The sequence below is a fragment of the Micromonospora sp. 15K316 genome (assembly GCF_004348525.1).
Lineage (GTDB): Bacteria > Actinomycetota > Actinomycetes > Mycobacteriales > Micromonosporaceae > Micromonospora.
This window is the reverse complement of the sequence record NZ_SMKG01000008.1, coordinates 1-56,933: the sequence shown is the minus strand read 5'-3', so window position 1 is coordinate 56,933 and position 56,933 is coordinate 1. Positions and strand designations below refer to the sequence as shown.

The 56,933-nt window shown below is 73.2% G+C and carries 51 protein-coding genes (1 of these 51 running past the window's edge); 31 read left to right on the top strand and 20 right to left on the bottom strand.

Annotation, left to right across the window (positions count from 1 at the left end; all coding sequences use genetic code 11):
* Positions 1-238, top strand: the 3' end of a protein-coding gene (locus E1211_RS03975; protein ID WP_132345470.1) for a UDP-N-acetylmuramate dehydrogenase. Its footprint begins 854 nt before the window's first position; the window shows 238 of its 1,092 coding nt (coding positions 855-1,092); the start codon falls outside the window, past its left edge; its stop codon occupies positions 236-238.
* 117 nt (positions 239-355) lie between these two features.
* On the opposite strand, the gene E1211_RS03970 is transcribed toward E1211_RS03975, so the two are convergent.
* Positions 356-916 carry an NADPH-dependent FMN reductase gene (locus E1211_RS03970; protein ID WP_132345468.1) on the bottom strand — a complete coding sequence of 187 codons (561 nt, stop codon included), beginning with the start codon at positions 914-916 and terminating at the stop codon, positions 356-358.
* A 98-nt stretch (positions 917-1,014) separates the two neighbouring features.
* Between E1211_RS03970 and E1211_RS03965 the strand changes: the two genes are divergently transcribed.
* Positions 1,015-1,491 carry a MarR family winged helix-turn-helix transcriptional regulator gene (locus tag E1211_RS03965; protein ID WP_132345466.1) on the top strand — a complete coding sequence of 159 codons (477 nt, stop codon included), beginning with the start codon at positions 1,015-1,017 and terminating at the stop codon, positions 1,489-1,491.
* Between the two features lie 43 nt (positions 1,492-1,534).
* Here the strand turns inward: E1211_RS03965 and E1211_RS03960 are convergent, their stop codons facing one another.
* The gene (locus tag E1211_RS03960) at positions 1,535-2,332 is read right to left on the bottom strand and encodes a class I SAM-dependent methyltransferase (protein WP_132345530.1); all 798 of its coding nucleotides are present in this window, start codon (positions 2,330-2,332) and stop codon (positions 1,535-1,537) included.
* 71 nt (positions 2,333-2,403) lie between these two features.
* On the bottom strand, positions 2,404-3,171 hold the full coding sequence (locus tag E1211_RS03955; protein ID WP_132345464.1) for an SDR family NAD(P)-dependent oxidoreductase: 768 nt from the start codon (positions 3,169-3,171) through the stop codon (positions 2,404-2,406).
* Between the two features lie 190 nt (positions 3,172-3,361).
* Between E1211_RS03955 and mshA the strand changes: the two genes are divergently transcribed.
* From mshA to E1211_RS33845, 3 genes are all read left to right on the top strand, one after another.
* On the top strand, positions 3,362-4,726 hold the full coding sequence (gene mshA / locus E1211_RS03950; protein WP_132345462.1) for a D-inositol-3-phosphate glycosyltransferase: 1,365 nt from the start codon (positions 3,362-3,364) through the stop codon (positions 4,724-4,726).
* 88 nt (positions 4,727-4,814) lie between these two features.
* A complete protein-coding gene (locus E1211_RS03945) occupies positions 4,815-5,327 on the top strand; it encodes a YbjN domain-containing protein (protein ID WP_132345460.1) in 513 nt (170 codons plus the stop codon).
* Positions 5,328-5,858: 531 nt separating this feature from the next.
* Positions 5,859-6,503: a hypothetical protein gene (locus E1211_RS33845; RefSeq protein WP_371686123.1), complete on the top strand. Its 645-nt coding sequence runs from the start codon at positions 5,859-5,861 to the stop codon at positions 6,501-6,503.
* A gap of 385 nt (positions 6,504-6,888) precedes the next feature.
* Here the strand turns inward: E1211_RS33845 and E1211_RS03935 are convergent, their stop codons facing one another.
* Both E1211_RS03935 and E1211_RS03930 read right to left on the bottom strand, forming a co-directional pair.
* Positions 6,889-8,211, bottom strand: coding sequence for an MFS transporter (locus E1211_RS03935; RefSeq protein ID WP_132345456.1), 1,323 nt, complete (start codon positions 8,209-8,211; stop codon positions 6,889-6,891).
* Positions 8,212-8,345: 134 nt separating this feature from the next.
* Complete coding sequence (locus E1211_RS03930) at positions 8,346-9,662, bottom strand: MFS transporter (RefSeq protein ID WP_132345453.1); 1,317 nt, start codon at positions 9,660-9,662, stop codon at positions 8,346-8,348.
* A 153-nt stretch (positions 9,663-9,815) separates the two neighbouring features.
* Here E1211_RS03930 and E1211_RS03925 point away from each other — a divergent pair, with 153 nt between their 5' ends.
* On the top strand, positions 9,816-10,583 hold the full coding sequence (locus tag E1211_RS03925; protein WP_132345451.1) for a phosphoglyceromutase: 768 nt from the start codon (positions 9,816-9,818) through the stop codon (positions 10,581-10,583).
* A 69-nt stretch (positions 10,584-10,652) separates the two neighbouring features.
* Here E1211_RS03925 and phoU read toward each other — a convergent pair whose 3' ends face one another.
* Complete coding sequence (gene phoU / locus E1211_RS03920) at positions 10,653-11,306, bottom strand: phosphate signaling complex protein PhoU (RefSeq protein ID WP_132345449.1); 654 nt, start codon at positions 11,304-11,306, stop codon at positions 10,653-10,655.
* Between the two features lie 275 nt (positions 11,307-11,581).
* Between phoU and E1211_RS03915 the strand changes: the two genes are divergently transcribed.
* The gene (locus E1211_RS03915) at positions 11,582-12,790 is read left to right on the top strand and encodes a sensor histidine kinase (protein ID WP_371686122.1); all 1,209 of its coding nucleotides are present in this window, start codon (positions 11,582-11,584) and stop codon (positions 12,788-12,790) included.
* Positions 12,791-12,812: 22 nt separating this feature from the next.
* A complete protein-coding gene (locus tag E1211_RS03910) occupies positions 12,813-13,496 on the top strand; it encodes a response regulator transcription factor (protein ID WP_076466807.1) in 684 nt (227 codons plus the stop codon).
* A 250-nt stretch (positions 13,497-13,746) separates the two neighbouring features.
* On the opposite strand, the gene E1211_RS03905 is transcribed toward E1211_RS03910, so the two are convergent.
* A complete protein-coding gene (locus E1211_RS03905) occupies positions 13,747-14,544 on the bottom strand; it encodes a hypothetical protein (protein ID WP_132345526.1) in 798 nt (265 codons plus the stop codon).
* Positions 14,545-14,622: 78 nt separating this feature from the next.
* On the opposite strand from E1211_RS03905, the gene E1211_RS03900 reads away from it, so the two are divergent.
* Positions 14,623-15,567, top strand: coding sequence for a Ppx/GppA phosphatase family protein (locus E1211_RS03900; RefSeq protein ID WP_132345447.1), 945 nt, complete (start codon positions 14,623-14,625; stop codon positions 15,565-15,567).
* A 78-nt stretch (positions 15,568-15,645) separates the two neighbouring features.
* The gene (locus E1211_RS03895; protein ID WP_132345445.1) at positions 15,646-16,452 is read left to right on the top strand and encodes a sugar phosphate isomerase/epimerase; all 807 of its coding nucleotides are present in this window, start codon (positions 15,646-15,648) and stop codon (positions 16,450-16,452) included.
* A gap of 92 nt (positions 16,453-16,544) precedes the next feature.
* On the opposite strand, the gene E1211_RS03890 is transcribed toward E1211_RS03895, so the two are convergent.
* Positions 16,545-17,132 (bottom strand): CGNR zinc finger domain-containing protein, encoded by a 588-nt coding sequence (locus E1211_RS03890; RefSeq protein ID WP_132345443.1) that lies wholly within the window; start codon positions 17,130-17,132, stop codon positions 16,545-16,547.
* Positions 17,133-17,293: 161 nt separating this feature from the next.
* Here E1211_RS03890 and E1211_RS03885 point away from each other — a divergent pair, with 161 nt between their 5' ends.
* Positions 17,294-18,214, top strand: a complete 921-nt coding sequence (locus E1211_RS03885; protein ID WP_132345441.1) for a proline dehydrogenase family protein — start codon at positions 17,294-17,296, stop codon at positions 18,212-18,214.
* Positions 18,215-18,225: 11 nt separating this feature from the next.
* On the opposite strand, the gene E1211_RS03880 is transcribed toward E1211_RS03885, so the two are convergent.
* Positions 18,226-18,630, bottom strand: coding sequence for a VOC family protein (locus tag E1211_RS03880; RefSeq protein ID WP_132345439.1), 405 nt, complete (start codon positions 18,628-18,630; stop codon positions 18,226-18,228).
* Positions 18,631-18,708: 78 nt separating this feature from the next.
* Between E1211_RS03880 and E1211_RS03875 the strand changes: the two genes are divergently transcribed.
* The 8 genes from E1211_RS03875 to E1211_RS03835 all read left to right on the top strand — a co-directional run bounded on the left by E1211_RS03875 (position 18,709) and on the right by E1211_RS03835 (position 25,169).
* Entirely contained in the window at positions 18,709-19,509 is an 801-nt protein-coding gene (locus E1211_RS03875) for an alpha/beta fold hydrolase (RefSeq protein ID WP_132345437.1), read from the top strand.
* Entirely contained in the window at positions 19,502-20,071 is a 570-nt protein-coding gene (locus E1211_RS03870) for a TetR/AcrR family transcriptional regulator (protein WP_132345435.1), read from the top strand. Before E1211_RS03875 ends, E1211_RS03870 begins: the two co-directional genes overlap by 8 nt.
* Positions 20,068-20,415, top strand: a complete 348-nt coding sequence (locus tag E1211_RS03865) for a YrdB family protein (protein WP_132345433.1) — start codon at positions 20,068-20,070, stop codon at positions 20,413-20,415. The genes E1211_RS03870 and E1211_RS03865 overlap by 4 nt, the downstream gene beginning before the upstream one ends.
* 94 nt (positions 20,416-20,509) lie before the next feature.
* Positions 20,510-21,796, top strand: coding sequence for a hypothetical protein (locus E1211_RS03860; RefSeq protein ID WP_132345431.1), 1,287 nt, complete (start codon positions 20,510-20,512; stop codon positions 21,794-21,796).
* A 489-nt stretch (positions 21,797-22,285) separates the two neighbouring features.
* Positions 22,286-22,495, top strand: a complete 210-nt coding sequence (locus tag E1211_RS03850) for a helix-turn-helix domain-containing protein (RefSeq protein WP_076466789.1) — start codon at positions 22,286-22,288, stop codon at positions 22,493-22,495.
* Between the two features lie 335 nt (positions 22,496-22,830).
* Complete coding sequence (locus tag E1211_RS03845) at positions 22,831-22,932, top strand: 30S ribosomal protein bS22 (protein WP_007465623.1); 102 nt, start codon at positions 22,831-22,833, stop codon at positions 22,930-22,932.
* A 120-nt stretch (positions 22,933-23,052) separates the two neighbouring features.
* The gene (locus E1211_RS03840; RefSeq protein ID WP_132345429.1) at positions 23,053-24,126 is read left to right on the top strand and encodes an NAD-dependent epimerase/dehydratase family protein; all 1,074 of its coding nucleotides are present in this window, start codon (positions 23,053-23,055) and stop codon (positions 24,124-24,126) included.
* 185 nt (positions 24,127-24,311) lie between these two features.
* Positions 24,312-25,169 (top strand): lysophospholipid acyltransferase family protein, encoded by an 858-nt coding sequence (locus E1211_RS03835; RefSeq protein WP_132345524.1) that lies wholly within the window; start codon positions 24,312-24,314, stop codon positions 25,167-25,169.
* A gap of 34 nt (positions 25,170-25,203) precedes the next feature.
* Here E1211_RS03835 and E1211_RS03830 read toward each other — a convergent pair whose 3' ends face one another.
* The 3 genes from E1211_RS03830 to E1211_RS03820 all read right to left on the bottom strand — a co-directional run bounded on the left by E1211_RS03830 (position 25,204) and on the right by E1211_RS03820 (position 28,290).
* The gene (locus E1211_RS03830) at positions 25,204-26,073 is read right to left on the bottom strand and encodes an HAD family phosphatase (protein ID WP_132345427.1); all 870 of its coding nucleotides are present in this window, start codon (positions 26,071-26,073) and stop codon (positions 25,204-25,206) included.
* Positions 26,074-26,158: 85 nt separating this feature from the next.
* A complete protein-coding gene (locus E1211_RS03825) occupies positions 26,159-27,049 on the bottom strand; it encodes a DUF5667 domain-containing protein (RefSeq protein WP_371686121.1) in 891 nt (296 codons plus the stop codon).
* Between the two features lie 278 nt (positions 27,050-27,327).
* On the bottom strand, positions 27,328-28,290 hold the full coding sequence (locus E1211_RS03820) for an ECF subfamily RNA polymerase sigma factor, BldN family (RefSeq protein WP_132345423.1): 963 nt from the start codon (positions 28,288-28,290) through the stop codon (positions 27,328-27,330).
* Between the two features lie 585 nt (positions 28,291-28,875).
* On the opposite strand from E1211_RS03820, the gene E1211_RS03815 reads away from it, so the two are divergent.
* The 3 genes from E1211_RS03815 to E1211_RS03805 are packed head-to-tail and all read left to right on the top strand — an operon-like array spanning position 28,876 to position 31,463.
* Positions 28,876-30,543 carry an AMP-binding protein gene (locus tag E1211_RS03815; RefSeq protein WP_243709327.1) on the top strand — a complete coding sequence of 556 codons (1,668 nt, stop codon included), beginning with the start codon at positions 28,876-28,878 and terminating at the stop codon, positions 30,541-30,543.
* Positions 30,533-30,787: a glutaredoxin family protein gene (locus E1211_RS03810; protein ID WP_132345419.1), complete on the top strand. Its 255-nt coding sequence runs from the start codon at positions 30,533-30,535 to the stop codon at positions 30,785-30,787. The genes E1211_RS03815 and E1211_RS03810 overlap by 11 nt, the downstream gene beginning before the upstream one ends.
* 25 nt (positions 30,788-30,812) lie before the next feature.
* Positions 30,813-31,463, top strand: a complete 651-nt coding sequence (locus E1211_RS03805) for an HAD family hydrolase (RefSeq protein WP_132345417.1) — start codon at positions 30,813-30,815, stop codon at positions 31,461-31,463.
* Positions 31,464-31,466: 3 nt separating this feature from the next.
* On the opposite strand, the gene E1211_RS03800 is transcribed toward E1211_RS03805, so the two are convergent.
* Together E1211_RS03800 and E1211_RS03795 are read right to left on the bottom strand one after the other, a co-directional pair.
* On the bottom strand, positions 31,467-32,123 hold the full coding sequence (locus E1211_RS03800) for a response regulator transcription factor (protein ID WP_132345522.1): 657 nt from the start codon (positions 32,121-32,123) through the stop codon (positions 31,467-31,469).
* Positions 32,124-32,148: 25 nt separating this feature from the next.
* Positions 32,149-33,447, bottom strand: coding sequence for a sensor histidine kinase (locus tag E1211_RS03795; protein ID WP_132345415.1), 1,299 nt, complete (start codon positions 33,445-33,447; stop codon positions 32,149-32,151).
* A 427-nt stretch (positions 33,448-33,874) separates the two neighbouring features.
* On the opposite strand from E1211_RS03795, the gene E1211_RS03790 reads away from it, so the two are divergent.
* The 5 genes from E1211_RS03790 to hemB are packed head-to-tail and all read left to right on the top strand — an operon-like array spanning position 33,875 to position 39,527.
* Positions 33,875-34,645: a redox-sensing transcriptional repressor Rex gene (locus E1211_RS03790; protein ID WP_132345413.1), complete on the top strand. Its 771-nt coding sequence runs from the start codon at positions 33,875-33,877 to the stop codon at positions 34,643-34,645.
* Positions 34,642-35,985, top strand: a complete 1,344-nt coding sequence (locus tag E1211_RS03785) for a glutamyl-tRNA reductase (RefSeq protein WP_132345411.1) — start codon at positions 34,642-34,644, stop codon at positions 35,983-35,985. Before E1211_RS03790 ends, E1211_RS03785 begins: the two co-directional genes overlap by 4 nt.
* A complete protein-coding gene (gene hemC, locus E1211_RS03780; RefSeq protein ID WP_132345409.1) occupies positions 35,982-36,950 on the top strand; it encodes a hydroxymethylbilane synthase in 969 nt (322 codons plus the stop codon). The genes E1211_RS03785 and hemC overlap by 4 nt, the downstream gene beginning before the upstream one ends.
* Positions 36,947-38,527 (top strand): uroporphyrinogen-III synthase, encoded by a 1,581-nt coding sequence (locus E1211_RS03775; RefSeq protein ID WP_132345407.1) that lies wholly within the window; start codon positions 36,947-36,949, stop codon positions 38,525-38,527. Before hemC ends, E1211_RS03775 begins: the two co-directional genes overlap by 4 nt.
* A gap of 16 nt (positions 38,528-38,543) precedes the next feature.
* Positions 38,544-39,527, top strand: a complete 984-nt coding sequence (gene hemB, locus E1211_RS03770; RefSeq protein ID WP_132345405.1) for a porphobilinogen synthase — start codon at positions 38,544-38,546, stop codon at positions 39,525-39,527.
* Positions 39,528-39,605: 78 nt separating this feature from the next.
* On the opposite strand, the gene E1211_RS03765 is transcribed toward hemB, so the two are convergent.
* Together E1211_RS03765 and E1211_RS03760 are read right to left on the bottom strand one after the other, a co-directional pair.
* Positions 39,606-40,622, bottom strand: a complete 1,017-nt coding sequence (locus E1211_RS03765; protein ID WP_132345520.1) for a GNAT family N-acetyltransferase — start codon at positions 40,620-40,622, stop codon at positions 39,606-39,608.
* Between the two features lie 73 nt (positions 40,623-40,695).
* Positions 40,696-41,910 (bottom strand): lytic murein transglycosylase, encoded by a 1,215-nt coding sequence (locus tag E1211_RS03760; protein ID WP_132345404.1) that lies wholly within the window; start codon positions 41,908-41,910, stop codon positions 40,696-40,698.
* A gap of 425 nt (positions 41,911-42,335) precedes the next feature.
* Here E1211_RS03760 and E1211_RS03755 point away from each other — a divergent pair, with 425 nt between their 5' ends.
* On the top strand, positions 42,336-42,551 hold the full coding sequence (locus tag E1211_RS03755; protein WP_132345403.1) for a zinc ribbon domain-containing protein: 216 nt from the start codon (positions 42,336-42,338) through the stop codon (positions 42,549-42,551).
* 17 nt (positions 42,552-42,568) lie between these two features.
* On the opposite strand, the gene E1211_RS03750 is transcribed toward E1211_RS03755, so the two are convergent.
* On the bottom strand, positions 42,569-43,564 hold the full coding sequence (locus E1211_RS03750; RefSeq protein ID WP_132345401.1) for a helix-turn-helix domain-containing protein: 996 nt from the start codon (positions 43,562-43,564) through the stop codon (positions 42,569-42,571).
* Positions 43,561-44,556 (bottom strand): helix-turn-helix transcriptional regulator, encoded by a 996-nt coding sequence (locus E1211_RS03745; RefSeq protein ID WP_132345399.1) that lies wholly within the window; start codon positions 44,554-44,556, stop codon positions 43,561-43,563. Before E1211_RS03745 ends, E1211_RS03750 begins: the two co-directional genes overlap by 4 nt.
* Positions 44,557-44,893: 337 nt before the next feature.
* On the opposite strand from E1211_RS03745, the gene E1211_RS03740 reads away from it, so the two are divergent.
* Entirely contained in the window at positions 44,894-49,327 is a 4,434-nt protein-coding gene (locus tag E1211_RS03740) for a S8 family serine peptidase (protein ID WP_132345397.1), read from the top strand.
* Between the two features lie 266 nt (positions 49,328-49,593).
* Entirely contained in the window at positions 49,594-52,440 is a 2,847-nt protein-coding gene (locus tag E1211_RS03735) for an NB-ARC domain-containing protein (protein ID WP_132345395.1), read from the top strand.
* A 312-nt stretch (positions 52,441-52,752) separates the two neighbouring features.
* Here the strand turns inward: E1211_RS03735 and E1211_RS03730 are convergent, their stop codons facing one another.
* Together E1211_RS03730 and E1211_RS03725 are read right to left on the bottom strand one after the other, a co-directional pair.
* Positions 52,753-53,295, bottom strand: coding sequence for a phospholipase (locus E1211_RS03730; protein ID WP_132345393.1), 543 nt, complete (start codon positions 53,293-53,295; stop codon positions 52,753-52,755).
* A gap of 180 nt (positions 53,296-53,475) precedes the next feature.
* A complete protein-coding gene (locus tag E1211_RS03725) occupies positions 53,476-55,134 on the bottom strand; it encodes a glycoside hydrolase family 10 protein (protein ID WP_132345391.1) in 1,659 nt (552 codons plus the stop codon).
* A gap of 301 nt (positions 55,135-55,435) precedes the next feature.
* Between E1211_RS03725 and E1211_RS03720 the strand changes: the two genes are divergently transcribed.
* Positions 55,436-56,933 (top strand): amino acid permease (locus E1211_RS03720; RefSeq protein WP_243709326.1); only part of this gene is annotated, 1,498 nt, incomplete at its 3' end.

Sequence of the window (56,933 nt, the reverse complement as noted above, 5' to 3'; positions counted from 1 at the left end):
TGACATGGTCAAGTTGAGCGCGGCGTGGCTGATCGACAAGGCCGGGTTCGGCAAGGGGTACCCGGGGCCGGGCGGGGTCGCCATCTCCAGCAAGCACACCCTGGCGCTGACCAACCGCAGCGGCCGGGCGAGCGCCGCCGACCTGGTCGCGCTGGCCCGGGAGATCCGCGACGGCGTCCACAGCCGCTTCGGCGTCACCCTCCACCCCGAGCCGGTCCTGATCAACTGCACGATCTGACCCGCCCTGCCCCGGCCCGGTCGGGGCGGGCCGGCGGGTGGTGGAGAAGCGCGTACGGGCGTGACCGACCGGCCACGCCCGTACCGCATAAATCGGGTGAACGGCTCTCCGGCCGGACTACTTGCCGCGCAGCGGCGCGAGCGCCCGGCTCCACGCCACGACCTGGTCGAGGGTCGTGTTCAGCGCGTCACGCTGGAAGTCGTTGGGCTTGAAGACGCTGAAGTTCTCGAAGTCGGTGAAGAGCGAGAGCGCGACCTGGGAACGGACGTCGGCGAGCTGCAGCTCACCGGCGATCAGCCGCAGGTGCTCGACCGCGCGGGCGCCACCCACCGAGCCGTAGCTGACGAACCCGACGGCCTTGTTGTTCCACTCCTTGTAGAGGAAGTCGATCGCGTTCTTCAGCGCGCCGGACGTCGAGTGGTTGTACTCCGGCGTCACGATGACGAACCCGTCGAACGAAGCGATCTTGTCCGCCCACTCCAGCGTGTGCGGCTGCTGGTACTGGTCCATGGCCGGCGGGTAGATCTCGTCCAGGTGCGGCAGCTTGTAGTCGAGCAGGTCGACGAGTTCGAACTCGACGTCCGTGCGCTCCTTGGCGACCTCGTACACCCAGCGCGCCACGGGCTCGCCGACGCGACCCGGCCGCGTGCTGCCGATGATGATTCCGATCCTGGTCATCCCGGTCTCCTCCTCGTGCGGGACCCCGAGTGGAGTCCTTGCTTGACCAAGCAACTATAAGGCGAGCAATTGCTTCGTCAAGCAAGTACTGTGGGTGCATGTCCAGCGTCACATCGAACCCACCGGAACTCCCAGAAGGGGTTCTGCCCCTCAATCCGGACGAAGAGGCCGTCGTGCGGGCGCTGCAGCGGGTGATCTACGCGCTGCCCCGGGCCATCGACGCCGCGATGCTCCGCGAGCAGGGGCTCCCGCTCATCGAGTACCTCACCCTCATGCACCTCTCCGAGGCCGCCGACCGGCAACTGCGGATGAGCGAGCTCGCCACCATCTGCGAGCTCTCCCTCAGCGGCATGACCCGGGTCGTGCAGAGGCTGGAGGGACAGGGGTTCGTCCAGCGGGTCCGCAGCGATCAGGACGCCCGCGTGTGGAACGCCGTCCTCACCGACGCCGGCTTCGCCCGCCTGGAACAGGCCTGGCCCACCAACCTGATCGCCACGCGCCGGCACTTCATCGATCACCTCGCCGGGCTGGACCTCAAGCAACTCGCCGCGGCGATGCAGAAGATCGCCACCTGAGGAATCGGGCGGCCACCGGGCGGGGCGGCCACCCGCACCCCCGCTACGCCGGGGCGACCACGGACCAGGGGACGGTGAGCTCGCCGAGACGCCAGCGCGCGGGCCGGTCCAGCAGCGGCCAGCCCCCGTCCCGCAACGACCGGACGGCGTGCAGCCAGCGCTGCCGCGGACCGAACGGGGCATAGCCTGCAGCGGCCCGCCAGGCGTCGTCGAGCGCCCGGATCAGGGCGTGCACCCGCTCACCCGGCACGTTGCGGTGGATCAGCGCCTTCGGCAGGCGTTCGGCCAGTACGGCGGGGGTCTCCAGGGTGGCGAGCCGGGCGGCCAGGGTCAGCGAACGCGGACCGTCGGCGTCGATCAGCAGCCAGCCGCCCAACCGGCCCAGCTCGTCGCAGGTGCCCTCGACCAGCAGCCCGCCCGGTGCCAGCGCGGCGGTCATGGTCCGCCACGCCTCGCGCACCTCGCCCTCGTCGTACTGGCGCAGCACGTTGAGCGCCCGGACCAGCACCGGACGCAGACCGGCCAGCTCGAACCCGCCCCGCGCGAAGGTGAGCCCCGGCGGGTCGGCGGCCGGGGCGGCGGCGGCCACCCGCTCCGGGTCGATCTCCAACCCGACCAGCCGTACGTCGGGTCGCACCCCGGCGGCCAGCCGGGCGCGCAGCTCCACGGCGGTGATCGGGGTCGCGCCGTAGCCGAGGTCCACCACCAGCGGGTCGGCCGCGTCGCGGAGCAGGTCGCCGCAGGTGGCCACCACCCAGTTGTCCACCCGGCGCAGCCGGTTCGGGTTGGTCGTGCCCCGGGTGATCACGCCGTACGGCCGACGCCGCCCGGGCGCCGTCATCGCCATGACCGCCGCCGAGTCACGCCCGTACGCCGTCTCGGGGCTCGTCGGCCCGGCTCACCGCTCGCCCCTCACCGGCCGACGCGGTGCACCTTGTGCTGCGCGGCCTGAGCCAACGGCCGGACCACCAGCCGGTCGACGTTGACATGGTGCGGGCGGGTGGCGCACCACGCCACGCAGTCCGCCACGTCCTCGGCCACCAGCGGTTCGGGAACCCCCGCGTAGACCGCTTCGGCCCGCTCCGCGTCACCGCCGAACCGGACCAGGCTGAACTCCTCGGTCTTCACCATTCCCGGGTCGATCTCGATGACCCGGACCGGTCGGCCGTTGAGCTCCAACCGCAACGTGCCGGCGATCGCCGTCTGCGCGTGCTTGGCCGCGGTGTAGCCGCCGCCGCCCTCGTACACGACGAGCCCGGCCGTCGAGGAGACGACCACGATGGTCCCGGCTCCGGACGCCTCCAAGGCCGGCAGCAGAGCCTGGGTGACGCGGAGCGTGCCGAGCACGTTCACGTCGTACATCCACTGCCAGTCGTCGACCGATCCGGACTCCACCGGGTCCAACCCGCGCGCGCCGCCGGCATTGTTCACCAGCAGGGTGACCGGACCCGGCGTGGCCTCGGCCGCCTCGGCCAGGGCGGCCACCGACTCGTCCGACGTGACGTCGCAGGCGACCGCCGTCGCCCGCCCGCCGGCCGCCTCGATCTCGGCGACCAGGCCGGCCAGCCGATCGGTACGCCGGGCCGCGGCGAGCACGTGGAAACCCTCGGCAGCGAGTCGGCGGGCGGTGGCCGCGCCGATCCCGCTCGACGCTCCGGTGACGATGGCGACAGAGGTCATCCGGCCATTGTCGCCTTCGCCGGGGTCGGCCGCGCGCCCGCACGTGTCGAGGCTCACCATGAGGTCCGTCACGCCGACCGGGCGTCCACGCGCATTTCCCTGGCTCTATCGGGAAGATGACATCCGGCGTACGGGTTGTCCCAAGCGCCGGTAGTGCGAGACGGCATCAACCGTGAGCAGGGGAGCGGACGTGGCGGAACTGCACACCGGCGTCGGGCGTCAACGACGTAATCAGCCGTGGCCGCGCCCCCGGCGCATCGCCACCCTCTCGGTGCACACCTCACCGATGCACCAGCCCGGCACCGGCGATGCGGGCGGCATGAACGTCTACATCCTGGAGGTCGCCCGCCGGCTGGCCGAGGCCGACGTCGAGGTGGAGATCTTCACCCGGGCCACCTCCGGCGACCTGCCTCCGGTGGTCGAGATGGCGCCGGGCGTGACGGTCCGGCACATCACCGCCGGGCCACTGGAGGGGCTCACCAAGGAGGAGCTGCCCGGTCAGCTCTGCGCGTTCACCGCCGGAGTGCTCCGCGCCGAGGCGGCCCGCCCGCCGGGCCACTACGACCTGATCCACTCGCACTACTGGCTCTCCGGGCAGGTTGGCTGGCTGGCCAAGGAGCGGTGGGGCGTACCGCTGGTGCACACCGCCCACACCCTCGCGAAGGTCAAGAACGCGCAGCTCGCGGCGGGCGACCGCCCGGAGCCCAAGGCGCGGGTGATCGGTGAGGAGCAGGTGGTCGCCGAGGCAGACCGGCTGGTGGCGAACACCCGGGGTGAGGCCCACGACCTGATCGCGCGGTACGCCGCCGTTCCGGACCGGGTCGCGGTCGTGCAGCCCGGCGTCGACCTGAACCGGTTCCGTCCCGTTCCGGGAGACCCGGACGAGGGGACCGTCGCGGCCCGGTACCGGCTGGGCCTGCCCACCCGCGGGTACCTGGTGGCGTTCGTCGGCCGGATCCAGCCGCTGAAGGCGCCGGACGTGCTCGTCCGCGCCGCCGCCGCGTTGCGTGAGCGGGATCCCGCGCTCGCCGAGCAGATGACCGTGGTGATCTGTGGCGGCCCGAGCGGGAGCGGGCTGGACCGCCCGGCCGCCCTGATGGAGCTGGCCGCCTCGCTCGGCGTCGCCGACCGGATCCACTTCCTGCCGCCGCAGACCGGCGACGACCTGCCCGCCCTCTACCGGGCGGCCGACCTCGTCGCGGTGCCCTCGCACAACGAGTCGTTCGGCCTCGTCGCCCTGGAAGCCCAGGCGTGCGGTACGCCGGTGCTGGCCGCCGCGGTGGGTGGCCTGGTGACGGCCGTCCGCGACCAGGTCAGCGGTGTGCTCATCGACGGACACGACCCGGTCGACTGGGCCCGTGCGCTCGCGCGGCTGCTGCCCGACCGGGCGCTGCGACGGACCCTCGCGCGCGGCGCCGAGCGGCAGGCCCGGCGCTTCTCCTGGGACCGTACGGTCGCCAACCTGCTCGACGTGTACGGCGAGACGGTCGCCGCGCACCGGGAACGCCTCGCCGCGCGGCTCGCCTGCGACGCCGCCTTCTCCTGCACCTGGTGAGGCCGCGCGGGGCGGGCTCCGGCCGGCGGCGGCCGGACGGCCCGGCGGCGCCGGGTGGGGTGACCGGCGCGACCGTAGAGTGGGTCCGGTGAACGGGAAGAGCGATCTCGCGGCCCTGATCGAGTCGGTCTGTGACGAACGGGAGCTGGCCTGGGAGCCGACCGGCCCGCACTCGTACGCGGTGACCCTGCCCGGCACCCACAAGCTCAAGACGATCTGCAACCTGATCGTCGGCGAGCACGCGCTGCGGATCGAGGCGTTCGTGATGCGCCAGCCCGACGAGCGGCGCGAGGAGCTGTGGGCCTGGCTGCTCCAACGCAACGCGCGGATGTACGGCGTCTCCTTCTCCATCGACGCCGTCGGTGACGTCTACCTGACGGGGCGGGTCAACCCGGCCGGCGTCGACGCCGAGGAGTTGGACCGGCTGCTCGGGGCGGTGCTGACCTACGCCGACGAGTCCTTCGACACGATGCTGGAGATCGGCTTCGGCAGCTCGATCCGGCGGGAATGGGAGTGGCGGGTCAAGCGCGGCGAATCCACCGCGAACCTTGCCGCCTTCGCTCACCTCTTCGAGCCGTCCGGTGGTTCGGAGCCGTCCTGAGGGGTATGCCGCACCGCGCGGTGCGGCAGGTTGGGACACGCCGCGCGCCGAGGACCATCTGTCGAGGAGCGTGAGCGTCTCATGGCTCAGCGGAACAGCTCGGGTCGCGGCGGGACTGCGACCAGGACCAGGCAGCGGGCGGGGAACCAGAGCCCGAACACACCCATGATCTCCGAGTCGGAGATCTCCCGGATGCGGGTGGACGACCTCCGCGGTCGGCTCCGTAAGTACGGAGTCTCGGGCATCAGCGCCCTGCGTAAGCCGGAGCTGGTGAAGGAGCTGGCGAGGGCGATGCGGGCGGGCCGGGGTGCCGGCGGGGCCGCGCGCAAGGCCACCGGGCCGGCCGGCCGGGCCGCCGCGACCCGCGCCGCCGGGCGGGCGTCGGCCACGAAGAAGGCGGCCGCCGGACGGGCGGCCAAGGCGGCCTCGGGCCGTGCGCGGGCGGTACCCGCGAACAAGAGCGCGCCGGCGAAGAAGGCCGCGGTCAAGAAGGCCACCGCGAAGAAGACCGCTGCGGCGAAGAGGACCACCGTGGCGAAGAAGACCACCGCGGCGAAGAAGACGACGGCCGCGAAGAAGACCGCCGGGGCGAAGAGGACCACCGCGGCGAAGAAGACCACGGCGGCGAAGAAGACGACGGCCGCGAGGAAGACGGCGCCCGCCCGCACGACGGCCGCGGCCAGGAAGACGGCGCCCGGGAAGAAGACGGCACCGGCCCGCAAGGCGGCCGCCGCCCGGAAGACCGCGCCGGCCCGGAAGAGCACCACCAGCCGGTCCGGCACGGCCGCGAAGGCGACCGGCGGTGGCATCCGTACCGGACGGGGAACCGCTCGCTCGGCGCGATCCTCGCAGGTCATCTCGTCACTCATGGACCGGCCGGAGCGTCCGGGCCGCAGCCTGGTGACCAGCAACCATGAAGTGATCATGCGTTGGGCCCGGGAACGTGGGGCGAAGCCCGCCACCATCGCGGGCACCGAGCGGGAGGGCCGGGTGTCGGTGCTCACGTTCAACATCCCGGGCTACCGGGAGAGCAGCCGGATCCGTGAGATCACCTGGGACGACTGGTTCCACACCTTCGACCTACGGCGACTGAACCTGATCTACCAGGAGCAGCTGCGCGACGGGCGGCAGAGCAACTTCTTCCGTACCGAGTCGCCGGACCGCGAGGACGGGTGACGGGTTTGTGGGAATGCCCGACGGGTATGCGCTGTTGCCACAGAACGTGGCCCGGAGCAGCGACGACTGCGCGCTGTGACCGGCGGAACAGCCGGTCTGGGTTGAAACCGTAATCCGGGCGAATTAGCTTTATTGCGCCGCGCCACGCTTGGAAACGTTCGGGGGAGCGGCGGATCGATCAGATCCGCGCACCAGGCGAGGCGCGAGGGGACGGGTGGATCAACCGTTGGGGGACGGTGCCCACCTGTTTGGACCGGCGGCGCGAGCGGGCGACGCTTACGGGGGTGAGTGTTGCCCGCCGCCGCCGGCCCCACCAGTGCGCGAGTGCCCACCGCTGCCAGAGGGCGTGGTGGGCACTCCGCGTCTCTCGCGTCAGATGTGAGGTTCAGGCGGTCCGGATCCGGTCGTCCGCCGGCTCCGGCCCCGCGCCCCGCAACGGCTCATCAGCGGCAGTCCGTCCGGACGCCGTGCTCCTGGTCAGCGCGGCGACGCGGCGTTCCCGGGGCGGCCCGGCGAACAGGTGGCCGACCGCGGCGAGCAGACCGAGCCCGCCCACGACGAGCCAGTGGGCCGAACCCAGGTACTGCAGGCTCACCCCGCCCAGGGTGGGCGCGACGAACGACGCGGCGGGGAAGGTCAGGTAGAAGACCGACTGGTAGCGGGCGCGCAGTTCAGGCGGGGCCAGGTCGGCGTTGATCTGCGCGTTCGGCGGGGCCGCGAGCATCGAGCCGACCGTCCAGACGACGGCCGCGCCCAGGTAGAACGCCAACTCGTCGGCGACGGTCAACGCCCCGAAGCCGATCGCCATCAGCCCGGTGGAGGTCGCGAGGACCCGGCCCTTGCGCCGACCGTCGATCAGCCGGGGTACGAAGAGCTGGCCGAGCACGATCAGCGCGCCACCGAGCGCCACCACCAGCCCGTACGCCGACGGTTCGAGTCCGTCCGCACGCATCGCCAGCGGCATGATCGTCGACGTCTGCATGGTCAGGACGGCCAGCACGAAGGTGAGCCCGACGAAGGTCAGGAAGATCCGGTCGGTGAGCGCCGTGCGCAGCCCCGGACGCCGGGCACCGCGCGGTGCCGTGCCGGCCCGGAGATCTTCGACGCGGGGGTCGGGCCGGCGTAGCGTCTCGGGCACCTTAGACGCGATCACCAGGGCGGTGGCGAGCGTCGCCCCGGCGTCGACCAGGAAGAGCGCCAGGAAGCTCGCCTCGGCGAGTACGCCGGCCAGCAGCGAGGCGACCGCCATGCCGAGGTTGAACGCCCAGAACTGAAGGTTGAACGCGCGTGAGCGGCGCCGCTCCGGCACCATGTCGACGATCGCCGCCACGAAGGCCGGGCTGGGCATCGAGTGCACCACCCCGACCAGCGCGGAGAGCACCGCGATGAGCAGGAGGTGCCGGCTCAGGGCGAGCGCGACCATCAGACCGGCGGTGATCAGGTGAGCGGCCAGCAGGGTCGCCCGCCGGCCCCAGCGGTCGGCGAGTACGCCGCCGAGCAGCACACCGACCGCCCCGCCGGCTCCGTACGCCCCGACCACCAGGCCCGCGAGCGCTTCGCTGGCACCCCGCGCCTCGGTGAGGTAGAGCGACAGGAAGAGCATCGCGAACGCGCCGGCCCGGTTGATCAGGATGCCGGCCCAGAGGTACCAGAAGGTGGCGGGAAGGCCGCCCGCGGTCTCGTCCCACCAGCGCCGCAGGGCTCGCAACCGTCCTCCAGACAGTTCGGTTTCTTAACCGTTTCTGCCCGACCGTATCGGAAGGTCGACGACCGACCCGACCCGCGCCCGAGCGGGGGCGGGATCGGCCGCCGGCCGTCCACCATCGGCCGGTGTCGCGCCGGTCAGTTCGTGCGCACCGGCTCGGCGGGGGCGATCGCCGCGGCCTCGGCGGCCTGCGGCGCGGGCGGCTCGATGACGGTGACCGGTTCGGCCGGTGTCGCGGCGCGGCGCAGCGCGACGGCCCGCCGCTCCCGGGCCGGACCGGAGACCAGGTGCGCGACGGCCATCACCCCGCCGAGGATCGCGCAGCCCACCCAGAGCGTGCTGTTGCCGGCGTGCTCGCGGACCAGCCCGCCGAGGATCGGCGCGGCAGCGCCGGCGATCTGCCAGGAGAGGGAGAAGACCCCCTGGTAGCGGCCGCGCAGTTCGGCGGGGGAGAGTTCGGCGATGAGGGTCGCGTTGGAGGGGGACTGGAGCATCTCACCGAGCGTCCAGATCAGCACGGTGAGCCCGTAGAACCAGGCGGCGTCGGCGAACGCGGTGAGGCCGAAACCGACACCGGTCACCAGGGCGGCCAGGGCGAGCACGTGTGACCGGCTCCGGCCCCGGATCAGCCGTGGCACGAAGAGCTGACCCACCACGATCAGTACGCCGTTGAGCGCGATCACCGTGCCGTACGTCGCCGGGCTCAGCCCGGAGTCACCCATCGCGATCGGCAGCATCGAGATGTGCTGGAGGAAGATCAGCGCGGCGAAGAGGTTGAGCGCCACGAAGCCGAGGAAGATCCGGTCGGTGAGGATGGTCCGCAGCGCGCCAGTCGGGGCCGCGGCGCCCTTGCTGACCGGCCGGGCCCGGCGGGTCTCACCGACCCGGGTGAAGATGATCAGCGCGGTGACCAGCGTGGTCGCCGCATCGATCACGAAGAGCAGCAGGTAGCCGGCCTGGGCGGCGAAACCGGCGAGCACGGCCGCGCAGGCGAAGCCGAGGTTGATCGCCCAGTAGTTGAGCGAGAAGGCCCGCAGCCGGTCCTTCTCCGGCACCACGTCGATCATCATGGCCCCGAACGCCGGGCGGGCCGCCTCGGCGAACGCGCCGAGCAGCAGCGCGCCCAGGGCGACCGCCCAGAGCGGCCGGGCCAGGCCGAGCCCCAGCATCATGACGGCCCCGCCGAGCTGCGCGGCGAAGAGCGTGGGCCGGCGGCCCCAGCGGTCGGCGAGCGTGCCGCCGATGGTGGTGCCGACCGCGCCGCCGACGCCCCAGAGCCCGATGACCAGGCCGGCCTGGGAGGCCGAGAAGCCACGTTCCTGGGTGAGGTAGATGGCCAGGAAGACCAGCACGAAGGAGCCGAGCCGGTTGATCAGCGTGCCGGTCCAGAGGTACCAGAACCGTGCCGGGAGCCCACCCGCCGTGTCCTGAAACCAGCTGCGCACCGTCCGCATCCGCGACCGCCCCCGTGTTGGTAATGACCGACGTATCCTAAGCGCCTTACAACCTAGTGGTCGGCCGGCGGCGCGGTCATCAGCTTTTCCACGTGGTGGTCGTCACGACGGGTCCCGGCATGTCCGGTCGCGGCGTGCGGCAGGATGATCCGCATGACTGCGAGTGAGGGGCCCACCGTCGGGACGCTGGTCCTGCTGCGGCACGGCGAGAGCGACTGGAACGCCAAGAACCTCTTCACCGGCTGGGTGGACGTCGACCTGACGGCCAAGGGGGAGACCGAGGCGCGGCGCGGCGGTGAGCTGCTCCGCGAACACAACCTGCTGCCGGACGTGGTGCACACGAGCGTGCTGCGCCGGGCGATCCGTACCGCCGAGCTGGCACTGAGCGCCGCCGACCGGCACTGGATCGCGGTGCGCCGGTCGTGGCGGCTCAACGAGCGGCACTACGGCGCCCTGCAGGGCAAGAACAAGAAGCAGACCCTCGACGAGTACGGCGAGGAGCAGTTCATGCTCTGGCGCCGCTCGTACGACACCCCGCCGCCGCCCATCGACGACAACGACGAGTGGTCCCAGGTCGGCGACCCGCGGTACGCGCTGCTCCCCACCGAGCTGATGCCGCGTACCGAGTGCCTCAAGGACGTGGTGGAGCGGATGCTCCCGTACTGGTACGACTCGATCGTGCCGGACATCCTCGCCGGCCGTACGGTGCTGGTGGCCGCGCACGGGAACTCGCTGCGCGCCCTGGTGAAGCACCTCGACCAGATCTCCGACGAGGCGATCGCCAAGCTGAACATCCCCACCGGCATCCCGCTCCGGTACGACCTGGACCCCCACCTGCGTCCGCAGGTCCTCGGCGGGACGTACCTCGACCCGGACGCCGCCAAGGAGGCCGCCGCCGCGGTCGCCAACCAGGGGCGCTGAGCTCGCCCGGTGCGTCGAACGGGCCCCCGCCGTGTGGCAGGGGCCCGTTCGCGGCTGATGGTTCCCGGCTCAGGCGGTCGGCGTGGCCTGCTCGCCGGTGATCAGGTAGACCACGTGCTCGCCGACGTTCACCGCGTGGTCGGCGAAGCGCTCGTAGAAGCGGCCGAGCAGGGTGGCGTCGATCGCGGTCTCCACCCCGTACGGCCAGCCCTCCCCGAGCAGTACGCCGAAGAGGCCCTTGTGCAGCTCGTCCATCGCGTCGTCGTCGCGGTCGAGCTCGGCGGCGATGTCGGCGTCGGGCTTGGCCAGCACCGAGGCGATCTTCCCGGCCATCCGGTCGGCGGTGGAGTCCATGTCCGTGAAGATCTGGCGCAGTTCGGCCGGTACGGCGGGCGAGGGGTGCCGGCGCAGCGCCGTCTTCGCCACGTGGTCGGCCAGGTCGCCCATCCGCTCCAGGTCGGCGGCGACGTGCAGGGCGGTGATCATGGCACGCAGGTCGGAGGCGACCGGCGCCTGCCGGGCCAGCAGGTCGCAGACCCGCTCCTCGACGTGCCGGTAGAGGCCGTCGATCTCGGCGTCGCGCTCGATGACCGTCTCGGCCGCCTGCCGGTCAGCGGTGAGCAGGGCCCGGGTAGCCTGCCGCATGGCGGACCGGACCCCCTCGGCCATGTCCACCAACAACTGGCTCACGAGGTGTAGATCGGCCCGGAACTCGTCGCGCATTGTCACGTCCTGTGGGGGTCGTGGCCGGCCGGAGCCGGCGCAGGATTGAGCGGTGTGCCGACCACGGTAGGGCGCACGGGCGGACCCGAAATGAACCACGGTGAACGACGCCCGACGGTTACGTAAATTTTGCCGTAAGCGAGCCTGATTCATCCCTTTCTGGGCGGTAGTCAGGTTAACAATGACCCTACGATCGCCAGGTGGATTGGGCGGTGGCGGTCGTGGTGGCCGTGGCACTGGCGGCCGGAGTGGTCGCCGGCATCTTCCTGGCCGGGATCCGGTCGAGGCGGAGTCGCCGCGACAAGTCGACGGGGGGCGGCAGTTCCCTCGTGAGCAGGGGGAGGCCCGCGATAGCCGACGATCCGCAGGCTGGGCTCGGCCGCCGTACGATCGACTCCCTCCGGGCCGGCGTCGTCGTGCTGGACCCGGACGACGTCCCCGTTCTGGTCAATCCCGCCGCGCGGGCGATGGGTCTGCTGCGCACCGGCGCCAGCCCGGGCTCGATAGCGGCGCACCCGCTGATCCGTACCCTCGCCGGTCAGGTGCGGCGCACGGGCATCCGGCGCGAGATCGAGCTGGATCTGCCCCGGGGCCGCGACAACGCCGGGGACAATCCGCTCGGCGTGCACCTGAGGGCGATGGGGGTCGGCGCCGGCTACATCGCCGTGGAGGCCGCCGACGTGACCGAGTCGCACCGGCTGGCCCGGGTACGGCGCGACTTCGTGGCCAACGTGAGCCACGAGCTGAAAACGCCCATCGGCGCCCTGCAACTGCTGGCCGAGGCGCTGCTGGACGCCACGGAGCCGGCCACCGACGCGGCACCGGACCTCTCCGAGGACATGGTCGCCGCCCGCCGCTTCGCCGAGCGCATCCAGCACGAATCCACCCGGCTCGGCCGGTTGGTGCAGGAACTGCTCGAGCTGACCCGCCTGCAGGGGGCCGAGCCGCAGCCCGCGCCCGAGCCGGTCTCGGTGGAGTGGGTGGTCGCCGAGGTCGTCGACCGTACGCGCACCACGGCCTCCGCCCGCGAGATCGAGGTGCTGGTGGAGGGCGAACGGGGCCTCACCGTCTACGGCAGCGACAGCCAGCTCGCCACCGCCGTGGCCAACCTGGTCGAGAACGCGATCAACTACTCGGCCGACGGCACGAAGGTGCGGATCGAGACGCGCGGTGGCGAGGAACACGTCGAGATCGCCGTCACCGACCAGGGCATCGGCATCGCCCCCACCGACGTCGACCGGATCTTCGAGCGCTTCTACCGCGCGGACCAGGCACGTTCCCGTTCCACCGGGGGGACGGGGCTGGGGTTGGCCATCGTGAAACACATCGCGAGCAACCATGGCGGACGGGTGGATGTGTCGAGCACTCTTGGTGGTGGGTCGACGTTCACCCTCCGGCTGCCCGCCCGTCCCCCGGAGGACCTTCTGACGACACTGCCGGGGGCTGGGATCGAGCCCGGTTCACCCGAGCTTCGGCAGGTCTGACAGCAATGGAAAGGAAAACCCGTTGAGCCGCGTACTGGTGGTCGAGGACGAGGAGTCGTTCTCCGACGCCCTGTCCTACATGCTCCGCAAGGAGGGTTTCGAGGTCTCGGTCGCCGCGACGGGTCCGTCGGCCCTGACCGAGTTCGACCGGACCGGGGCCGACATCGTGCTGCTCGACCTGATGCTGCCCGAAATGTCGGGAACCGAGGTCTGCCGTCAGCTCCGGCAGCGCTCGCACGTGCCGATCATCATGGTCACCGCGCGGGACAGCGAGATCGACAAGGTGGTCGGCCTGGAGATCGGGGCCGACGACTACGTCACCAAGCCGTACTCGCCGCGCGAACTGGTGGCCCGGATCCGGGCCGTGCTGCGCCGGCAGACCCCCGAGGCGGCCGAGTCGGGCACCCCGACGCTGGCGGCCGGCCCGGTCCGGATGGACATCGAGCGTCACGTGGTGACCGTGGACGGCGGCGCGGTGCAGCTCCCGCTCAAGGAGTTCGAGCTGCTGGAGCTGCTGCTGCGCAACGCCGGGCGGGTGCTCACCCGGGGGCAGCTCATCGACCGGGTCTGGGGTGCCGACTACGTCGGCGACACCAAGACCCTGGACGTGCACGTCAAGCGGCTCCGCTCGAAGGTCGAGCCGGAGCCGTCGGCGCCGCGCTACATCGTCACCGTGCGTGGCCTGGGCTACAAGTTCGAGCCCTGATCGACGAACGGCGGACGGGGCTCGCTCGGTGGCGGGCCCCGTCACGCCTTCCCGCGGGTCGGGGTAACCGCCATCGCGGACACCCCGAGATCACGGCACGTCGAGTCGATCAGCCGGACCGATCAGCCCGCCCCCGGCGTGCCCGACCGACGCTCCGCTCCGCGCTCGCCCGGCGGAGTCCCCGTCGTGCCCCTCGGCAGTTCCCGTGGACCGCGATGCGGCTGACGGCCGCGGCCACTCGGCTGGGCGGTCAGTTGCCGTCGGCCGGGTGCGGGGCCACCAGGCCCTGACGGGACCGGGCCGCGCAGAGCTCCGCCAACCTGGCGTAGGCCGGGGCGCCGATGAGCGCGGTGAGCTCCGGACCGTAGGAGATGTACATCGGCTCGGTGCCGACGTGCGCGTCCGTCGAGGAGGTGCACCACCAGTCCAGGTCGTGCCCGCCGGCGCCCCAGCCCCGCCGGTCGAACTCCGACAGGGTGGAGACGAGCACCTTCGTGTTGTCCGGCCGCTTGACCCAGTCCTGGTCCCGGCGGATCGGCAGTTGCCAGCACACGTCCGGCTTGTACTCCAGCGGGTGCACCCCGTCGCGCAGCGCCTGGGCGTGCAGCGCGCAGCCGCCGCCGCCCGCGAAGTCGGGCTCGTTGAGGAAGACGCAGGGCGCGTCCGCCGCGCGGGTGGCGGTCCGGCGCGCCGGGGTCTTGCCGTCGACCGTGTCGTTCTCGGTCCAGTTCTTGAAGCCGCGGCGGAAGTGTTGCCACGTCTCCGGGGTGAGCCGCTTCACGGCGGCGCGTACCCGCTTCTCGTCGTCCGCGTCGGTGAAGAAGGCGCCGTGCGAACAGCAGCCGTCGGCGGCCCGGCCGGCGATGATGCCGTGACAACCCTGGCCGAAGATGCAGGTCCAACGGGAGAGCAACCAGGTGAGGTCGGCCCGGATCAGGTGGGTCTCGTCGGCGGGATCGGTGAACTCGAGCCATTCCCGGGGGAAATCCAGCGGCACCTCGCGGCTGCGCGGGTCACCCGGGTCGTCCACCAGCACGCGGAGCTCCATCGTCACCCGGCCCAGCGTACGCGCGGTGGAGCGTCCGGGCCGGCGAGCCGAGGAAACGTGTTGGCCTAGGGTCGAACCATGCGACTGGGGGTCCTCGACGTCGGTTCCAACACGGTGCACCTGCTGGTGGTGGACGCGCACCATGGCGCGCACCCCTGGCCGGCGCACTCGGAGAAGGTGGTGCTGCGCCTCGCCGAGCAGCTCGGTCCCGACGGCGCGCTGACCGAGGCCGGTGCCGACATGCTGGTCAGGGCGGTGAGCATGGCCAAGGCGGCCGCCACCGGCCTGAACACCGACGACCTCATCGCGTTCGCCACCTCCGCCGTGCGGGACGCCACCAACGCGAGCGAGGTGCTGGCCCGGGTCCGCGACGAGACAGGCGTACGCCTGGAGGTGCTTCCCGGCGCGGACGAGGCGCGGCTGACGTTCCTCGCCGTCCGGCGGTGGTTCGGCTGGTCGGCGGGGCGCCTGCTGTTGCTGGACATCGGCGGCGGGTCCCTGGAGATCGCCGCCGGGATCGACGAGGACCCGACGTCGGCCGTCTCGCTGCCGCTGGGCGCCGGCCGGCTGACCCGGGAACGGCTGCGGGTGTCGCCGGAGGACGACGCGCCACCGTCGGCCCGGGCGGTGGAGGAGCTGCGGGAGTACGTCGACGCGCAGCTCGACCCGGTGGTCAAGGAGATCGTCGAGGTGGGCTGGGAACGGCCGGTCGGTACGTCGAAGACGTTCCGGACCCTGGCCCGACTGGCCGGGGCGGCCCCCTCCGGCGCGGGCGTCTGGGCCAAGCGCAGCCTCACCCGTACCGGGCTGCGCCAGGTGATCGGTTTCATCCGGCTCATCCCGCCCCGGCAGCTCACCGAGCTGGAAGGGGTGAGCGTGGGGCGGGCGCACCAGCTGCTCGCCGGCGCGGTCGTCGCCGAGGCGGTCATGCGGAAGCTGGACCTCGAAAAGCTCGCCATCTGCCCCTGGGCCCTGCGGGAGGGTGTCATCCTGCGCCGGCTCGACCAGTTCGGCCCGCGTTGAGGACACCGGCACGGTAGGGCCGCTTTGTGCTCGCTCGTCACCATGTGTGGCAGGCGGGACGGAGCTACGCTGACTGATGTGACGTCCCGAGTCCCGGTGCTCCTCTCCAGCTCCTCGGTCTTCCCGGAGCGGACCGCGGCGGCCTTCCAGCTGGCCGCGGCCCTCGGTTACGACGGCCTCGAGGTGATGGTCTGGACCGACGCGGTCAGCCAGGACGGCGGCGCGCTGCGCGGCCTGGCCCAGCACTACGGCGTGCCGGTGCTCTCCGTCCACGCGCCCTGCCTGCTCGTCACCCAGCGGGTGTGGAGCCCCGATCCGTGGGAGCGGCTGCGCCGGTCGGCCGAGCTCGCCGAGACGCTGGAGGCGCCCACGGTCGTGGTGCACCCGCCGTTCAGCTGGCAGCGCGACTACGCCCGCAACTTTCGTGAGGGGCTCGCCGAGATCGCCGCCCGTTACCCGGATCTGCGGTTCGCCGTGGAGAACATGTACCCGGTGCGGATGGCCGGCCGGCAGTTCGTCCCGTACGTGCCCGGGTGGGACCCGACGGAGACCGGCTATCCGGCGTACACGCTCGACCTGTCGCACTGCGCCGCGTCGCACACCGACTCGATGGAGATGGCCGATCGGATGGGCGACGCCCTGGCGCACGTGCACCTCGGCGACGGCACCGGCGAGGGGCGCGACGAGCACCTGGTGCCGGGGCGGGGCACCCAGCCCTGCGCCGAGGTGCTGCGGTCACTGGCGGGGCGGGGCTTCACCGGTTCGGTGGCGGTGGAGGTGTCGACGCGGGGCGCGCGCAGCCGCGCGGTACGCGAGGCCGACCTGCGCGACGCGCTGGGCTTCGCCCGTCAGCACCTGATCACGCCGTCCCCCGTCGACGCCTGACTTCCGCCCGAGGCCGTCGAGAGCGGGCCCGGGTGGTCTGATCCGCCCGCCGGGGCGCCGTCGGCGACGGCACCCCGCGCGGGGCGGTGAGTTCAGCTGACGGGAGTGAGCGAGTCGGCCGGCACCGGCTGGGCGGCGACGGCCGCCTGCTGCTCGCCGATCGCGGCCCGCTTGCGTGCCCGGTGCGCGGCGACGTGCGAGCGGGTGGCGCAGCGCTCGGAGCAGAACCGCCTGCAGCAGTTCGACGAGGTGTCCAGGTAGACGTTGCCGCAGCGGTCGTCGGCGCAGACGCCGAACCGGGCGCTGCCGTACTCGCACAGCCAGACCGAGAGGCCCCAGACGGCGCCGGCAAGGTACTCCGCGCTCACCGAGGCGCCCCGGCTGGTCACGTGCATGTGCCAGTCGCTGGAGTCGTGGCCGGAGATGCGCGGCTGCACGGGGAACGCCTCGAGCAGCGCGTTGAGTTCCGCCACCGCGTCCGCGTCCCGACCGGAGGTGCCGTAGTCGAAGACGTCGCGGAGGCGTTTCTGCGCCCGCCGGAAGATCGCCAGGTCCCGGTCCGCGACCTCCTCGCGCATCCAGGCGCTGGTCTCGGGGAAGAGGGCCCGCAGGTCGTCGAGGTCGTCCAGGCGGGCGTTGACGAGGTCAACGCCGGTCCGGGCGTACGCGTCGAAGTTCACGCCCACAACGGTAGACGACTGGGACGCCACGTGGCGCGTCGATGTAGCGCGGTGCGGGGCGGGCGTCGCCGCCGGTCTCCACGGGGGCTCCCGTACCCGCCCCGCCCGAGCTGCCGGCCGCCCCTCGGCGACACGCTCCGAGCGGGCGTTACCCTCGGCTCATGCTCCGTTCCGTCATCCTCGCCGCCTCCCGGTCATCCCAGGTCGAGCGGCTCGTCGCGACGGCCCCGTTCACCCGGGACGTCGTCCGCCGGTTCGTGGCCGGCGCCAAGACCGACGACGCGCTGCACGCCACCCGTGCGCTCGTCGACGACGGTCTCGCGGTCACTCTCGACAACCTCGGCGAGGACACCGTCACCCCCGATCAGGCCAACGCCACCCGGGACGAGTACCTGTCGCTGCTGCGGCTGCTCGGCGAGGCCGGGCTCACCCCGGCGGCCGAGGTCAGCGTGAAGCTCTCCGCGCTCGGGCAGATGTTCGACGAGCAGCTCGCCTACGACAACGCGCGGGCGATCTGCGCGGCGGCGGACGCGGCGGGTACGACGGTCACCCTGGACATGGAGGACCACACCACCACCGATTCGACGCTGGAGATCCTGGGCAGGCTGCGCAAGGACTACCCGTCGACCGGGGCGGTGCTCCAGGCGTACCTGCGGCGGACCGAGTCGGACTGCCGGGAGCTGGCCTCGGCGGGCTCCCGCGTACGCCTCTGCAAGGGCGCCTACAACGAGCCGGAGTCGGTGGCCTACCAGTCCACCCTGGAGGTGGACAAGTCCTACGTCCGCTGCATGAACATCCTCTTGTCCGGCGAGGGCTACCCGATGCTGGCCACCCACGACCCGCGGCTGATCGCGATCGGCGAGGACCGGGCGCGCTGGTTCGACAGGGGGCCGGACCGGTTCGAGTTCCAGATGCTCTACGGCATCCGGCCGGAGGAGCAGACCCGGCTCGTCGGCGAGGGCTACACGCTGCGGACCTACGTCCCGTACGGCGACCAGTGGTACGGCTACCTGATGCGCCGTCTCGCCGAGCGCCCGGCGAACCTGGCCTTCTTCGCCCGCGCCCTGGTGTCGAAGAAGTAGAGCTCGGGGGCTCACCGGTTCGACCAGCCCCGGGTGCTGATCACCAGGCGGTAGCCGTCCGGGTCGGTCAGCGTCACCCCCCAGCGGTCCCAGTACGGGCCGGCGGAGACTCTCGTCCCGCCGGCCCGTTCCAGTTCCCGTACCAGGTCCTCGTCGACCGGCCCGTCCAGGTAGAGCACGAGCAGGTCCTCCTCGGTCGGCGTCGGGGTGGGTGCGCCTCCGGCGACCAGCTCCAGGTGCCACTGCGCGTCCGGCCAGCCCAGCATCAGCAGGTCGTGCTCGTCCGGCCCGCCGGCGGTGGAGCGCCAGAGCACGTCGAGGGTGAGGCCGTCGACCCAGAAGCGCTCGGCCGCGGCCAGGTCGCGGCTCGGGCGGGCGATACGCAGGTGCGGTACGGCGGTGCGGAACTTCGGCATGTCACCGATCGTGCGAGTTGAAGTCGGGGTGAGGTCAATCCCTTGACGATTCTGGCTAACACCATTAGCTTTTGGGTTATGAGTGTTAGCTATCTAGAGCGATCGGGTGGACGGATCGCGTACGAGGTGCACGGGTCGGGTCCACTCGTCGTGCTCGCACACGGCATGGGAGAGAACCGCAACACCTACCGGCACCTGGTCCCGCTGCTCGTCGCGGCCGGCTACCGGGTCGCCTCGGTCGACGTCCGGGGGCACGGCGGGTCCAGCGTCGGCTGGCCGACGTACGCCCCGGCCGAGGTCGGCGGCGACCTGCTGGCCGTGGTCGACGACCTCGGCGGCGGCCCGGCCGTCCTGGTGGGCAGCTCGTCCAGCGCCGCCGCGGTCGTCTTCGCCGCCGCCGACGGGCCGGAGCGGGTCGCCGGGATCGTGCTGGTCGGCGCGTTCGTCGAGCCGCCCGAGGCGAACCCGCTGATGCGGCTCGCCCAGGCGGTGGTGCTGCGCAGTCCTCGGCTCTTCGGGATGTTCCACAGGACGCTCTTCCCGGTGACCCGTCCCGCCGACGACGCCGACTACCGGCGGTCGATGGTGGCCAACCTCCGCGAGCACGGCCGGATGGCGGCGGTACGCGGCGTGGTCGCCCTGGTCGAGCCGCACTGGAGCGCCCGGGCCCGCGACGTCCGGCAGCCCGTCCTGGTCCTCATGGGCGCCCGCGACCCGGACTTCCGCGACCCGGGCGCCGAGGCGCGGGCCGCCCGGCGACTCTTCGGCACCGCGGAGGCCCGCATGATCGACGACTCCGGCCACTACCCGCACGCCGACCAGCCGGCGCGCACGGCGGAGCAGCTCGTCGCGTTCCTGGCGGTGACCACCGGTGCCTAGGGTCGGGCTGAACCAGCAGATCGTCGTACGAGAGGCAGCCCGGCTGGTCGACGAGGTCGGCCGGGAGCAGCTCACCCTCGCCGCGCTGGCCGGCCGGCTCGGCGTCGCGCTGCCCAGCCTCTACAAGCACGTCCGGGGCGCGGACGCGCTCACCCAGAAGCTCTCCGCGTACGCCACCGCCGAGCTGGCCGACGAGTTGACGGCGGCCGCCGTCGGGCGGGCCGGCGCCGACGCGCTGCGCGCCGTGGCCGCCGCCTACCGGGCGTACGCGCGCCGGCACCCCGGCCGCTACCCGTCCACCCAGCAGGTGCCGGAGCCGACCGACCCGGACCACGTGGCCGCCGGGGAGCGCGCCGTCGGCGCCGTCTACGCGGTGCTGCACGGCTACGGGATCACCGGCGACGCGGCCGTCGACGCCGCCCGGACGCTCCGCAGCGCGCTGCACGGGTTCGTCTCGCTGGAGGCGGCCGGCGGCTTCGGCCTGCCCCGCGATCTCGACCGCTCGTACGACGAGATGATCGCCTCGCTCGACACCGCGCTGCGGAACTGGCGCAGGGCATGAGGGCGTCGGTCCGCGCCCTCGCGCTCCTCCTGCTGTTCCTGCTGGAGCTGGCCGTTCTGGTGATCGGCGCCCGGTGGGGCTGGGCGTTGGAGACCGGCCTCCCGCTCCGGCTGCTCTCCGCCGTCGCGGTGCCGCTGCTGCTGGCCGCGCTCTGGGGCGTCTACGGTTCGCCGAAGGCGCGGATCACGCTGCCGGTGCCGGCCAGGTACGGCTTCCAGGCCGCCTGGTTCGCGGCCGGCGGCGCGCTGCTCGCGTCACTCGCCGGGCCGCTGCCCGGCGTCGCGCTGGTGGCCGTCTGGGCGGCGACCGCCGCGCTGGTCCGCCTCACCGACCGCCCGACCTGACCGCCGCGCCGTTTCCGGCCGGCACCCCTGTTCGGAGTGGGGTCGGTGACGCCGGCCTCGCCGGATCGACCGTTTGGTCGTTACCCTTCGCCGGGTGACGGACGGTCTGGACGAAGCCGCCCCGCGTCGGATCCGACCCCTGTGGACGGTGCTCACGCTGGTCGTACTGCTGCTGCTCACCTGCGGTGTGCCGGCGGCGATCCTGACAGCGGCGCTCCGGGAGCCCGCCACGCCGGCGGTGGTGCGGCGCGCCGATCCCACGGCCGGCGACCCGGCGCGGGCCGCGCGTGATTTCGCCGCCCGGATCGCCACCGTGCTGAACCGGCAGTCCGCCGCCCTGCTCGCCGGTGATCTCGCCGGCTTCCTCGCCGTGGCCGAGCCGGCCGCGCACACCGACCTGCGCCGCCGGTTCAACGCGCTGCGGGCGCTGGGGGTGACCACCTGGCGGGCCGAGGTGACCGGCCTGCCCACCGCCATCGCCGACCGGCCCGGCGAGTGGCGGATGCTGGTGCGGTTCCAGTACTGCTTCGCGGTGCCCGGCTGCCGTCCCAGCCCCGTGCTGGCCGGCACCCGCTGGCGCGACGACGGGCGGCAGCCCCGGCTCGTCGCCGTCGAGGAGTCCAAGTCGGCGGAGACCGGCACCCGCCCCTGGGAGGTCAGCGAACTGGCCGTGGCGACCGGCGCGCGAACCAGCGTCGCCACGACGCCGGCGCTGCGCGGCAAGCTGCCCGCCCTGCTGGCCCAGGCCGAGGCGGCGGCGAAGGTCGCCGACAGGTACGCGGTGGCCGGCTCGCCGCCGGACCGCTACCGGATCTACTACGCCGGCCCCGCGGAGTGGGAACGCTGGTACGGCGGCGGCCGCCCGAAGTGGACCGGCGGGTACGCGGTCACCGTCGGCGGTGGCCACCACGAGATGGTGATCAACGCGGACGGGACGACCGCCGCCGGCCTGGACGACCTCCTCCGGCACGAGTTGACCCACGCCGCCTCGCTGCCCGAACAGGGTTACCCGGGCAGGACCACCTGGTGGCTGGTGGAAGGGCTGGCCGAGTACGCGGGCGCGGGCGGCCAGCCGGTGAGCCGCTACCAGGGCATGGCCCAGGTGCGCGAGCTGGTCCGGGGCGGTTGGAACGGCCGGTTGGACGACCTCGCGCCGGCCGACGACGCGCCCGCCGCCCGGGTCGCGGCCAGCTACGGCCTCGGCTACCTGGCCGTCCGGCACCTCGTCGACCGTTTCGGTGAGCAGCGCCTGCTCGCCTTCGTGGCGGCCGTGCTGCACGACCGCACGCCGCCGGAACAGGCGTCCGAGGAGGTCTTCGGCGAGTCGTGGTCGACCCTGCACGGCCAGTGCGTCGCGTACATCCGCACGCTGGCCGCCTGACGGCCGTCGCCGACCCGGCGGCCGGGACTTCATGATCCACCGGTGTCGGGTGGTCGGGGCGTACCTGCGACACTGGTCCGGCTCCCAGCGCGGAGCCCCGGTGCCGCGTCCGGAAGCGGCCCGGGGCACCCGCCCGGTGGCTCCGGTGGCGCCACCGGAGCCACCGGGCGCCTTCCGCGCTACACCGGCGGCCGACGGGCGATCCCGAACGGTTCGCGCGGTCCGGACAGGCGAACGGGGACTCCGGTGCGTGGCGGAGCGACTTCGGCGCGTCCGGGTCCCGGCGATGGGACGCGCGCCGCAACAGGGCGGATTTCGGCAGGTCGGAACGGGTGAACCCGAGGCCGGAATCATGATCAGTTGTACGAAGGGATCGCGCCGGTCACAGCCGCCCCGCTACCGTACTGGTAACACGCGCGTCGCCGGTCCGTGCGGGAGCATTCCGCCGGCACGGGTGCGCGCTGGGCATGGGATGGGGACGGGTGAGCCATGACCGGGTCGCAGTCCGACGGTCGACTGTCGGAGGTCAAGTTCCTGACCGTCGCCGAGGTGGCGACGGTCATGCGGGTGTCGAAGATGACGGTCTACCGCCTGGTGCACAGCGGTGAACTCACCGCCGTGCGGGTCGGCCGGTCGTTCCGCGTGCCCGAGCACGCGGTGCACGAGTACCTTCGCGGCGCCTTTCAAGAGACCGCCTGAGGCGCCGGACCAGCCGGGGCGTTCGGGCCCGGCCGACCACGGCGGGCCCGAGGGGTGAGCGGCGGAGGTGTCTACGGGACGCGTCCGCTGACCGCCGGGGAACGGTCCGTGGGGCACGCTGTGGCACCCCCGACGCGGCGGGAGCGGGTGCATCGACGGGGCCGCGTTGGTCCTGCTGATAGTCTCCCGCTACCCTGGACCCCGACCGTGACCGCACCCCGGTGCGCCCTGCTGCCCGACCTGGTCCGGTCCGTTGTCCGCAAGCGGTCGCCGACGCCCACCCGCGTGGTGGTGGCAGCCGGTCCGCCCCGCACGTTGCATCGAAAGGCTTTCGTATGGGCTCGGTGGTCAAGAAGCGCCGCAAGCGCATGGCTAAGAAGAAGCACCGCAAGCTGCTGCGCAAGACCCGCGTCCAGCGTCGCCGTCTCGGCAAGTGACCGCCGCCGGGCCGACGGCCCGGTAACGGCGTCACTTGCCACCTGTCGACCCTCGGAGGCTCAGGTGATCAGGCCGTGGTCGTCCCGGCACGATCCCGCCTGCCGAGGGTGGTGCGAAAGATGACCCCCGGTGGCACCTCTGGTGCTCCGGGGGTCGTCGTCGTCACCGGGCTGGGCCGCTACCTCGGCGCGCACGTCGCCGCCCGGCTCGCCGCCGACCCGCGCATCGAGCGGGTGATCGGCATCGACTCGCCCGAGTCCGGTGGCGAGTTCGCCGACCTGCTCGACGGGGTGGAACAGCTCCGCGTCGACGCCGGCTCGCTCGGCAACCTCCTCGCGGACCTGGACGTCGACGCGGTGGTGCACCTGGCGCTCGTCACCGCTCCCGACCCGCAGCACGGCGGCCGCGCGGCGATGAAGGAGCAGAACGTCATCGGCACGATGCAGCTGCTCGCCGCCTGCCAGCGGGCGCCCCGGCTGCGCAAGATCGTGGTCCGCTCGTCGACGGCGGCGTACGGGGCGTCGTTCCGGGACCCGGCGGTCTTCACCGAGGAGACCGAGCCCCGTGAGGTGCCGCGTGGCGGGTTCGGCCGCGACATCCTCGACATCGAGGGGTACGTGCGCGGCTTCCGCCGCCGCCGTCCCGACGTCACCGCGACCGTCCTGCGCTTCGCGCCCTTCATCGGCTCCACCGCCGACACGACGCTGACCCGCTACTTCTCCCAGCCGCTGGTGCCGACCGTCTTCGGCCGGGACCCCCGGCTGCAGTTCCTGCACTTCGACGACGCTCTCGAGGTGCTGCACCGGTCCGCCGTCGAGGACCACCCGGGCACCTACAACGTCGCCGGGCCGGGCGTGCTCTCCTTGGCCCAGGCGATCCGGCGGGCCGGTCGGGTGGCCGTCCCGGTGCTGGAACCCGGGCTCTCCAACGCCGCCGCGCTCGCCCGTTCGCTCGGGTTCGGCCGGATCGGGCTGGACCAGGTCGACCTCTTCGTGCACGGCCGGGTGGTGGACACCGGCCGGTTGGAGCGCGAGTACGGGTTCACCCCGCGCTCGACCGCCGCCGCCTTCGACGACTTCATCCGCGCCCACCACGGTCGCGCCGTGGTGACCCGGGAACAGTTGGCCGCCGCCGAGCAGGCCGTGCTGGACGGGATCCGGCAGGTGCGGAGCGCGGTCCGGGAGCGGTCGTGAACGGGGCCGGGCGGGAGCACGCGGGTGCCGAGGGCGGCCGGTTCGACGTACCGCTGGACGCGCCGGACCCGGCCGCGGAGCCGGCGCGGCGCAACGGACACCGACCGGCCGATCCGGCTGCCGCCGAGCCGGCGCCCGACGCGGCGGCGGAGCGGGACGAGCCGGCGCGGCCGGCCGGGTCGGCGGTGACCGATGTGCCCGGAGACCACTGGGACCGGAAGGTGGCCGGCGGTCTGGCGTTCCTGCGCCGGCGGCTCTCCGGCGACTACGAGGTCGACGAGTTCGGCTTCGACCCGGACCTGACCGAGCGGGTCCTGCATCCGCTGGTGCGGGTGCTCTACCGGGACTGGTTCCGCACCGAGGTGACCGGGATCGAGAACGTGCCCGCCGACGGTGCCGGCCTGGTGGTGGGGAACCACTCCGGCACTGTGGCGCTGGACGCGCTGATCCTCGCGACCGCCCTGCACGACCGGCACCCCGGGCACCGGTTCCTCCGCCTGCTCGGCGCCGACCTGGTGTTCCGGATGCCGGTCGTCTCCGAGCTGGCGCGCAAGTCGGGCGGCACGGTGGCCTGCAACCCGGATGCCGAACGGCTGCTCGGCACGGGCGAGCTGGTCGGTGTCTTCCCGGAGGGCTTCAAGGGCATCGGCAAGCTCTACGCCGACCGGTACAAGCTGCAACGCTTCGGGCGGGGTGGTTTCGTCTCGGCCGCGCTGCGTACCGGCACCCCGATCGTGCCGGTGGCGATCGTCGGCGGTGAGGAGATCTACCCGATGCTCGCCGACATCAAGCCGCTGGCCCGGCTGCTGAAGCTGCCCTACTTCCCGGTCACGCCGACCTTCCCCTGGCTCGGTCCGCTGGGCATGGTCCCGTTGCCGAGCAAGTGGCTGATCGAGTTCTGCCCGCCGATCCCGACGGCGCACCTGACCGATTCGGCCGACGATCCGCTGGTGGTCTTCAACCTCGCCGACCAGGTGCGGGAAACCATCCAGCAGACCCTGCACAAGCTGCTCGAACGCCGCCCGGACCCGTTCGGCCCGTGATCCGCCGTCGCCGGCAGCGGCGATCGGTGGCCGGTCAGCCCGGGCGGCGACGACGGTGCAGCGCCAGGCCGGCGCTGACGGCGCCGACCAGCGCCCCGGCCACGGCGGTGGACGGTACGGCGATCTTGACGGCCCGACGGCCGGTGCGGAAGTCGCACACCTCCCAGCCGTGCTCCCGGGCGCGGCGCAGCAGCGCGCCGTCCGGGTTCACCGCCACCGGCCGGCCCACGGTGTGCAGCAGCGGCAGGTCGTTGGCCGAGTCGCTGTAGGCGGCGCAGCGGACCAGGTCGAGCCCCTCCACGGCGGCGAGCTGCGTCACCGCCTCGGCCTTCGCCGGCCCGTGCATCAGGTCGCCGGCGAGGCGGCCGGTGTACGCGCCGTCGACCACCTCGGCGACCGTGCCGATCGCCCCGGTCAACCCGAGCCGGGACGCGATCACCCGGCCGATCTCCACCGGCGCGGCGCTCACCAGCCAGACCCGCTCCCCGGCGTCGAGGTGTCGCTGGGCGAGCTGCCGGGTGCCCACCCAGATGCGCGGCGCCATCATCTCGTCGAAGATCTCCTGGGCGAGCCGCTCCATGTCGTCCACCCGCCAGCCCTCGATGAACGCGAGCGCGGCGTCCCTGGCCTGGGACATGTCGCCGGCGTGCTCCCGGGCGAGCAACCGGAACCGGAGCTGCTGCCAGGCGAAGCGGGCCAGGTCGGCGGTGGTGAAGTAGTTGCGGGCGGCGAGCCCCCGGGCGAACCAGTAGATCGAGGCGCCCCGCATCATCGTGTTGTCCACGTCGAAGAAGGCCGCTGCGGTGGGATCCGGTGCGGACGGCGGGGCCGGCTCGGTCTCCGCCCAGCCGGCGGTGTGCCCGTGGACGTCGGTGCTGACCGTCACCCTCCGGCTGCGCGCCACGCGACCTCCCTCCCTGGACCGGTGAACCCCCAGCGAGCGTAGCCGGACCGGGAGCGGCGGGCGGGAATCCGGCGGTGCCCGCCGGTCAGCGGTCGGCGGGGCAGGTGTCGGGGGCCGGGCCGAGGCTGTCGCTGGCCACCGGCGCGGGAAGGCCGCAGCCGAGCGCCGTACGCAGCGCGTCGGAGCGCTCACGGGCCGCGTCGAGCAGCGCCAGCGATTCGCGGGTGCGCTCCCGGTCGGTCCGGTTGGCGCCGTCGAGCAGGTCGCCGACCGCGCGCCGCTGCCCGGCCACGAAGGTGTTCACCGCGTCCAGGCTCGCCGCGTCGGCGCGCTGCACGGCCGCGCCGGTCAACAGCCGTACGCCCTGGCGGGTGTCGGCGTCCATGTCGTCGAGGACGGCGCTGAAGCCGGCGTGGTCGCCACGCAGTTCGGCCGCCTCGGCGAGCCGGGTGCGGGCGAAGTCGAGGAAGAGCTGGCCCCGGCTGACGTCGGAACTGGCCAGGGCGAGTTGGGCCCGCTCGGTCCCGCGCTTCATGCCGTACAGCGCGTCGCCCGGCATCGCGTTCTCGCTGGCGGCCGAGATGCCGGAGACGGCGATCGCCCCGGCGGCCACGCCGATCAGGATGGCGCCCCGGGCGCGGGCCCGGCGTGCCGTGACCGCGGGCAGCAGGGAGTTCCGGGTGCCCGCCGTGGCGCGCTGGTCGCCCGCGTCGGCCGTCGCGGCGGCCGGTGTGCCGAGCCCTTCGCGCTCGGCGGTGGCCAGCAGCATGGCGCGCAGACCCGTGCGGAACTCCGGATCCACCTCCACCGCGGGGCGCTCGGCGACGATCCGCTGCCCCACGGCCACGAGTGGGGCGAGCTCGTCGTCGACCCGGGACCGGACATGATGCCTACGGCCGCCGTTGGCCTCGTCGAGAAGCTGGGCGAAGCGCTCGGCGCGCCGGCGGGAGAAGAGGATGTTGTCCACCGCGGGCACCTCCTCTCGCTGGTCACGGCCGGTCGGCCGCCGTATGGCCGACGACCGGCGGCGACGTGACACCGCGAGATGAGGTCGTGGGCAGGGTGTGCCCGCCGACCTCCGGGGCCCGGGGGGATACCGGGGCAACCACCGGTCGCACCCGGAGAAACGGAGCGCGCCGGGCACGGGTTACGGGCCCGGCGGGGCGGAAATCACAGAAAGTGATCGGGATCACCTCGTGAAACGGCCTCTGAGCTGCGCGATCGAAGATCGTGCAGCGCCGGCCCCGGAGATGACTACGGTTGGAAGCCGTCGGGCAGCAGACGGGCCAGGGCGCGGACGGCGCGGTACTGCAACGCCTTGATCGCGCCCTCGTTCTTGCCCATCGCACGAGCCGTCTCCGCCACCGAGAAGCCCTGGAGGAAGCGGAGCACGATGCACTCCTGCTGCTCCGGATTGAGCTGCTTGACCGCGCTGAGCAGGGCGACGTTCGTGATGTGTTCCACCACCGCCGCCTCCGGGCTCCCCTCCGGGCCGCGGTCCTCGCGGTCGGCGTCGAGCACGTCGCCGGTGGTGACCTCCAGCCGGTAGCGACCGGACTTGAAGTGGTCGGCGACGAGGTTGCGGGCGATGGTGACCAGCCAGGCGCCCAGGTCCCGGCCCTGCCAGGTGAAGCTGCCGATCCGCTTGAGGGCGCGCAGGAAGGTGTCGGAGGTCAGGTCCTCGGCGAGCTGCCGGTTGCCGACCCGGAAGTAGACGAAGCGGAAGACCGTGTCGACGTACCGGTCGTAGATGAGGCCGAACGCCTCGGACTCGCCGGCCTGCGCCCGCTCGACCAGCGCCCACACCTCGGTCGCCGGGTCGGACGGGTCGGGGCGGCTCGGGAAGCCGGTGGCGCTGCCGGTGCCGGAGGGCGCGGTGGTGGCCGGCACGGCGGGCAGCACGGCGGTCTCGCTTGCGGACGGGTCGGCCACCGCGGGAGCGTCGTCGACGCGGCGGCTCTGCGCCGGCATGCCGCGCTGCGGTGGCGCCACGACCCGGGTGTTGGGCGGCTTGGCGTTCGCGCCGGGCGGGGTCGGCCGGGGCGGCGGCTCGTTGTGCGGCCGGTTACGCAGCCGTTTGGCGGTGCCCTCACCCTGGACGGCGAGCGCCGCGCCGTCGTCGTGGCCGCCCTGCCTCGCGGTGCGCTCGTTGACGGCGCTGCGCGGGGTCGGGCCGGTCAGGCCGACCGGGCGTTCCGTGTAGCCGAAGGTGCTCATCGCGCGCCCCCCGTCCCGCCGGCCAGCGGCCGTGCCGGTCGTACCGCCCGGCCACCGGTGGACGAGCCACCGGCGGGCACGGCGGTTGCGGGGTGTGCCGACGGGCGGCAGTTCCCCTTGAGGTGCTGGTCCAATGCGCTGACGGGCACGGGGGCCTCCTCGGGCTGAGGGGTGTCGACTCACGGCAAATGGGGTGAGCCGACCCGAGTGATGATAGGGGCCAACGTCACCCGCGCGTGGCAAGTCCGTTACACAGGGCCGAAGTATTTCCCGCCGTGTCGCACCGATGGCGGACCGGTTGTCCGTCGTGTGCGGTTGACTTTGGCCGGTTCCGGTGGTCCGGAGTGGAAGCCCAGGTCAGCGCGGTCAGGTCGGGCTTCGCTCGGGCGTGTCGGTCGGCTAGCTGACAGACCACGCGGGGGATCGCGATGGCGTGTCGTGGTGTCCCGCCGACGGGACGCAGTTGGATCACGCGCGGCACAGCATCCTGTCCCGTGGACGGGACCGCCACCGTCGACGACGGAATCCGGGCGCGCACGTGCGGGGCATGGCCGCCGGCCGACCGCTGTGCGAGACTCAGCCACCGTGCAGGACGCAGCGAGCGGAACCGCCCCGAACCTCGCCGACCGGGTACGCCGGGCGGCCGTCGCGCACGGCGACCGGCCCGCCCTGCACTGGCGGGACCGGACGATCAGCTGGTCCGAACTGGACGCCTCGGTGACCGCGGTGGCCCGCGCGCTCGCCACCGCGACCACACCGGACCCGGACGGGCGGCCGGCGCGAGTCGCCATCGCCCTGCCCAACACGCCGGACTTCGTCACCAGCTACCTGGGAGTCCTGCGCGCCGGGCTCGTCGCGGTGCCCGTCAACGCCGAGTTCACCGCACCGGAGCTGCGGCACGTGCTCGCCGACTCCGGCGCGGCGGCGCTCATCGCCACCGAGCGGGTCCGTGACCTCGTCGCCCCGTACGGCGGGGAGCTGCCGGCGCTCACCGCGGTGCACGCCGGGCCGCCGGCCGACCACGGCGAGCACGCCGTCGACCTCCCGGCCCGCGGTGCGGACGATCTCGCCGTACTGCTCTACACCTCCGGCACCGAGGGGCGGCCCAAGGGGGCGATGCTGTCGCACGGCGCGCTCTCGGCCAACGTCGAACAGGTGAGCCGCATCGAGCCACCGGTGATCGGGCCGCAGGACACCGTGCTGCTGGCGCTGCCGCTGTTCCACGCGTACGGGCTCAACTCGGGGCTCGGCGCGGTGATCCAGCACGGCGCGACGGGTGTGCTGGTCGACGACCTCGGCCCGGACGTCGCGCTCGCCGAGATCGCCCGGCACCGGGTCACCGTGCTGGTCGGCGTACCGTCGATGGTGCTGGCCTGGTCCACGGCGGACGCCGGCGCGCTCGCCGCGGCGATGGCGTCGGTCCGGCTGGTGGTCTGCGGCGCGGCGCCGCTGGAGCCGGCCGTGGCGGCCCGTTTCACCTCCGCCGCCGGCCGCCCGGTGCACGTCGGGTACGGCCTCACCGAGACCGCTCCGGTGCTCACCTCCACCCTGGTCGGTCACCGTCCCAAGGCCCGCTCGATCGGCCGGCCGCTGCCCGGCGTCGAGCTGCGCCTGGTCGGCGCCGACGGTACCGATCTGTGGCGTGACGGGGTGGCCGCGCCGGACGACGACTCCGACGGGCCGGACCTCTCCGACGCCGCGCCGGGCACCGATCCCGGCCAGATCGTCGTCCGGGGCCCCAACCTCTTCGCCGGCTACTGGCCGGACGGCCGGGGCGGCCCGGACGCGGCCGGCTGGTGGCCCACCGGCGACGTCGCGTACGCCGACGAGGACGGCGACCTCTTCCTGGTCGACCGGCTCGGCGAGCTGATCCTGGTCAACGGCTTCAACGTCTACCCGCACGAGGTGGAGTCGGTGCTCGACGGGCACCCGGGGGTGGTCGAGTCGGCGGTACTGGGTGTGCCGCACCCGCGGACGGGTGAGACTGTCCGGGCGTACGTGGTGCGGGCACCCGGTGACCCGGTGACCGCGGCGGAGCTGCGCGACCACTGCGCACGGAACCTGGCCCGGTTCAAGTGCCCGACCGGCATCGAGTTCGTCGACACCCTGCCGCACTCGGTGATCGGTAAGGTCCGTAAGACCCAGCTCCGCCCGGCGACCGCCACGCCCGCCCCGGTGCCGTCCCCGGCGGCGCCGGTCGACGACCCGTCGGTTCCGGCCGACCCGCGCACGGAGGTGCCCGATGTCCAGTGACGCCCGGCTCACCCTGATCACCCGGCCCGACTGCCACCTCTGCGAGGAGGCGCGCGCCGCGTTGGAACGGGTGGTCGCGGTCACCGGCGACCGGTGGGTCGAGTGGGACGTGACCGCCGACCTGGAGCTGGAGCGCGACTACGGCGACCGCCTGCCGGTGGTGCTGCTCGACGGCAAGGAGCACGGCTACTGGCGGGTGGAGGAGGAGCGGCTGCTGCGGGACCTCACCACCCCCCAGCTGTGAACGCCGCCGGGTAGCCTTCGGCGACATGACCCCTGCACGCCCCCACCTGGTCTGGGACTGGAACGGCACCCTGCTCAACGACCTCAGCCTGGTGATCGACGCCACCAACGTCGCGTTCGCCAGCGTCGGTGGCCCGACCGTGACCGCCGACCAGCACCGGGTGCGGTTCCGCCGGCCGGTCGCCGAGTACTACGCCGACGTGCTCGGTCAGGCCGTCGACGACGAGGAGTTCGGCCGGCTGGACCGGATCTTCCACGAGGCGTACCGCAGCGGGCTCACCACCTGCGAGCTGGCCGCCGACGCGCGGACCGCGATGCGGACGTGGCCCGACGGGCAGTCGCTGCTCTCCATGTGGTTCCACGACGAGCTGGTGCCGACCGTGCACCGGTTCGGGCTGACCGGCGACTTCCTGCGGGTGGACGGTCTGCGCGGCGGGACCGGTGGCGACCGCAAGGCGGAGTCGCTCCAGAAACACCTCGCCGAGCTGGGCGTCGACGGGCGCTCGGCGGTGCTGATCGGTGACTCGCTCGACGACGCGGACGCCGCCGGCGCGGTGGGCGGTCGCGCCGTGCTCTACACCGGTGGCTTCACCGACCCGGGTCGGCTGCGCGCCTCCGGCCACCCGGTGGCCGACACGCTGACCGAGGCCGTGCAGCTCGCCCGGTCCCTGTTCTGACTCTCAGTTGCGCAGGTAGGCCAGCACCGCCAGGACCCGGCGGTGCTGCTCGGTGTCGGGTGGGAGGTTGAGCTTGGTGAAGATGTTGCGCACATGCTTCTCCACCGCCCCGTCACTCACCACCAGGGCACGCGCGATCGCCGTGTTGGAGCGCCCCTCGGCCATCAGCCCGAGCACCTCCCGCTCGCGCGGGGTCAGCTCGCGCAGCGGGTCGTCGCGGCGGCGCCGGGCGAAGAGCTGACCGACCACCTCCGGGTCGAGCACCGTGCCGCCGGCCGCGACCCTCCGCAGCCCGTCCAGGAACTCGTCGATCGCGGCCACCCGGTCCTTCAGCAGGTAGCCGATCCCGCCGCCGCCGGCGCCGCCGGTGGTGGCCAGCAGATCGTCGGCGTACGACACCTCGACGTACTGGGAGAGGACCAGGACGGGGCTGCGTGGCACCAGTTGGCGGGCCTGCACCGCCGCCCGCAACCCCTCGTCGGTGTGCGTCGGCGGCATCCGCACGTCGACGATCGACACGTCCGGCCGGTGCGCCACCACCGCCTCGACCAGCGCGTCACCGTCACCCACGACGGCCACGACCTCGTGCCCGGTCTCGGTCAGCAGCCGCACCAGCCCCTCCCGGAGCAGCACGGCGTCGTCGGCGATCACCACTCGCATGGTGGTGTTGTCTATCACGTCGACCTCACAACGGCAGGTCGGCGCGGATCTCGGTGGGCCCGCCGGGCGGGCTGACGACGGTCAGCTCGCCCCCCGCGGCGCGGACCCGGTCGGCGATGCCCGCCAGCCCGTGCCCCTTCGCCACGTGCGCCCCGCCCTGGCCGTCGTCGCCCACGCTCACCGTGAGCCGCCGATCCGACCTCTCGACGCTCACCTGGCACTCGGTCGCCCGGCTGTGCTTCGCCACGTTGGTGAGCGCCTCGGCCACCACGAAGTAGGCCGTGTTCTCCAGCGCCGGGTCGAGCCGACCGGCCGGTACGCCGAGCTCCGGGTCGACCCGCAGCTCGATCGGGATCAGCCCGCGTCCGGCGAGCGCGGCCAGCGCGCTGGGCAGGCCGCGGTCGACCAGGATCGGCGGCGCGATGCCCCGGGAGAGGGAGCGCAGCTCGGCCAGCGTGTCCCGGGTCTGCGCGACGGCCTCGTCCAGGGTCCGCCCGGCCGCCTCCGGGTCGGAGGCGAGCTGCTGCCGGGCCCGGCTGAGATCCATCGCCAACCGGACCAGCCGCTGCTGGGGGCCGTCGTGGATGTCCCGTTCGAGCCGGCGCAGGGCGGTCGCCTCGGCGGAGGCGGCGGCCCGCTTCTGCTCCTCGAGCACGATGATCCGGTCGCGCATCTCGGCGACCCCGGTGAGCATCGCCCGGCAGAAGCTCGCCTGGAGCAGGGCGCAGCCGCGGACCACGATCGGGAGGGTGATGAGGAAGAAGGCGCCGATCGCGGTGTAGAGGCCGACCCGGGTGGCGGTGGAGCCCCCGAGGCCGAGCAGGTCGGCCAGGTCGGTCTCGTCCGGTGGGTGTGGCAGCGCCCAGTCGTACGCCCAGTAGAGCGCGCCGCCGACGGCCCCCGCCCACCAGACCACGGTCACCACGAACGTGCCCACCGCGACGATCAGCTTGAAGATGCCGTGCGCCAGGTCGAGCCAGGACTGGGCGTCGGCGATCGGTACGAAGATCCGCCGCCAGGCGCTGGCGCCGGGCTCCGCCACCCGGTAGTGGGGGCGGATGCGGGGCTGGTGCAGCACGGAGGGCAGTCGGAGCCGTTCGATGTCGGCCAGGCCCCGGGCGGCGTAGAGGGTTCCGGCGAGGACGGGCAGGCCGATCACCGTCACCATCAGACCGATGCCGAGCACCGTGCCGGCCAGCAGCACGACGAAACTGGCCAGCGCCAACGGGAGCCCGAGCAGCACGTAGCCGGAGTCGTGCAGAAGTTGGCGGGTGACGGTCGGCGCCAGTTTCGACTGGTGGGCGGGCACAGTGACGGTGGTCATGCCAAAAGGCTAGGCAGTACGACGTCCCGGGCCCATCCCGTAGCCCGTCCTCTGCGCCGTAGGGCTGGCCCTACCTCTGGTTTCTCGGCCGGTTGCCGTCGCGGTTTCGGCCGGAAAATAGCGGATCGCGCTGTTTGAAAGGGCGATTAGGGCGCGCTGACGGCGCGGGATTGGTCAGAGAAGTCGGGATTGAGCAATAATCGCCGAGCGGTGCCGGTGGATACCGCCGGATCGATCTTGCGGAATGGAGGGCCAGGTGGAGCCGCGTCGCGAGCTGACAAGATCGCGATTTGTGCACCCCTTCACAAGCGCCTACTCTGTGATTTCGACGCGCCCCGCTAGCACAGCCGGCACCCTCGGTCGCCAGCGGGAGTCCCGAAGCGGCCGACCGCCGGAGTCGGCCGAGGATCGCACCGCACGGAGTCTCATGAGTCAGCACCGTCACCCTGGCGCGCCCGGTAGCGCCGGTGCCGTACCGGCGCTCCCCGACCTGCCCGAGGCGACCGTCGCGCGGCTCCCGGAATACCTCCGCGCCCTGCACAACCTCGCCGACGGCGGCCACGAGACCGTCTCCAGCGAGGGGCTGGCCACCGCCGCCGGCGTCAACTCCGCCAAGCTCCGCAAGGACCTCTCCCACCTCGGCTCGTACGGCACCCGCGGCGTGGGCTACGACGTGGCGCTGCTCATCGAGCAGATCGAGTCCGTGCTCGGGCTCACCCAACGTCGGGCGGTCGCCCTCGTCGGCGTGGGTAATCTCGGTCACGCCCTGGCCGGCTACGACGGATTCGCCAGCCGTGGCTTCCGGATCGCCGCGCTCTTCGACGCCGACCCGGCCCGGGTGGGCGAGGAGATAAACGGCCTGGTCGTACGGCATGTCGACGAGCTGTCCCGGGTCGCCGCCGAGGAGTCCATAGCGATAGGCGTGATCGCCACGCCGGCCGCCGCCGCCCAGCCGGTGGCCGACCAGCTGGTCGCGGTCGGCGTGACCAGCATCCTCAACTTCGCACCCTGCGTACTCTCGGTCCCGGAGGGCGTCGACGTACGCAAGGTCGACCTCGCCATCGAGCTGCAGATTCTGTCGTTCCACGAGCACCGCAAGGCGTCGTTGACCGCGCTGCCCGCCACCGGTGGGTCCGCCCTCACCGCACTGCCGGGTGGGCTCGCGGCCAACGACTCCCAGGAGGCGATCGGTACGTGAAACTCCTCGTCGTCGGCGCGTCCTACCGGACCGCCCCGGTCGCCACGCTGGAGCGGCTCGCGGTGCCGCCCGCCGAGTTCACCCGCATCCTGGACCGGCTGGTCGCCCAGCCCTACGTGAGTGAGGCGGTGCTGGTCTCCACCTGCAACCGGGTGGAGGTCTACGCCGCCGTGTCCGGTTTCCACGGCGGGCTCGGTGACATCTGCGCCGTCCTCGCCGAGCAGGCCGACTGCTCGGCGACGGCGCTCGCCAACCACCTCTACGTGCACTACGACGCGGCGGCCGTGAACCACGTCTTCCGGGTCGCCACCGGGCTGGACTCGATGGTCGTCGGTGAGGCGCAGATCCTGGGCCAGCTGCGCGACGCGTACCACTGGGCCACCGACGCCGACTCGGCCGGCCGTCTGCTGCACGAGCTGATGCAGCAGGCGCTGCGGGTGGGCAAGCGGGCGCACGCCGAGACCGGCATCGACCGCGCCGGGCAGAGTGTGGTCACCGCCGCGCTGGAGCTGGCCGCCGCTCATCTCGACGGCGACCTCACCGGCCGCCCCGCGATGGTGGTCGGCGCCGGTGCGATGGGCTCGCTGGGCGTGGCGACGCTCGCCCGGCTCGGCGCCGGGCCGTTGACCGTCACCAACCGGGGCGCCGATCGTGCCGTCCGGCTGGCCGAGTCGTACGGCGCGACGGCCGTCCCGATGGCCGAGCTGACCGCCGCACTCTCCACAGTGGACATCGTAGTGGCCGCCACCGCGGCCATCGAACCGGTCCTCACCCGGTCGGTGGTGGCCCGGGCACTGGCCGACCGGGATCCCGCGCGGGGGCCGCTGGTCCTGCTCGACCTGGCCGTACCGCGTGACGTCGAGGCCGGGGTGGCCGAGCTGCCCGGGGTCGAGGTGATCGACATCGAGCGGATGGCCGCCCTGCTCGCCGAGGGTCCGGCCGCCAGCGACGCCTCCGCCGTGGAGCAGATCGTCACCACCGAGGTCGAGAGCTTCCTCACCTGGCTGCGCGGCGCGGACGTCGCGCCCACCGTCGCCGCCCTGCGCGGGCGCGCCGACGACGTGGTCAGCGCGGAGCTGCGCCGGTTGGCCCAGCGGCGACCCGACTTCACCGACGACCAGCGTGCCGAGGTGGCCCGGACGGTGCACCGAGTGGTGCAACGGCTGCTGCACCAGCCGACCGTGCGCGTCCGCCAGCTGGCCGCGGAGCCCGGCGGCGACCAGTACGCCGCGCTGCTGCGCGAGCTCTTCGACCTCGAGGTGCCGCAGACCTCCCCGGTCGACACCGTTCCCGACGTCATGGAGACCGACCCCACCCCGTCCTCCGGAGGTGAAGGATGAGCACCACCCTGCGCCTCGGCACCCGGGGCAGCGCCCTGGCGATGGCCCAGTCCGGCCACGTCGCCGAGGCACTCACCGCGGCCACCGGCCGCCCGGTCGAGCTGGTCGAGGTGATCACCGCCGGCGACCGCTCGAAGGCGCCGGTGCACCGGCTCGGTGTCGGCGTCTTCGTCTCCGCGCTGCGGGACGCGCTCGCCGCACGCACCATCGACTTCGCGGTGCACTCGTACAAGGACCTGCCCACCGCGCCCGCGCCCGGGCTGCACATCGCGGCGGTGCCGCCCCGGGAGGACCCGCGCGACGCGCTGGTCGCCCGGAACGGCCTCACGCTCGCCGAGCTGCCGCCGGGGGCAACGGTCGGCACCGGTGCGCTGCGTCGGATCGCCCAGCTGCACGCGCTGGGGATGCAGCTGGAGGTCACCCCGATCCGCGGCAACGTCGACACCCGCCTGGGGCGCGTGCTCGGCCCGGACGCCGACCTCGACGCGGTCGTCCTGGCGCGGGCCGGGCTCAGCCGGATCGGCCGGGCCGGCGAGATCACCGAGTCGCTCGACCCGATGCTGATGCTGCCCGCGCCCGCCCAGGGGGCGCTGGCGGTGGAGTGCCGGGCCGACGACCCGGACCTGATCGAGCTGCTCGCCGTACTGGACCACGCGCCGTCCCGCGCCGCGATCACCGCGGAGCGGGCGTTGCTGGCCACCCTCGAGGCAGGGTGCAGCGCACCCGTCGCCGCCTACGCCGAGCTCGCCGAGGGCGATGTCGGCGAGGAGATCTACCTGCGCGGGGCGGTGATCAGCCCGGACGGCACCCGTGAGATCCGGCTGTCCCGCACCGGAACGCCCGCCGATGCGGCGGAGATCGGCAAGGCGCTCGCCGCCGAACTCCTCGACCTCGGCGCCGACACGATCCTCGGCCACGAAGGACACACCGGCCCGGGGACCCAGCAAATTGGGAGCACAGAATGACCCGCACCCGTAAGCCCGTAGGCCGCATCGCGTTCGTCGGGGCCGGTCCCGGCGACCCGGGCCTGCTGACCCGCCGGGCGCACGACGCCCTGGTCGACGCCGACCAGGTGGTGTACGACCGGGGAGTACCCGAGTCGCTGCTCGCCTCCGTACGCGCCGAGGCGCGGGAGGACGCGGAGTTCACCCCGGCGGAGGGCGCGCCGGGAGACGTGGCGAAGGTACTGATCTCCGCGGCCCGCGCCGGGCAGAACGCGGTCCACCTGGTCGCCGGCGACCCGTTCGGCCACGACTCGGTGGTCAAGGAGGTACAGGCCGTGGCCCGTACCGCCGCTCACTTCGAGGTGGTCCCCGGTGTGGGGCAGGCCGAGGGGGTCGCGACCTACGCGGGCGTGCCGCTGCCGGGCGTACGCACGGCGGCCGACGTCGAGGACGTCAGCGCGCTGGACTTCGAGGCGCTGGCCGCCGCGGTGGGACGCGGCTCGCTCGCGCTCGCCGTGGACGCGGGCGACCTCTCCGCGGTCCGGGACGGTCTGCTCTCCGTGGGTGTGGACGGCACCACGGCGGTCGGCGTTACCGGGGACGGTACCGGCGAGACGCAGTACACGACCACCTCGACGGTGGACAGCTTCGTCGCCGCCGCGCTCGGCTTCACCGGCCGCGTGGTGCTCACCCTCGGCGAGGGCGTCGGCGAGCGGGACAAGCTCAGCTGGTGGGAGAACCGGCCGCTGTACGGGTGGAAGGTGCTCGTGCCGCGTACCAAGGAGCAGGCCGGTGTGATGAGCGCCCGGCTGCGCGCGTACGGGGCCATCCCGTGCGAGGTGCCGACCATCGCGGTGGAGCCGCCGCGTACCCCGGCGCAGATGGAGCGGGCGGTCAAGGGCCTGGTCGACGGCCGGTACGCCTGGGTGATCTTCACTTCGGTGAACGCCGTCCGGGCGGTCTGGGAGAAGTTCGCCGAGCACGGCCTCGACGCCCGGCACTTCGGCGGCGTGAAGATCGCCTGTATCGGTGAGGCGACCGCGGACGCCGTGCGCGCGTTCGGCATCCAGCCGGAGCTGATCCCGTCCGAGGAGCAGTCCTCCGAGGGGCTGCTGGCCGAGTTCTCGCCGCACGACGAGGTGCTCGACCCGGTCGGCCGGGTGCTGCTGCCGCGCGCCGACATCGCCACCGAGACGCTCGCCGCCGGGCTCACCGAGCGCGGCTGGGAGGTCGACGACGTGACCGCGTACCGGACGGTCCGGGCGGCGCCGCCGCCGGCCGAGATCCGCGACGCGATCAAGTCGGGCGGCTTCGACGCGGTGCTCTTCACCTCGTCCTCGACCGTCCGGAACCTGGTCGGCATCGCCGGGAAGCCGCACGCGCGTACCGTGGTGGCAGTCATCGGCCCGAAGACGGCGGAGACGGCGACGGAGTTCGGCCTGCGGGTCGACGTCCAGCCTCAGCACGCCTCGGTGCCCGATCTGGTGGAGGCGCTCGCCGCCTACGCCGTCGAGTTGCGGGAGAAGCTCGCCGCCATGCCGGCCAAGCAGCGCCGCGGCTCGAAGGTGCAGGGTCCGACCGCACTGAGGTTCCGGTAGTCGTCAGGAGTTGAACGTGTCGTACCCCGAGATCCGGCCCCGTCGGCTGCGCCGCACCGCCGCGATGCGGCGGTTGGTCGCCGAGACCCGCGTCGACCCGGCCGAGCTGGTCCTGCCGATGTTCGTCAAGGAGGGGCTGACCGCGCCGCGCGAGATCAGGTCGCTGCCGGGCGTGCTCCAGCACTCCCGGGACTCGCTGCGGAAGGCCGCGGTCGAGGCGGTTCAGGCCGGGGTCGGCGGGATCATGCTCTTCGGTGTGCCGGAGCAGCGCGACCCGTCCGGCTCCGGCGGTCTCGACCCGGACGGCATCCTCAACGTGGCGATCCGGGACGTGATCGCCGAGGTCGGCGACGCCACAGTCGTGATGAGCGACCTCTGCCTGGACGAGTTCACCTCGCACGGGCACTGCGGCCTGCTCAGGCCCGACGGTGAGGTGGACAACGACGCCACGCTGGCGGCGTACGCCGAGATGGCGCTCGCCCAGGCCGACGCCGGGGTCCACGTGGTCGGGCCGTCCGGGATGATGGACGGCCAGGTCGGGGTGGTCCGGCGGGCGCTCGACGCCGCCGGTCACCAGGATGTGACGGTGCTGGCGTACGCCGTCAAGTACGCTTCGGCCTTCTTCGGCCCGTTCCGGGAGGCCGTGGAGTCGGCGCTGGAGGGGGACCGCCGCAGCTACCAGCAGGACCCGGCGAACCTCCGGGAGTCGCTGCGCGAGGTGGCGCTCGACGTCGCCGAGGGCGCCGACATGGTGATGGTGAAGCCGGCGTTGCCGTACCTGGACATCGTCTCGGCGGTGCGCGCGGCGGTCGACGTCCCCGTCGCCGCCTACCAGGTCTCCGGGGAGTACGCGATGGTCGAGGCGGCCGCCGCGAACGGCTGGATCGACCGGGAGGGCGCGATGCTGGAGACGCTGACGTCGATCCGCCGGGCCGGCGCTCAGATCATCCTCACCTACTGGGCGGTCGAGGCCGCCCGGCTGCTCCGCCAGCGCTACTGACGCGCCGCGTTCCCGACCGGCTCGGCGGCCCCCGGGGGGTCGTCCCGGTCGGCGCGTGCGGCGGTGCTCCGGGTCTGCTCAGCGTGTCGCGTCGAGGCGGTGCACCAGCTCGCCCACGTCGACGCTGTATTCGCACCAGTCCCGGTCGGGCCGGTAGCCCAGCTCGGCGTTGACCTTCAACATCGCCTCGTTGGCCTGGGCGTTCCAGGTCTGCACCTCGGTCAGCTCCGGTGCCGCCTCGCGCAGCTCCAACAGCATGCGCGCCTTGATCGCCCGGTCGATCCCGTAGCCACGGTGGTCCTGCGCGACGATGGTGTCGTACTGGTCGGCGCGGGTCGGGTGCTGGGCCGGCACCACCACCTCGGTCAGGCCGGCCACCTCACCTGTCTGCTCGTGCAGGGCCAGCACGATGTACGGTCGCATGCCGCGTCGGTGCAGGCAGTCCAGGCTGTCGCGCAGCCGCTGCGCGTCGTACGAGCTGGGGCGAAGCTCCCCGTCCTCGATGTCGCGCACCTCGGCCTTCGCCCGGGCGTACGCCTCGATCAGCTCGTCCGGCGGCCCGTCCGGGTGGAACTCGAGGTGGTATCCGGCGCCCACCCCGCCGGCCATCTCGGCAAGATCCGCCCAGTCGACCGTGGAGAGGTCCAACACGCTGCGCGTCTCGACGTACTCCCGGACGAAGCCGAGGGACTCGTAGAAGCCGACGGCGGGGGTGTCGCCCACCACCTCGACCCCGATCGAGGAGAAGCCCTCCTGGTAGACCCGGTGACCGGCGACGCGGACCAGCTCACGGCCGAGACCGGTGCGCCGGACGGACGGGTGCACCAGCACCTCCAGCACACCGATGTCGCCGAGCAGCAGCACATGCACCTGGCCGAGGATGTCGCCCGGCGAACCGTCGGCCGCGGGCTCCGCCTGCGCGACCCAGGAGATCCGCCGCTGACCCGGCATGACCTCGGTGAGGTACTCCCGCAGGGAACTCTTCCGCCACGGTGGATCTTGCGGCAGATCAGCCGCGAGGACCGCGTTCAGCGTGTCCAGCAGCGACGCGATCTCGACAGACGACGCGGTCCGGGCGTCCCACTCGCGCACCATCACCTGTCTAGCTTGCCGCTAACGACAGCCTGGGGGAAGTGTCCAGTTCTCCAAATGTATGCAGACGATCACTTCACGTACGGCTAGCCTGTCCGTACTGGTTTGCGGTGTCGAAGACCTTCTGTACGTAGGGGCGCACGTCGTTGTACGAGAGGATCGCGTTCCACCAGTCGGTGGGGATGCTCAGATTGCGGCCGCCACGGCACAGGTAGTTGCCCGCGGCGAGGGCGGCGTCGTCGATGTCGTGCGGGTCCTCGACGCCGTTGTTGTCCGCGTCCACGCCGACGTCCTGCCACGTCGTCGGGATGAACTGCATCGGCCCGATCGCACGGTCGTAGCTGGTGTCCTTGTCGAGCTGCCCCCGGTCGGTGTCGATGATGCGCATCCGGCCGCCCTGCCCGTCCAGCGGCAGGCCGATGATCTCCGGCATGGCCCGCCCGTCCTGGCCGAGGCTGGCGCCGTTGGCCCTCCCGTGCGAGGACTCGACGAAGCCGATGGCGGCCAGCGTGGTCCAGTTCAGCGCACAGCTCCGGTTCGTCTGGGCGAGCACCAGCTCGGCGTAGCCGTACGCCTCCATGGCGACCTGCGGGATCCCGACCTTGGGGCCGACCCGCTTGGCCCAGTCGGCCAGCGCGTCCGCCGGGCGGCCCCCGACGGCCGGGGCGGTCGGCGCGCCGGGAGTGGCGGTGGTGGGCGGCGTTGACCCCGGCAGGGTGGGCAGCCCGGACGGCGAGATCCCGGGGGCCGGCGCGCCGTTCCCGGCGGTGGCGTCGGCCGCGACCGGACGCGGCGCGCGTACCGTCGCCGGCACGATCAGCGCCCCGGCGGTGGCCGTCACCGCCACCAGCAGGAGCAGGAACAACCCCGGCAGCGTGAGACGGCCGCTCGGCCGCCGCGACCAGGCCCGGGTCGCCCGGGCGGCGGCCGCCGCGGCCCGGCGGGGACGCAGGCGTACGGCGTGCGCGAACGGCACCCGGTGCCGGGCGGACCGCGCGGCGACCGGGGCGCCCTCCTTCGTGGCCGCGTCGGTAGCCGTTCCGGTGGTGCCCGCCGGCACCGGGTCGCTGCCCGACCGGCCGGCGGACTCCGGCTCGGCGTCGGTCTCGGATCCGGGCCCGCTCCTCGCCCCGGACCCGGTCTTCGGGTCGGAGTCGGCCTTCGGTGCGTCGCCCGGGGTCGGGTCGGCGTTGCTCTTGGGTGCGTCGCCCGGGGTCGGGTCGGGGTCGGCCTTCGGCGCCCCGACCGCCGGAACGGCGTTCGCGGTGGCCTCGGCCGGCGAGCCCGGCATCGGCCTGCCGGCGTCGGTCGTCGCGCTGCCCGGGGTGTCACCCGACCCGGCGGATGCGTGGCCCGAGGCGTTCCCCGACCGGGCGGGGCCACTGCCCGAGGGTTCGGCGGAAGCGTCGTCCGAGGTGCCTCGCGACCTGGTCGAATCGCTCCCTGCCACCGGTGCCCCGGCGTCGGCCGCGAGCCGGGGCGGGTCGGCGTCGGCGGCCGGTGCGGGCTCGGCCGGGGTGTCGGATCTCAGCCAGGGCCGTCGAGGACGGGGCACCTGCCGGGCCGCCGGATCCGGTGCCGCGCCGGACTCGGCGATCGCCCCGTCGAGCGGCGCGGCCGGTCGCAGGGGCCGAAGGGTCGATCTGTCCTCGCCGTCCACCCGTCGAGTATCACCCATCCCTCGCGACACGTCAGGACCCCACGTACGCTGACCGCATGCCCCGGTACGACTTCCGCTGCCGCGCGTGCGGCGCGACCTTCGAGGTCAATCGCCCGATGGTGCAGGCCGGTGAGCCCGCCGCGTGCCCACAGGGCCATCTGGACACTGTGAAGCTGCTCTCCACCGTCGCAATCACCGGCCGTGGCGGCGCCTCCGGTGGCGCTGCGGCGCCCGCCGCGGGCGGCTGCTGCGGTGGCGCCTGCGGTTGCTGAGCGAGCACGATTCGCTCCTACGGCTGCTGTTCGTGCTGTTCCCGGCGGGCGGCCTGCACCCCGGCCTGGAACCGGGTACGGGCGCCGAGTGAGGCCATCAGCTTCGCGATGTGTCGCTGCGCGGTGCGGTAGCCGACGCCGAGCTGGCGCGCGATCGCCTCGTCGGTGAGCCCGGAGAGCAGGAGCGCGACGAGCCGCCGGTGCTCGACCGTGGGGCGGTGGCTCGGCGGTGCGGCCGGGGACGGCCGCAGGGGCAGGGCGGAGCGCCACAGCCCTTCGAAGAGGTGCACCATGGCGTCGAGCAGTGCGCTGGGCCGGAGCAGCACGGCGCTCTCGCCCCCGTCGAGCGGACGGCGGACGAGCAGGCCGTACCGGCCGTCGGCCAGGTAGAGCTTGACCGGCAGGGTCGGCAACACCCGGGCCTGCTGACCGGCGGTGATGAGCTGTTCGAGCCCGCGCAGGGCGCCCGGCTGTTCCAGCGAGGAACGCTCGTAGATGGTGCGGGAGCGCACCCCCCTACCGAGCAGCTCGACCCCGCCGCTCGTCGTGCCGGACCCGTCGAGGTACGGGGGCTTGTCGAGGCAGAGGATCTCCGTCTCGGCGGCACGCCGGAGACGAACGAGCCGTTCCAGTACCGCCTCGCGCCCGGTGACCACTTCGAGTACGGCGGTCGAGTCGGTCAGGCCGGAGTGTGCGCGGTGGACCGCGGCCAGCCCCCGCAGGTGCGCGCGGGCGACCCGCAACCGCCCCTCGTATGCCCGTACCGGCCCGTCGAGGGCGACCTCGGGGTCGACGGCGGTGTAGGTCGGCGGGTCGTCCTCGGTGGCCAGGACGAGCCCGGCGGCGGTGAGCGAGTCGAGCGCGTCGCGCAGCGGCTCGCGGCGGATCCAGGACCGGCCGAGCTCGGCCGCCGTGGCGCCCGGCTCCGCGACGACCAGTTCGTACGCCGCCGACTCGATCACGCTCAGGCCGGCCGCGGCGAGGTCACCCTCCGGCAGCGCCGGCACCGTCACGTCAGGTCACCCGAGGTGGTGATCCATTCACGACGGATCGCCTGGTATCCGGCCTGGAACCGGCTGGCCGCCCCCAGCCGCCGCAGCATCGCGCTGATCCGCCGACGCACCGTGCGTTCGGTGCAGCCCTGCTGGGCGGCGATCGCGGCGTCGGTCAGCCCGGCGGCGAGCAGCGGAAGCAGCTCCCCCTCGGCCGGCGACGGCGCGTCACCGACCTCCACGAGCTGGGGGTGGCCGTCGCGTACCCGCAGCGGGACGCCCTGGTCCCAGGCCAGCTCGAAGAGCGTGCCGAGCGCCTCGGTCAACGCCGGGTCACGGACGAGCATGGCGGACTCGACGTTCTCGGTCCGGACCGGGAGCAGCGCCAGCGGATGGTCGCTGAGCACCAGTTTGATCGGCACGGTGGAGACGCGAGTCTCCTCGCCCACGGAGAGGCCGTGCGCGAAGTCGGCGAGCCGGTCGGGGTCGTCGAGGCCGCGCCGGTCGTAGATCACGCGGTAACGGATGCCCCGGCGGAGCAGCCCCGGCTCGACCGGGTCGGTCAGCGGCGGGCCGTCCACGTAGGGCGGCGCGTCGAAGACGCGCACCTCCTTGCGGGCGCTGAGCTGGACGTCGGCGAACGCCTGCTTGATCGCCTGCTTCCCGTGCAGGATCTCGACGAGGTTCCCCTCGTCCGGTGAACGCCGGTTGGCGCGGAAGACGGCGGCCAGCCGGGCGCGGCGGGCCCGGGCACGGGTGAGGGCGCGTTCCCCGGCGAGAGCCAGCGTGTCGGCGAGCTCGTCCGGCGCGACCGCCTGGAACCGCGCCGGGGCCCCGGGCAGGCGCAGCGCCAGCCCCAACTCCTCGAGCCGGGCGAGCAGCGGCCTGACCGGCCCGCGCCACGGCCGGCCCGCGGCAAACCCGTCGATTGCGTCGAGGGGGACGGCGGGACGTTCGAGCAACCACTCGTAGAGCGCCTGCTCGGCCGCCGTGACCCCCAAGATCCGCAGCACTCGTTCATCGTGCGGCAACCCCGGGTTGATGTCCATCCTCTTCCCGCCGGTGGCGTGAACCGGACGTCCCCACTGCCTTCTGTCGCATCGACAGTGGTGGCATCGTCGGCAGGCGCGCTCGCCGGGGAAACCTGTGCCGGTGCCGGACGCGCTCGCGACGACGGTCGATCGGTTCCGCCGGCGGGCGCGGTCGTGAGTCGACTCGCCGGAGGAGAGTGCGGAGCGTGCCACCCGAAGCAGCACCCCTGAACATGACGAGGCGGCGCCCGTTGCCGCCCGAACCGGTGCCACCGCGCGCCGGCCCGGTGACCGCCGGGCTGCGGTCGGGAGGTGCCCGATGAGCGCGTCCCGAGCCGCCCGGCGCGCACGCTGGTCCCAGCTCGTCGGCCTGGTCGCGGCGCTCGGCCTGGTGGCCGGGCTGACCACCGTGGCCGACGGGCGCGGCCAGCCGGCGGCGGCCGCCCCGGAGAAGATCCAGCCGGAGCTGCGGGCGAGCATGAGGACGGTGCCGGCGCAGCCCTTCTGGGTACGCCTGGACGCCCGCGCCGACCTCTCCGCGGCGTCGGCCGTCAAGGACTGGAACGCGCGCGGCGCGGCGGTCGTCGACGCGCTGCGGAAGACTGCCGAGAAGAGCCAGGCGGACGTCGTCCGCCGGCTGGAGGCGGAGGGCGTCGAGTACCACACCTTCTACGCCTCCAACACCGTCTACGTCGCCCGGGGAACCCTCGACCTGGCCGAGGCGCTCGCCGAGGAGACCGAGGTCAGCGCGATCCAGGCGCACCGCACGTACGAGCTGCCGGAGCCGTTGAAGGCGCAGCAGGTTGCCGACGTCGACGCGGTGGAGTGGGGCGTGCACGCGATCGGCGCCGACCGGGTGTGGGCGGACGGCACGCGCGGCGAGGGCATCGTCGTGGGCAGCATCGACAGCGGTGTGCAGTTCGACCACCCCGCCCTGGTGACGTCGTACCGGGGCAACATGGGCGAGGCGGGCTTCTCGCACGACTACAACTGGTACGACCCGGCCCAGGTCTGCGGCTCGCCGTCGCTCGCGCCGTGCGACAACAACCAGCACGGTACGCACACGATGGGCACGATGGTCGGCGACGGCGGTCCCGGCAACCACATCGGTGTCGCGCCCGGCGCCCGCTGGATCACGGCGAAGGGTTGCGAGGAGCGGAGCTGCTCGGACTTCGCGCTGCTCGCCTCCGCGGAGTGGATGCTGGCGCCGACGGACCTGGCCGGTATGAACCCGCGACCGGACCTGCGGCCGCACATCGTGAACAACTCGTGGGGCAGCGACAACGGCTCGGCCAGTGACCCGTGGTTCGCCGACGTCGTCGCCGGCTGGCGGGCCGCCGGCATCTTCCCGATGTTCTCCAACGGCAACGCCGGCGAGAATGGCTGCGACACCTCGGGCACCCCCGGGGACTACACGTCCACGTACAGCGCGGGCGCGTTCGACGTCAACGGCAAGATCGGCTACTTCTCCAGCCGTGGTCCGGGCGCGGGCGGCATCACCAAGCCGAACATCGCCGCCCCGGGCGTGGACGTGCGCTCCAGCGTTCCGGGCGGCGGCTACGGCGTACTCAGTGGCACCTCGATGGCGAGCCCGCACGTGGCCGGCGCGATCGCCCTGCTCTGGTCGGCGGCGCCGAACCTCATCGGTGACATCGACGAGACGACGGCCGTGTTCGACCAGGTCGCGGTCGACGTCAACGACACCAGCTGCGGCGGCACGCCGACCGACAACAACGTCTGGGGCCAGGGCAAGCTGGACGCCTACGCCGCGATCGCGGAGGCCCCGCGCGGCGAGACCGGCCGGTTGACCGGCAGGGTCACCGACGCGACGACCGGCGAGCCGATCAGCGGCGCCGAGGTGAGGATCAACGGCCCGATCCACCGTACGGTCACCACCGGCGCCGACGGCGGTTACGCCGCGACGCTCTCGGTCGGCGAGTACGCCGTCACCGCCGCCGCCTTCGGCTACGGAGACGGCACCGCGTCGGCGACCGTCACCGCCGACGCCACCGCCACCCGGGACGTCCGGCTCCAGCGCAGCGCCGAGGTCAAGGTCAGCGGGACGGTCACCGACGACTCCGGACACGGCTGGCCGCTGTACGCGCGGATCAGCGCACCCGGCCTGCCGGTCGGACCGTGGTTCACGAACCCGAGGACGGGCCGCTACGACCTGGCCCTGCCGGCCGACTCGACGTACCACCTGATCGTCACCCCGCTCTACCCGGGCTACCGGACCAGCGCGGTCGACGTGCCGGTCGGCGCGGGGAGCGTGGTGCAGGACGTCCGGGCGCGGATCGACGAGACGTCGTGCCTGGCCCCCGGCTACGCGTACCCGCTGCGGGCGGACTTCGAGGGGTGGACGGACCCGGCCGAGCGGGCCGGCTGGACGGTCGAGGACAACCTCGGCGGGGCACCCGCCTGGCAGTTCGACACCCCCGGTGGTCTGGACAACGTGACCGGCGGCAGCGGCGGCTTCGCCACCGCGAACTCCTGGCACAACGACCTCGCGGCGGAGGACACCTACCTCGTCTCGCCGGTGGTCGACCTGTCGGGGCAGAGCGCACCGCAGCTCGCGTTCAAGACGCTCTACCTGGGCGAGGGCGGGACCGCGCGGGCGGGCATCGACCTGAGCGTGGACGGCGGCTCGACCTGGAGCACCGTGTGGCAGCGGGGCGCCGAGAACGCCGGCGGGCCGGTGACCGTGGCGCTGCCGCAGGCCGCCGGTCAGGCGCGGACCCGGCTGCGGTTCCACTACGCCGGCAGCGGCATCGCCCTCTGGCAGGTGGACGACGTCACCGTCGGAGCGTGTGGCCCGGTCCCCGGCGGTCTGGTCACCGGTGTGGTGCGCGACGACAACACCGGTGACCCCGTCGACGGCGCGAAGCTGGTCGACAAGGCGAGCCGGAGCGAGCTCGCGGTCAGCGCCGCGACGCCGCTCGACCCGAACCTGCCGGACGGCTTCTACTCGCTGTTCACCTCGCAGGCGAGGCCGACGTTGACGGTCAGCTACCCCCGGTACGCCACAGGTGAGGCACGCATCGGCGTGCCGCCGGACCGGGTCACCACGAAGGACTGGCGGCTGGGCGCCGGGCATCTGAAGGTCGGCGGAGAGCGCCTCGACCTCACCACGCGGCTCGGGAAGTCGGCCAGCCGTACCCTCACCCTCACCAACGACGGCACCAGTCCGGTGCACGTCAAGCTGGGCGAGCAGGTCGTCATCCCCACCGGCCCGGCCGGCGAACGGGTCGCCGAGCAGCCCGGCGCGCCGCTGCGGCGCGTCAAGGTGGATCCGCCGAGGACGGGGCCGTTGCGGAAGGCGCCGGCGGGCCAGCCGGTCCAGCCGGCCGAGCCGGCCGTCCAGGAGGAGGCGACTCCGGCGGTGGGGCCGTGGACCCGGATCGCCAACTACCCGACCCGGATCCTGTACAACGCCGCGGGCTACCACGCGGGCAAGCTCTACTCCGTGGGTGGCAGCACCACCGCGTTCCTGGAGGGCATGACCCGCGCCGGGTACGTCTACGACCCGGTGAGTCTCGCGTGGAGCCCGATCGCCGACTCCCCGGAGGCGGTCGCGAACGGCGCCGCCGTCTTCCTCGACGACAGGATGTACCTCGTCGGCGGCACCAGCATGCAGGGCACGGTGCTCAGGACGGTGTACGTCTACGATCCCGCCCACGACTCCTGGGGACGGGCGGCCGACCTGCCGCAGCCCGTCAGCGACGCCGCGATCGCGGCGCTCGACGGGCGGCTCTACGTCGTCGGGGGCTGCGGGGAGTCCTGTCCGGCGCAGGCCGCGACGGTCTACCGGTACGACCCGAGTCAGGACTCGTGGACTCGCCTCGCCGACTACCCGGTCGGGGTGAACGCCCCCGGCTGCGCCGGAGTCGCCGGACGGGTGGTCTGCGCCGGTGGGTATGACGGTGACAACGTGGTCGCGTCCACCTTCCTGTTCGATCCGGCCACCGGTGCCTGGACCCGGGGCGCGGACGCGCCGTACGCCGTCTTCACCATGGGCGCCAGCGGTGCCTACGACAAGTTGCAGCTCTTCAGCGGCTTGCAGAACGGCTCCGTGCTGACCAACGAGGCGATCGAGTACGACCCGGTCTCGGACACCTGGGACCACCTGCCCAACGTGAACCTCCCGACCTCCGACGCCGCCACTGCCTGCGGTGTCTACCGGGTCGGTGGCTCGGTGGGCCTGTGGAACCCGCAGCTCAGCGCCGAGATGCTGCCCGGGTACGACTACTGCGGCGGTACGGCGGACGTGCCGTGGCTCTCGGTGGACAAGCGGGAGTTCGACGTGGCGCCGGGCCGGTCGGTCCGGGTGACCGTGCGGGTCGACGGCGGCGAGGTCACCCAGCCGGGTGAGCTGTCCGCGCGGCTGGTCGTGCTCACCGACGCGCCGTACCCGGCGAGCGACGTCGCGGTCACCGGGCACGTCGAGGCGCCGCCGAACTGGGCGACGTTGCGGGGCACGGTGACCGACGCCGGCACCGGACGCCCGGTGGCCGGCGCGACGGTGACGGTCTGCGGCGAGCACCGGGCCGCTCCGGCCGATCGTCCGGGCCGGCAGGACTGCGGGCCGGTCAGCTACACGGCCGTGACCGGCGCCGACGGCCGGTACGAGCTGCGGCTGGCGAAGCACCAGCAGGTCCTGGTCACCGTGGCCGCGCCGGGATTCCGGGCGGCGTCGACGGTGACGACGATCCGGGGGGCGAAGAACACCCTGAACGTCGCCCTGCGTACCGGCTGAGGATCGCCACACCGGGGTCGGCCCCCGTCGGAACCGGTCACCCGGTCTCCGGCGGGGGCCGGCCCCCGCCGCGTCCGTGCGGCCCGCCCGCCGCGTGCCGCCGGGGCCCGGGGTCCCGTCGGCCCCCCGCCGGGCGGAGGGCCGACCTTGCCCCGGGCGAGGCCGAGTGGCACCTTGAGTCCGAGCCCGGCCGGGCCGTTCTCACGATGCGTGATCGCTCGGCTTCGGGCAGCATGAAGCCGACGTCACGGGCGGAGGTTCGACGCATGGCGGAACGGATCCAGCTCCCGACCGGGTGGGTGACCTTCGTGTTCACCGACATCGAGGGCTCGACCCGGCTCGCCCAGCTGCTCGGCCCGGACTACCGCCCGGTGCTGCGCGAGCACCGCCGGCTGCTGCGCCGGACACTGGCGGGGACCGGCGGCGCGGAGCTGTTGACCGAGGGCGACTCGTTCTTCCTGGCGTTCGCGGACGCGACCGCCGCGTTGACCGCCTGCCTCACCGCCCAGCGCGCCCTGACCAGCCACGACTGGCCCACTCCGGAGGCCGCGCCGCGGGTGCGGATGGGCCTGCACACCGGCTACGCCGAGCCGCGCGACGGCGAGTACGCGAGCCCCGAGGTGCACCGGGCGGCCCGGATCGCCGCGGCCGCGCACGGCGGGCAGGTGCTCTGTTCGGCGTCGACCGCCCGGCGCGCCGACCCGCTGCCCGCCGGCGCCTCCCTGCTCGACCTCGGCCTGCACCGGCTGCGCGGCTTCGACGACCGGGAACGCCTCTTCCAGCTGGTCGCCCCCGGTCTGGAGCGGCAGTTCCCGCGCCCGCGGACCGCCGACGCGGTGGCGCACAACCTGCCGACCCAGGTCACCTCGTTCGTGGGCCGCGAGCCGGAGCGGGCCGAGCTGCGCCGGCTGGTGCAGGAGCACCGCCTGGTCACCGTGCTCGGCGCGGGTGGCGCGGGGAAGACCCGGCTCGCGGTCGAGCTGGCCGCCGGCGTCGTCGAGGCGTACCCGGACGGCGTCTGGTTCGTCGACATCGCCGCGGTGACCGACCCGGGCCTGGTGGCGTTCGAGATCGCCGCCGTGCTCGGGCTGCGTCCGGAGCCGGGCCGCCCGATGGTGGACAGCCTGGTGGAGTACGCCGCCGCCCGCCGGATGCTGGTGCTGCTGGACACCTGCGACGCCCAGCCCGCCGCGTCCGCGGAGGTGATCTCGCGGCTGCTCGCCGGTGGGCGCGGGGTGCGGGTGCTGGCCACCAGCCGCGAGTCGTTCGGGCTCCCCGGTGAGGTGGTGTGGCGGATCCCGCCGCTCTCGGTCGAACCCCGGATCGACGGGGCGGAGAGCGACGCGGTGGCGCTGCTGCTGGACCGGACGGCTGCGGCGCGCGGTGGCCGCTCACCGGAGCAGGCGGAGTCGGCCGACCTGCGTCGGGTGGTGCAGCGGCTGGACGGGTTGCCGCTCGCCATCGAACTCGCCGCCGCCCGGCTGCGGGTGCTCTCGGTCGGCCAGCTCGCCGAGCGCCTCGACGACGTGCTCGGCACCCTCGACGCGGGCCGGGAGGACCGGGAGCCGCCAGCGGTGGACCGGGGGTGGATGGGCAACCAGCAGGACACCGTGGACCTGGTGGCCGCCGCGGCCGGGGCGTCCCCGCCGACCCCGGCGACCCGAGCCGTGCAGCGCTCGGCGACCGAGCGGCACCTGACCATGCAGGCCACCGTCACGTGGTCGTACCGGACGCTCGGCCCCCGCGCCGCCCGGCTGCTGCGGTGGCTGGCCGTCTTCACCGGCCCGGTGGACCTGGCGACCGTGGAGTGGCTGCTCGGCGACGACCCGCTCGATCCGCTCTCCGTGCTGGTCGACAAGTCGATGGTGCTGGCCGAGCCGCACGCCTCGGGGTGCACCTACCGGATGCTCGACCCGATCCGGGCGTACGCGGCGCGACGGCTCGCCGAGGCGGGCGAGGAGCAGGCGGCCCGGGACCGGCACGTGGCCTGGTCGGCGCACGCCCTGGAGCAGGCGCACCTGGGCCCGGACGCCCGACCGGTCACGCTCTCCCTCTACGCGCTCGACCCGCTCGCCGGTGAGCTGCGGGCGGCGCTGCGCTGGTGCGCCACCGGCGGCAGCGCGGCGGCCGGACTGCGGCTCGCGGGGGGCCTCGACCAGTGGTGGCGGGAGCGCGGGCTGGCTCGGGAGGGGCGGCTCTGGCTGTTCCGGCTCTACGGGCGGATCGCCGAGACCGGTGAGCGGATTCCCGAGGCCGAGCTGGCCGCCGCGTACCACATGCACTCCCTGCACGCCGGTGCGGACGGTGAGTTCGCCGAGGAGCTGCGGTACTCGCAGCGGGCCGAGGCGGCCGCGCGGCAGGCCGGCGACGCCGGGCTGCTGGCCCGGGTACTGGCCGGTCGGGCCGCCCCGCTCGTCGACATGGGACAGCTCGCCGAGGCGGAGCGGGTCTGCCGGGAGGTCATCGACTGGGCGCAGAGCCAGGACGTGCTCGGTGACGCGCTGCTCGCCGTCTACAGCCTGGCCGAGCTGCTCTGGCGGCGCGGCGCCCTCGACGAGGCGGCGGAGCTGCTCGGGGCGGCCCGCCCGGTGGAGGCGGCCCGCCCGCTGGAGCGTGGCCGGCGTTCGGTGGACATGCTGCTCGGCATGGTCGCGCTGGCCCGTGGCGACCTGATCGCGGCGCACGAGCACCTGCTGGTCGCGCTCCGGTCGAGGATGAGCCACGGCTTCCACGGCCGGGCCTGCGACACGTTGAACGCGGTTGCGGTGCGCTGTGCGGCCGGGGGTGATCTGGTCGTCGCCGCCCGGCTCTTCGGTGCCGCCCAGGCGACCGGTGCCGACCTGCGCTGCGCGTCCGGCATCTACGCCGGGTACTGGGCCGAGCAGCAGGCCGGGCTCCGCGAGCGGCTGGGCGACGCGGCCTTCGACGACGCGTACGGCGAGGGGGCCGAGCTGAGCCTGGAGGAGGCGGCGGCGCTGGCGCTCGACGTGGAGCATCCCGACCTGGCGGCCGACTCGACCCGGTTCAGCGCGACGCCGGTCCGCCCCGCGCCGCGCCAGGCCGCCGCCCCCGAGCCGGACCGCCGCCCGGCCGGCCGGAGCGAACGGGCCTGAGCGCCGAGTCAGGCCGCCCGCTGTGACGGCGACCGACAGAACTCCGGCGCGTCCGGCGGGGTCGGGGCGTCCGGCGGGGCCGGCGCGTCCGGCGTCCGGCGGCTCGCGTCGAGGCGGCAACTTCCGGGACGTTGCTGCCTCCGCCGCTGCGGAGGCAGCAGTTTCGGGGAAGTTGCGCCGTTCTTGCTGCCTCCCCCACGGCGTTCCTGCGGCGTCCCCACGGCGTCCCTGCGGCGGGTCCGTGCCGCCGGGTCTGCCGACGGCACGGACGCTCGCCTACGGTGTGCCGGTGATCCCGGCGGGTGGGTCGCGTCAGGCGCGCAGGCCGGCGCGGCGCTCGGCGTCGGCCTTCATCCTGGCGGCCCGGTCGATGTCGGCCGGGTCCACGGCGGCGGGGGAGCCGAAGATGCTGACCGCCTGGTAGTAGGTCCAGGCCAGGCTGAGGCAGGCCGGCCGGACGACCGTGTTGTAGGTGGCGCAGACCCGCTTCAGATCGGAGTAGAAGGCGTTGTCCAGACGGGACTTGTTGGCCGGGAACTGGCCCATCGCCTTGTAGTTGCGGTAGCCGAAGTCGTGCCGGTAGCAGGAGAGCTCGAAGCTGAACCCGAGCGGGTTGTCCGGGCTGGACGAGCAGTAGTCGGTGGACCAGTCGAAGGCGTACTCGGCCCAGGGGGCCTTGTTCAGCCGGGCCGAGTTCCAGGAGTTGTAGCTGGTGGCGCTGGTCTGCGTCCAGCTGGAGAGGACGGAGAGCTTCTGCGCCGGGGTGACGGCGGCGCTGGCGGGGGCGGCGACTCCCAGCGCGACGAGCAGCGCGAGCGCGCCCGAGGCGAGGAGGGTGACGAGTCGTCTGGGCACTGGTACCTCCGCGGGGGTGTGCGGGTGCGACGGATGTTACCGGTGGGTCACCGGGTGCCGATCAGTGTCGATCAATGGATGGACGCGGATATTGCATCGGCCCCGACTATTGGTGACATCCGTCGAAACAGACCAATGCCCCGGGCGCTCGGTGACGCCCGGGGCATTCGGCAGTCGCGGTCAGCGCAGCACGAAGGCAGGCGGGCTCGCCGGGCTCTCGTTCGCCAGCCGGTCGAGGGCGGTCAGGTAGTAGGTGTACCGCTTGCCGGGCTGGGCTGTGCCGTCCACCCAGGACTGGTTGCCGTCGCCGGTGGCCCGGACGGTGTCCAGCAGGTGCGCGGCGTCGGCGAGGTCGCATCCGCTCGCTGCCCGCACCCCGTCGAACCGGTAGATCGCGTACGAGGTGGCCGTGCCGAACGGGCCGACCCCGTCGGCGGGCTGCCGCCAGGTCAGCCGGACCCCGCCGTCCTGCCGGACCGACCGGGTGACCACCGGCATCAGCAGCGGCTTCGACGGCAGGTGCGACATGGTCGGGATCAGCGCCGGGCGGGAGTAGTGTTCGGCCGCGTAGATGTCGGTGGCCCCGAGCCGGTTCGCCCGCACCTGTACGGCCGAGAAGTGCACGTTCCCCTGGACCTCGGGGTGGGACCGGTTGAGCGTCAGGTGGTCCGAGAGTTCGCGCGGGTTCATCCAGAACTGCCCGTACGCCGGGTCGCCGCTCTTGTAGTCGGCCTGCCCGATGTAGAGCTGCACCCGGGTGCCGCGGACGGTCTCCGCCCACCACGGCACCAGTCGCGCGTAGTCCGCGGCCGGGTACTGGCCGATGTACCAGTAGAGCTGCGGCACGACGTAGTCGATCCACTCCTGCTTGACCCACTTGCGGGTGTCGGCGGAGATGATGTCGTACGACTGGCTGCCGGTGGTGTCCGAGCCGAGCGGGTCGGCGGAGGCGTTGCGCCAGATGCCGAAGGGGCTGACCCCGAACTTCACCCAGGGCTTGACCGCCTTGATCTTGGCGTTCATCTCCTGGATCAGCAGGTTGATGTTGTTCCGCCGCCAGTCCGCCTGGTCGGTGAAGCCCCGGTTGTACGCCGCGAACGTGTCGTCGTCGGGCACCTGGTGGGTGCCGCTCGGGTACGGGTAGAAGTAGTCGTCGAAGTGCACGCCGTCGATGTCGTAGCGCTCGACCGCGTCCATCATCGCGGTCTGGACGAACTCGCGGACCTCGGGCACGCCCGGGTCGTAGTAGAGCCGGCTGCCGGCCACCCCGGCGGGCGGGTAGGCGAACGTCCAGTCCGGGTGCTGGCGCGCGGGGTGGCCGGGGGCGAGCTTGTCGAGGTCGGCCCCGGCGCCGCCGGGGGCCGGCATGGAGACCCGGTACGGGTTGAACCAGGCGTGGAACTCGAGGTTGCGCTTGTGCGACTCGGCGACCAGGAAGGCGAGCGGATCCCAGCCCGGGTCCTGCCCCCGGACGCCGGTCAGGTACTCCGACCAGGGCTCGTACGGCGACGGCCAGAAGGCGTCGGCGGTGGGTCGGACCTGGACGACTACGGCGTTGTGGTTCAGCCGCTCGGCGAGGTCGAGCCACTCCAGGTACTCGGCCTGCTGCCGGGCGATCTGGTCGGGAGCGGTCTGGGAGGCCTTGCTGGGCCAGTCGATGTTGGTGACGGAGGCGATCCACATCGCCCGGAACTGCCGCTTGGGCGTGGCCGGATCGGTGTCGCAGTTGACGGTGGTGGTGCTCGCCGCGTCGGGCGCGGCGGTCGCGGGGGCGCCGGCGACGAGCGCGCCGAGCAGGGCCGCGGCCAGCCCGGCGGCGCCGAGCCGAGTTGCCTTCATGGGTGTGTCCCTTCGTTGGGGCTCCCGTGCGGGTGTTCGTCGCGGCGACCTCGGCAACATCCGCCGTCGGCTAAATGCCGCTGGTAGGAAATTTTCATATCGACGCACGTCCGCGCAAGTGCCTGCCCCGATCTGCCCGTACGTCCCCTCCGCGATCGCCGCGGCCTGATCGTCCTGTTCCGGCGGCGGCCGGCCCGGGAGACCGCCGGTCGACGTCCGAAGCGTGGTGATTGACGGTGATGCGGGGTGGGTAGCAACGGCGGTCACCGGCCGCCACGCGGGTGGTCGGACGGTGGGAGGGGTGAGCGCGGTGTCCGTGCTGCGTACGAAACCGATCAAGGACGTGCTCGCGCAGAGCGACGCGGACGGCACCGACGGCCGGCCCGGGCTGAAGCGGCGTCTCGGCGCGCTCGACCTCGCCGGCTTCGGCATCGGCATCGTGATCGGCACCGGCATCTTCACGCTCACCGGCATCGAGGCGCGGGACAGCGCCGGGCCCGGCGTGGTCATCTCCTTCGCCATCGCCGGCGTGGTCGCCCTGCTCGCCGCCTTCTGCTACGCCGAGCTCGCCTCCAGCGTCCCGACCGCCGGCAGCGCCTACACCTACGCGTACGCCACCATGGGCGAGATCGTCGCCTGGATCATCGGCTGGGACCTGCTGCTGGAGTTCGCCCTCGGCGCGGCCGTGGTGGCCCGGGGCTGGTCCGGCTACCTCGCCGAGCTCTTCGACCTCCCCACCACCTGGTTCGGTGAGGAGGGGAGCGTCGTCAACCTCGGCGCGATCGCCGTGGTGCTGGTCCTCGGCGTGATCGGCATCGTCGGCATCCGGGAGTCCGCCCGGGTGACAAACCTGCTGGTCGTCGTCAAAGTGGCGATCTGCGTCTTCGTGGTGGTCGCCGGTCTCTTCTTCGTCAAGGCCGCGAACCTGACCCCGTTCATCCCGCCGGCCGAGCCGGCCGCCGACGGGGAGGGCGGCATCAAGCAGCCGGTCACCCAGGCCATCTTCGGCCTGGAGCCGTCGGTCTTCGGGTTCGTCGGGGTGCTCAGCGCGGCGGCGGTGGTCTTCTTCGCCTACACCGGCTTCGAGGCGGTGGCCAACCTCGGCGAGGAGACCCGCAAGCCGCGCCGGGACCTGCCGCTGGGGCTGCTCGGCACGCTGCTGATCTCGACAGTGCTCTACATCGGCGTCTCGCTGGTCGTCGTCGGCATGGTGCCGTACAGCGAGATCGACCGGGGCGCCCCGATCGCCTCGGCCTTCGAATCGGTCGGGGCCGGCTGGGCGGCCACCCTCGTCTCGATCGCCGCGATCGCCGGTCTGACCAGCGTGATCCTGGTCGACCTGGTGGCCATGGGCCGGATCGGCTTCGCCATCTCCCGGGACGGGCTGATCCCGCCGTCGATCGCCAAGGTGCACCCGCGCTGGGGCACCCCGTACCGGATCTCGGCGATCATGACGGTCGGGGTGGCGCTGCTCGCCGGCTTCCTGCCCCTCTCCGCGCTGGCCGACCTGGTGAGCATCGGCGCGCTCTGCGCGTTCGTGCTCGTCTCGGTGGCGGTGCCGATCCTGCGCCGGACCCGTCCGGAGCTGGAGCGGCCGTTCCGGGTGCCCTTCTCACCGGTGCTGCCGATCGTCTCCGCGCTCGCCTGCTTCTACCTGATGCTCAACCTCTCGGTCGAGACCTGGCTGCGCTTCCTGGCCTGGATGCTGCTCGGCGCGCTCATCTACTTCGGCTACGGCTACCGGAAGAACCGGCTGGCCCGCCGCGAGGCGAGCCCCGTCCCCCAGCCCCGTTCCGCCA

Coding starts and splice junctions, on each gene's coding strand:
- E1211_RS03810 (WP_132345419.1), top strand. CDS start 30,533: ATGTCCAGTGACGCCCGGCTCACCCTGATCACCCGGCCCGACTGCCAC.
- E1211_RS03875 (WP_132345437.1), top strand. CDS start 18,709: ATGAGTGTTAGCTATCTAGAGCGATCGGGTGGACGGATCGCGTACGAG.
- E1211_RS03735 (WP_132345395.1), top strand. CDS start 49,594: ATGGCGGAACGGATCCAGCTCCCGACCGGGTGGGTGACCTTCGTGTTC.
- E1211_RS03840 (WP_132345429.1), top strand. CDS start 23,053: ATGACCCCCGGTGGCACCTCTGGTGCTCCGGGGGTCGTCGTCGTCACC.
- E1211_RS03885 (WP_132345441.1), top strand. CDS start 17,294: ATGCTCCGTTCCGTCATCCTCGCCGCCTCCCGGTCATCCCAGGTCGAG.
- E1211_RS03970 (WP_132345468.1), bottom strand. CDS start 916: ATGACCAGGATCGGAATCATCATCGGCAGCACGCGGCCGGGTCGCGTC.
- hemC (WP_132345409.1), top strand. CDS start 35,982: ATGAGCACCACCCTGCGCCTCGGCACCCGGGGCAGCGCCCTGGCGATG.
- E1211_RS03965 (WP_132345466.1), top strand. CDS start 1,015: ATGTCCAGCGTCACATCGAACCCACCGGAACTCCCAGAAGGGGTTCTG.
- E1211_RS03865 (WP_132345433.1), top strand. CDS start 20,068: ATGAGGGCGTCGGTCCGCGCCCTCGCGCTCCTCCTGCTGTTCCTGCTG.
- E1211_RS03765 (WP_132345520.1), bottom strand. CDS start 40,622: ATGGTGCGCGAGTGGGACGCCCGGACCGCGTCGTCTGTCGAGATCGCG.
- E1211_RS03930 (WP_132345453.1), bottom strand. CDS start 9,662: ATGCGGACGGTGCGCAGCTGGTTTCAGGACACGGCGGGTGGGCTCCCG.
- E1211_RS03740 (WP_132345397.1), top strand. CDS start 44,894: ATGAGCGCGTCCCGAGCCGCCCGGCGCGCACGCTGGTCCCAGCTCGTC.
- E1211_RS03925 (WP_132345451.1), top strand. CDS start 9,816: ATGACTGCGAGTGAGGGGCCCACCGTCGGGACGCTGGTCCTGCTGCGG.
- E1211_RS03725 (WP_132345391.1), bottom strand. CDS start 55,134: ATGAAGGCAACTCGGCTCGGCGCCGCCGGGCTGGCCGCGGCCCTGCTC.
- phoU (WP_132345449.1), bottom strand. CDS start 11,306: ATGCGCGACGAGTTCCGGGCCGATCTACACCTCGTGAGCCAGTTGTTG.
- E1211_RS03790 (WP_132345413.1), top strand. CDS start 33,875: ATGAGTCAGCACCGTCACCCTGGCGCGCCCGGTAGCGCCGGTGCCGTA.
- E1211_RS03820 (WP_132345423.1), bottom strand. CDS start 28,290: ATGAGCACCTTCGGCTACACGGAACGCCCGGTCGGCCTGACCGGCCCG.
- E1211_RS03880 (WP_132345439.1), bottom strand. CDS start 18,630: ATGCCGAAGTTCCGCACCGCCGTACCGCACCTGCGTATCGCCCGCCCG.
- E1211_RS03900 (WP_132345447.1), top strand. CDS start 14,623: ATGCGACTGGGGGTCCTCGACGTCGGTTCCAACACGGTGCACCTGCTG.
- E1211_RS03795 (WP_132345415.1), bottom strand. CDS start 33,447: ATGACCACCGTCACTGTGCCCGCCCACCAGTCGAAACTGGCGCCGACC.
- E1211_RS03845 (WP_007465623.1), top strand. CDS start 22,831: ATGGGCTCGGTGGTCAAGAAGCGCCGCAAGCGCATGGCTAAGAAGAAG.
- E1211_RS03760 (WP_132345404.1), bottom strand. CDS start 41,910: ATGCCGGGCTCGCCGGCCGAGGCCACCGCGAACGCCGTTCCGGCGGTC.
- E1211_RS03755 (WP_132345403.1), top strand. CDS start 42,336: ATGCCCCGGTACGACTTCCGCTGCCGCGCGTGCGGCGCGACCTTCGAG.
- E1211_RS03775 (WP_132345407.1), top strand. CDS start 36,947: ATGACCCGCACCCGTAAGCCCGTAGGCCGCATCGCGTTCGTCGGGGCC.
- E1211_RS03800 (WP_132345522.1), bottom strand. CDS start 32,123: ATGCGAGTGGTGATCGCCGACGACGCCGTGCTGCTCCGGGAGGGGCTG.
- E1211_RS03905 (WP_132345526.1), bottom strand. CDS start 14,544: ATGGAGCTCCGCGTGCTGGTGGACGACCCGGGTGACCCGCGCAGCCGC.
- E1211_RS03850 (WP_076466789.1), top strand. CDS start 22,286: ATGACCGGGTCGCAGTCCGACGGTCGACTGTCGGAGGTCAAGTTCCTG.
- E1211_RS03955 (WP_132345464.1), bottom strand. CDS start 3,171: ATGACCTCTGTCGCCATCGTCACCGGAGCGTCGAGCGGGATCGGCGCG.
- E1211_RS03805 (WP_132345417.1), top strand. CDS start 30,813: ATGACCCCTGCACGCCCCCACCTGGTCTGGGACTGGAACGGCACCCTG.
- E1211_RS03960 (WP_132345530.1), bottom strand. CDS start 2,332: ATGACGGCGCCCGGGCGGCGTCGGCCGTACGGCGTGATCACCCGGGGC.